58 protein-coding genes and 1 tRNA gene (2 of these 59 only partly in view) are annotated in these 55,843 nt (G+C 73.4%); 22 read left to right on the forward strand and 37 right to left on the reverse strand.

Annotation, left to right across the window (positions count from 1 at the left end):
• On the forward strand, positions 1–176 hold the 3' end of the coding sequence (locus AB0873_RS13930) for a phosphatidylinositol-specific phospholipase C domain-containing protein (RefSeq protein ID WP_366600065.1). Its footprint begins 853 nt before the window's first position; the window shows 176 of its 1,029 coding nt (coding positions 854–1,029); its start codon lies beyond the left edge, outside the window; its stop codon occupies positions 174–176.
• Between the two features lie 81 nt (positions 177–257).
• Here the strand turns inward: AB0873_RS13930 and AB0873_RS13935 are convergent, their stop codons facing one another.
• The 3 genes from AB0873_RS13935 to mca all read right to left on the reverse strand — a co-directional run bounded on the left by AB0873_RS13935 (position 258) and on the right by mca (position 4,216).
• Positions 258–2,780, reverse strand: coding sequence for a GGDEF domain-containing phosphodiesterase (locus AB0873_RS13935; protein WP_366600066.1), 2,523 nt, complete (start codon positions 2,778–2,780; stop codon positions 258–260).
• A 178-nt stretch (positions 2,781–2,958) separates the two neighbouring features.
• Complete coding sequence (locus tag AB0873_RS13940) at positions 2,959–3,252, reverse strand: hypothetical protein (RefSeq protein ID WP_366600067.1); 294 nt, start codon at positions 3,250–3,252, stop codon at positions 2,959–2,961.
• A gap of 82 nt (positions 3,253–3,334) precedes the next feature.
• Entirely contained in the window at positions 3,335–4,216 is an 882-nt protein-coding gene (gene mca / locus AB0873_RS13945) for a mycothiol conjugate amidase Mca (RefSeq protein ID WP_366600068.1), read from the reverse strand.
• Between the two features lie 190 nt (positions 4,217–4,406).
• Here mca and AB0873_RS13950 point away from each other — a divergent pair, with 190 nt between their 5' ends.
• Together AB0873_RS13950 and greA are read left to right on the forward strand one after the other, a co-directional pair.
• Positions 4,407–4,841, forward strand: a complete 435-nt coding sequence (locus tag AB0873_RS13950; protein ID WP_366600069.1) for a DUF4307 domain-containing protein — start codon at positions 4,407–4,409, stop codon at positions 4,839–4,841.
• A 161-nt stretch (positions 4,842–5,002) separates the two neighbouring features.
• Complete coding sequence (greA, locus tag AB0873_RS13955; protein ID WP_366600070.1) at positions 5,003–5,500, forward strand: transcription elongation factor GreA; 498 nt, start codon at positions 5,003–5,005, stop codon at positions 5,498–5,500.
• A 148-nt stretch (positions 5,501–5,648) separates the two neighbouring features.
• Here greA and ilvA read toward each other — a convergent pair whose 3' ends face one another.
• From ilvA to AB0873_RS13970, 3 genes are all read right to left on the reverse strand, one after another.
• Entirely contained in the window at positions 5,649–6,869 is a 1,221-nt protein-coding gene (gene ilvA / locus AB0873_RS13960) for a threonine ammonia-lyase (protein ID WP_366600071.1), read from the reverse strand.
• Between the two features lie 160 nt (positions 6,870–7,029).
• Entirely contained in the window at positions 7,030–8,439 is a 1,410-nt protein-coding gene (locus AB0873_RS13965; protein WP_366600072.1) for an amidase, read from the reverse strand.
• A gap of 16 nt (positions 8,440–8,455) precedes the next feature.
• Positions 8,456–9,598 carry a cystathionine gamma-synthase gene (locus tag AB0873_RS13970; protein WP_366600073.1) on the reverse strand — a complete coding sequence of 381 codons (1,143 nt, stop codon included), beginning with the start codon at positions 9,596–9,598 and terminating at the stop codon, positions 8,456–8,458.
• A 98-nt stretch (positions 9,599–9,696) separates the two neighbouring features.
• On the opposite strand from AB0873_RS13970, the gene AB0873_RS13975 reads away from it, so the two are divergent.
• Genes AB0873_RS13975 through AB0873_RS13985 form a run of 3 tightly spaced genes read left to right on the forward strand, consistent with a single transcriptional unit; the run spans position 9,697 to position 11,180 of the window.
• Complete coding sequence (locus AB0873_RS13975) at positions 9,697–10,020, forward strand: hypothetical protein (protein ID WP_366600075.1); 324 nt, start codon at positions 9,697–9,699, stop codon at positions 10,018–10,020.
• A gap of 1 nt (position 10,021) precedes the next feature.
• The gene (locus AB0873_RS13980) at positions 10,022–10,714 is read left to right on the forward strand and encodes a nucleotidyl transferase AbiEii/AbiGii toxin family protein (protein WP_366600076.1); all 693 of its coding nucleotides are present in this window, start codon (positions 10,022–10,024) and stop codon (positions 10,712–10,714) included.
• A gap of 55 nt (positions 10,715–10,769) precedes the next feature.
• Positions 10,770–11,180, forward strand: a complete 411-nt coding sequence (locus tag AB0873_RS13985; protein ID WP_366600077.1) for an HIT family protein — start codon at positions 10,770–10,772, stop codon at positions 11,178–11,180.
• A gap of 67 nt (positions 11,181–11,247) precedes the next feature.
• Here the strand turns inward: AB0873_RS13985 and AB0873_RS13990 are convergent, their stop codons facing one another.
• From AB0873_RS13990 to AB0873_RS14000, 3 genes are read right to left on the reverse strand one after another with little or no spacing between them, the layout of a single operon-like run.
• Positions 11,248–11,838, reverse strand: coding sequence for a GNAT family N-acetyltransferase (locus AB0873_RS13990; RefSeq protein ID WP_366600078.1), 591 nt, complete (start codon positions 11,836–11,838; stop codon positions 11,248–11,250).
• Positions 11,835–12,023: a DUF397 domain-containing protein gene (locus tag AB0873_RS13995; protein WP_366600079.1), complete on the reverse strand. Its 189-nt coding sequence runs from the start codon at positions 12,021–12,023 to the stop codon at positions 11,835–11,837. Before AB0873_RS13995 ends, AB0873_RS13990 begins: the two co-directional genes overlap by 4 nt.
• Positions 12,014–12,202, reverse strand: a complete 189-nt coding sequence (locus AB0873_RS14000) for a Scr1 family TA system antitoxin-like transcriptional regulator (protein ID WP_366600080.1) — start codon at positions 12,200–12,202, stop codon at positions 12,014–12,016. The genes AB0873_RS13995 and AB0873_RS14000 overlap by 10 nt, the downstream gene beginning before the upstream one ends.
• 22 nt (positions 12,203–12,224) lie before the next feature.
• Here AB0873_RS14000 and AB0873_RS14005 point away from each other — a divergent pair, with 22 nt between their 5' ends.
• The 3 genes from AB0873_RS14005 to msrA all read left to right on the forward strand — a co-directional run bounded on the left by AB0873_RS14005 (position 12,225) and on the right by msrA (position 13,411).
• Entirely contained in the window at positions 12,225–12,437 is a 213-nt protein-coding gene (locus AB0873_RS14005; protein WP_366600173.1) for a Fic family protein, read from the forward strand.
• A gap of 38 nt (positions 12,438–12,475) precedes the next feature.
• On the forward strand, positions 12,476–12,673 hold the full coding sequence (locus tag AB0873_RS14010) for a hypothetical protein (protein ID WP_366600081.1): 198 nt from the start codon (positions 12,476–12,478) through the stop codon (positions 12,671–12,673).
• A gap of 75 nt (positions 12,674–12,748) precedes the next feature.
• Positions 12,749–13,411: a peptide-methionine (S)-S-oxide reductase MsrA gene (msrA, locus tag AB0873_RS14015; protein WP_366600083.1), complete on the forward strand. Its 663-nt coding sequence runs from the start codon at positions 12,749–12,751 to the stop codon at positions 13,409–13,411.
• 131 nt (positions 13,412–13,542) lie between these two features.
• On the opposite strand, the gene AB0873_RS14020 is transcribed toward msrA, so the two are convergent.
• On the reverse strand, positions 13,543–13,869 hold the full coding sequence (locus AB0873_RS14020) for a hypothetical protein (RefSeq protein WP_366600084.1): 327 nt from the start codon (positions 13,867–13,869) through the stop codon (positions 13,543–13,545).
• A gap of 439 nt (positions 13,870–14,308) precedes the next feature.
• Here AB0873_RS14020 and AB0873_RS14025 point away from each other — a divergent pair, with 439 nt between their 5' ends.
• From AB0873_RS14025 to AB0873_RS14035, 3 genes are read left to right on the forward strand one after another with little or no spacing between them, the layout of a single operon-like run.
• A complete protein-coding gene (locus tag AB0873_RS14025; RefSeq protein ID WP_366600085.1) occupies positions 14,309–16,093 on the forward strand; it encodes an N-acetylglutaminylglutamine amidotransferase in 1,785 nt (594 codons plus the stop codon).
• Between the two features lie 2 nt (positions 16,094–16,095).
• The gene (ngg, locus tag AB0873_RS14030; protein ID WP_366600086.1) at positions 16,096–17,922 is read left to right on the forward strand and encodes an N-acetylglutaminylglutamine synthetase; all 1,827 of its coding nucleotides are present in this window, start codon (positions 16,096–16,098) and stop codon (positions 17,920–17,922) included.
• Positions 17,919–19,112, forward strand: a complete 1,194-nt coding sequence (locus tag AB0873_RS14035) for an osmoprotectant NAGGN system M42 family peptidase (RefSeq protein WP_366600087.1) — start codon at positions 17,919–17,921, stop codon at positions 19,110–19,112. Before ngg ends, AB0873_RS14035 begins: the two co-directional genes overlap by 4 nt.
• Here the strand turns inward: AB0873_RS14035 and AB0873_RS14040 are convergent.
• Together AB0873_RS14040 and AB0873_RS14045 are read right to left on the reverse strand one after the other, a co-directional pair.
• Positions 19,052–19,756, reverse strand: a complete 705-nt coding sequence (locus tag AB0873_RS14040) for a hypothetical protein (protein WP_366600088.1) — start codon at positions 19,754–19,756, stop codon at positions 19,052–19,054. The two genes, AB0873_RS14035 and AB0873_RS14040, sit on opposite strands and share 61 nt — an antisense overlap.
• Positions 19,757–19,857: 101 nt before the next feature.
• Positions 19,858–20,163 carry a hypothetical protein gene (locus tag AB0873_RS14045; RefSeq protein ID WP_366600089.1) on the reverse strand — a complete coding sequence of 102 codons (306 nt, stop codon included), beginning with the start codon at positions 20,161–20,163 and terminating at the stop codon, positions 19,858–19,860.
• Between the two features lie 401 nt (positions 20,164–20,564).
• On the opposite strand from AB0873_RS14045, the gene AB0873_RS14050 reads away from it, so the two are divergent.
• The 3 genes from AB0873_RS14050 (at position 20,565) to AB0873_RS14060 (ending at position 23,077) form a co-directional block, all read left to right on the forward strand.
• Entirely contained in the window at positions 20,565–21,494 is a 930-nt protein-coding gene (locus AB0873_RS14050) for a ribonuclease Z (RefSeq protein WP_366600174.1), read from the forward strand.
• Positions 21,491–22,000: a GNAT family N-acetyltransferase gene (locus AB0873_RS14055; RefSeq protein ID WP_366600090.1), complete on the forward strand. Its 510-nt coding sequence runs from the start codon at positions 21,491–21,493 to the stop codon at positions 21,998–22,000. Before AB0873_RS14050 ends, AB0873_RS14055 begins: the two co-directional genes overlap by 4 nt.
• Before the next feature lie 120 nt (positions 22,001–22,120).
• Positions 22,121–23,077, forward strand: coding sequence for a trypsin-like peptidase domain-containing protein (locus AB0873_RS14060; RefSeq protein WP_366600091.1), 957 nt, complete (start codon positions 22,121–22,123; stop codon positions 23,075–23,077).
• 65 nt (positions 23,078–23,142) lie between these two features.
• Here AB0873_RS14060 and AB0873_RS14065 read toward each other — a convergent pair whose 3' ends face one another.
• Complete coding sequence (locus tag AB0873_RS14065) at positions 23,143–24,513, reverse strand: cystathionine beta-synthase (protein ID WP_366600092.1); 1,371 nt, start codon at positions 24,511–24,513, stop codon at positions 23,143–23,145.
• Positions 24,514–24,590: 77 nt separating this feature from the next.
• Positions 24,591–24,947, reverse strand: a complete 357-nt coding sequence (locus AB0873_RS14070) for a YkvA family protein (RefSeq protein ID WP_366600093.1) — start codon at positions 24,945–24,947, stop codon at positions 24,591–24,593.
• 151 nt (positions 24,948–25,098) lie between these two features.
• Between AB0873_RS14070 and AB0873_RS14075 the strand changes: the two genes are divergently transcribed.
• The 3 genes from AB0873_RS14075 to AB0873_RS14085 all read left to right on the forward strand — a co-directional run bounded on the left by AB0873_RS14075 (position 25,099) and on the right by AB0873_RS14085 (position 28,363).
• A complete protein-coding gene (locus AB0873_RS14075; RefSeq protein WP_366600094.1) occupies positions 25,099–26,151 on the forward strand; it encodes an SGNH/GDSL hydrolase family protein in 1,053 nt (350 codons plus the stop codon).
• 34 nt (positions 26,152–26,185) lie between these two features.
• Positions 26,186–26,989, forward strand: a complete 804-nt coding sequence (locus AB0873_RS14080; RefSeq protein ID WP_366600096.1) for an SGNH/GDSL hydrolase family protein — start codon at positions 26,186–26,188, stop codon at positions 26,987–26,989.
• A gap of 111 nt (positions 26,990–27,100) precedes the next feature.
• Positions 27,101–28,363, forward strand: a complete 1,263-nt coding sequence (locus tag AB0873_RS14085; RefSeq protein ID WP_366600097.1) for an acetyl-CoA C-acetyltransferase — start codon at positions 27,101–27,103, stop codon at positions 28,361–28,363.
• Between the two features lie 188 nt (positions 28,364–28,551).
• On the opposite strand, the gene AB0873_RS14090 is transcribed toward AB0873_RS14085, so the two are convergent.
• The 3 genes from AB0873_RS14090 to AB0873_RS14100 form a co-directional block, all read right to left on the reverse strand.
• On the reverse strand, positions 28,552–28,878 hold the full coding sequence (locus AB0873_RS14090) for a hypothetical protein (RefSeq protein WP_366600098.1): 327 nt from the start codon (positions 28,876–28,878) through the stop codon (positions 28,552–28,554).
• Positions 28,879–29,084: 206 nt separating this feature from the next.
• Positions 29,085–29,900 carry a Bax inhibitor-1/YccA family protein gene (locus AB0873_RS14095; RefSeq protein WP_366600100.1) on the reverse strand — a complete coding sequence of 272 codons (816 nt, stop codon included), beginning with the start codon at positions 29,898–29,900 and terminating at the stop codon, positions 29,085–29,087.
• A gap of 103 nt (positions 29,901–30,003) precedes the next feature.
• Positions 30,004–30,084: transfer RNA gene (locus AB0873_RS14100), tRNA-Leu, on the reverse strand.
• 150 nt (positions 30,085–30,234) lie between these two features.
• On the opposite strand from AB0873_RS14100, the gene AB0873_RS14105 reads away from it, so the two are divergent.
• On the forward strand, positions 30,235–32,166 hold the full coding sequence (locus AB0873_RS14105; RefSeq protein WP_366600101.1) for a hypothetical protein: 1,932 nt from the start codon (positions 30,235–30,237) through the stop codon (positions 32,164–32,166).
• Between the two features lie 71 nt (positions 32,167–32,237).
• On the opposite strand, the gene AB0873_RS14110 is transcribed toward AB0873_RS14105, so the two are convergent.
• From AB0873_RS14110 to eno, 16 genes are all read right to left on the reverse strand, one after another.
• Entirely contained in the window at positions 32,238–33,569 is a 1,332-nt protein-coding gene (locus AB0873_RS14110; protein ID WP_366600102.1) for an NAD(P)/FAD-dependent oxidoreductase, read from the reverse strand.
• Positions 33,570–33,670: 101 nt separating this feature from the next.
• A complete protein-coding gene (locus AB0873_RS14115) occupies positions 33,671–34,231 on the reverse strand; it encodes a hypothetical protein (protein WP_366600103.1) in 561 nt (186 codons plus the stop codon).
• Entirely contained in the window at positions 34,228–35,649 is a 1,422-nt protein-coding gene (locus tag AB0873_RS14120) for a DUF58 domain-containing protein (protein WP_366600104.1), read from the reverse strand. The genes AB0873_RS14115 and AB0873_RS14120 overlap by 4 nt, the downstream gene beginning before the upstream one ends.
• Positions 35,649–36,656, reverse strand: coding sequence for a MoxR family ATPase (locus tag AB0873_RS14125; RefSeq protein ID WP_366600106.1), 1,008 nt, complete (start codon positions 36,654–36,656; stop codon positions 35,649–35,651). The genes AB0873_RS14120 and AB0873_RS14125 overlap by 1 nt, the downstream gene beginning before the upstream one ends.
• Positions 36,653–37,225 carry a hypothetical protein gene (locus AB0873_RS14130; RefSeq protein WP_366600107.1) on the reverse strand — a complete coding sequence of 191 codons (573 nt, stop codon included), beginning with the start codon at positions 37,223–37,225 and terminating at the stop codon, positions 36,653–36,655. Before AB0873_RS14130 ends, AB0873_RS14125 begins: the two co-directional genes overlap by 4 nt.
• Complete coding sequence (locus tag AB0873_RS14135; RefSeq protein WP_366600108.1) at positions 37,222–37,992, reverse strand: DUF4129 domain-containing protein; 771 nt, start codon at positions 37,990–37,992, stop codon at positions 37,222–37,224. The genes AB0873_RS14130 and AB0873_RS14135 overlap by 4 nt, the downstream gene beginning before the upstream one ends.
• Before the next feature lie 19 nt (positions 37,993–38,011).
• Positions 38,012–38,752, reverse strand: coding sequence for a uracil-DNA glycosylase (locus tag AB0873_RS14140; protein WP_366600109.1), 741 nt, complete (start codon positions 38,750–38,752; stop codon positions 38,012–38,014).
• Positions 38,745–39,431 (reverse strand): dienelactone hydrolase family protein, encoded by a 687-nt coding sequence (locus AB0873_RS14145; protein WP_366600110.1) that lies wholly within the window; start codon positions 39,429–39,431, stop codon positions 38,745–38,747. The genes AB0873_RS14140 and AB0873_RS14145 overlap by 8 nt, the downstream gene beginning before the upstream one ends.
• A gap of 199 nt (positions 39,432–39,630) precedes the next feature.
• Complete coding sequence (locus AB0873_RS14150) at positions 39,631–40,143, reverse strand: hypothetical protein (protein WP_366600175.1); 513 nt, start codon at positions 40,141–40,143, stop codon at positions 39,631–39,633.
• Between the two features lie 132 nt (positions 40,144–40,275).
• Entirely contained in the window at positions 40,276–41,286 is a 1,011-nt protein-coding gene (locus AB0873_RS14155) for a hypothetical protein (protein WP_366600111.1), read from the reverse strand.
• The gene (locus AB0873_RS14160; RefSeq protein WP_366600112.1) at positions 41,283–41,615 is read right to left on the reverse strand and encodes a PadR family transcriptional regulator; all 333 of its coding nucleotides are present in this window, start codon (positions 41,613–41,615) and stop codon (positions 41,283–41,285) included. Before AB0873_RS14160 ends, AB0873_RS14155 begins: the two co-directional genes overlap by 4 nt.
• A gap of 66 nt (positions 41,616–41,681) precedes the next feature.
• The gene (locus AB0873_RS14165; RefSeq protein WP_366600176.1) at positions 41,682–42,614 is read right to left on the reverse strand and encodes a Ppx/GppA phosphatase family protein; all 933 of its coding nucleotides are present in this window, start codon (positions 42,612–42,614) and stop codon (positions 41,682–41,684) included.
• 150 nt (positions 42,615–42,764) lie between these two features.
• Positions 42,765–43,277, reverse strand: a complete 513-nt coding sequence (locus AB0873_RS14170) for an amino-acid N-acetyltransferase (protein ID WP_366600113.1) — start codon at positions 43,275–43,277, stop codon at positions 42,765–42,767.
• Position 43,278: 1 nt separating this feature from the next.
• On the reverse strand, positions 43,279–43,836 hold the full coding sequence (locus AB0873_RS14175) for a DUF501 domain-containing protein (RefSeq protein ID WP_366600177.1): 558 nt from the start codon (positions 43,834–43,836) through the stop codon (positions 43,279–43,281).
• A 40-nt stretch (positions 43,837–43,876) separates the two neighbouring features.
• Positions 43,877–44,506, reverse strand: coding sequence for a septum formation initiator family protein (locus tag AB0873_RS14180; protein WP_366600114.1), 630 nt, complete (start codon positions 44,504–44,506; stop codon positions 43,877–43,879).
• 32 nt (positions 44,507–44,538) lie between these two features.
• Positions 44,539–45,822, reverse strand: coding sequence for a phosphopyruvate hydratase (gene eno, locus AB0873_RS14185; protein WP_366600115.1), 1,284 nt, complete (start codon positions 45,820–45,822; stop codon positions 44,539–44,541).
• 245 nt (positions 45,823–46,067) lie between these two features.
• Here eno and AB0873_RS14190 point away from each other — a divergent pair, with 245 nt between their 5' ends.
• Positions 46,068–46,760 carry a hypothetical protein gene (locus AB0873_RS14190; RefSeq protein WP_366600116.1) on the forward strand — a complete coding sequence of 231 codons (693 nt, stop codon included), beginning with the start codon at positions 46,068–46,070 and terminating at the stop codon, positions 46,758–46,760.
• 203 nt (positions 46,761–46,963) lie between these two features.
• Positions 46,964–47,776, forward strand: coding sequence for an NAD(+) diphosphatase (nudC, locus tag AB0873_RS14195; RefSeq protein WP_366600117.1), 813 nt, complete (start codon positions 46,964–46,966; stop codon positions 47,774–47,776).
• A gap of 14 nt (positions 47,777–47,790) precedes the next feature.
• On the opposite strand, the gene AB0873_RS14200 is transcribed toward nudC, so the two are convergent.
• From AB0873_RS14200 to mfd, 4 genes are all read right to left on the reverse strand, one after another.
• A complete protein-coding gene (locus AB0873_RS14200; RefSeq protein ID WP_366600119.1) occupies positions 47,791–49,410 on the reverse strand; it encodes a DUF885 domain-containing protein in 1,620 nt (539 codons plus the stop codon).
• Between the two features lie 109 nt (positions 49,411–49,519).
• Positions 49,520–50,503, reverse strand: a complete 984-nt coding sequence (locus AB0873_RS14205) for a nucleoside triphosphate pyrophosphohydrolase (protein WP_366600120.1) — start codon at positions 50,501–50,503, stop codon at positions 49,520–49,522.
• Positions 50,504–50,505: 2 nt separating this feature from the next.
• Positions 50,506–51,279, reverse strand: coding sequence for a hypothetical protein (locus tag AB0873_RS14210; RefSeq protein WP_366600121.1), 774 nt, complete (start codon positions 51,277–51,279; stop codon positions 50,506–50,508).
• A gap of 50 nt (positions 51,280–51,329) precedes the next feature.
• Positions 51,330–54,965, reverse strand: coding sequence for a transcription-repair coupling factor (mfd, locus tag AB0873_RS14215; RefSeq protein ID WP_155328847.1), 3,636 nt, complete (start codon positions 54,963–54,965; stop codon positions 51,330–51,332).
• 321 nt (positions 54,966–55,286) lie between these two features.
• Here mfd and AB0873_RS14220 point away from each other — a divergent pair, with 321 nt between their 5' ends.
• Positions 55,287–55,843, forward strand: partial view of a cyclase family protein gene (locus AB0873_RS14220; protein WP_366600122.1) — the 5' portion only. The gene runs 358 nt beyond the window's last position; only the first 557 of its 915 coding nucleotides appear in the window; its start codon is at positions 55,287–55,289; the stop codon falls past the right edge of the window.

Consider the following 55,843-nt stretch of genomic DNA (forward strand, 5'->3'; position numbering starts at 1 on the left):
CCAACAACTACCTGCTGATCATGACCGACGCCCAGCACGTGCCCCCCGCGGTCGGCACGGACCCGGACGCCGCCCGCGCAAGAGTGGCGGAACTGGCCGCCCACCACGCCAGCATCGCCAGCGCCGACTGGGCAGGGTTCCCCACCGCGCTCCCCCTGGTCCTTCCCCGCGCCTGACCCGCCACCACACCCGTTGATCATGGACTTGGCGGGCGGTTTGATCTCCTTGCAGCCCGCCAACTCCATGATCGATCCGGGTTAGGAGGCGTCGTCGGCGGCGCGGAGGGGGAACACGTTGGGGCGGGCGTCGTCCAGCAGGGTGCCGAGGACGGCGCCGATCTTGTCGGCGGGCATCGGCTTGAAGAAGTGGTAGCCCTGCGCGGCGGTGCAGCCCAGCGCGGCGAGCGCGCTGCGCTGCTCGGCGGTCTCCACGCCCTCGGCGACCACCCGCAGCCCCAACTCCTGGGCCAGCCCGACGGTGGTCCGCACGATCGCCGCCGCCTCCGGCGAATCCGCCATCCGGATCACGAACGACCGGTCCACCTTCAACTCGTCGACCGCGATCCGGGTGAGGAAGGTCAGCGACGAGAAGCCGGTGCCGAAGTCGTCGACCGCGAGCTGCACGCCCATCGTGCGCAGCGTGGCGAGCACCTCGTCGATGACCTCCAGCTCGCTCATCACCACCGTCTCGGTGATCTCCAGGACCAGGCGGTGCGCCGGCACCTGGTGGCGGCGCAGGGCGTCCGCGATCTCCGCCGGTAGCCGGGGGTCGAGCAGGCTGCGAGCCGACAGGTTCACCGAGATCGGCACGTCGAGGCCCTCCCGGGCCCACTGCGCCGCCACGGCGAGCGCCTTGTCCAGCACGTACCGGGTGAACGTGCCCAGCTGCTCGCTGTTCTCCACCGGGCGGATGAAGTCGTGCGGGCTCAGCCAGCCGCGGCGCGGGTGCCGCCAGCGGATGAGCGCCTCCACGCCGGTCGGCGCCCCGGTGGCCAGGTCGACCGCCGGTTGCAGGGCCAGCACCAGCTGGTCGTCGGTCGCCAGCGCCTCCCGCAGCTCGGCCAGCAGGGCGAGCTGGTCGGTGCTGGCGGCGTCCCGGGTCGAGTCGTACGCGGCGACGCTGCCACCGCCCTCCTTGGCCTGGTACATGGCGATGTCGGCGCGGCGCAGCAGCTCCGTCATGTCGGCGGTGCCCGCGTCGGCCACCACCACCCCGACCGCGACCTCCACCGACATCCGTACGCCGGCCACCTCGGTGGGCGCGGCGAGCCGCTCGGCGATCTCCCGGGCCTGGCGCAGCGCGTACGCCATCGGGGCCGCGCGGTCCCCGATGACCGGGACCGACGTCAGCAGGACGGCGAACTCGTCGCCGCCGAGGCGGCCGAGCAGGTCCCCGCCGCGGGCCAGCGCACCCAGCCGGTTGGCGGTCAGCCGCAGCAACTGGTCGCCGGCGGCGTGCCCGAGGGTGTCGTTGACCTCCTTGAACTGGTTGACGTCCAGCAGGAGCAGTGCCACCGGGTGGTCGTGTGCGAGCTGCCGGAGCGCCTGGTCGCCCCTGCTCAGCATCGCCGCCCGGTTGACCAGGCCGGTCAGCGCGTCGTGCACCGCCTCGTACGACGACCGCGCAGTGACCAGGCGCAGCTCGCGGTGGGTCGCCGCGTCGTGCAGCGCCGCCGCGAGAGCGTCCCCGTACGCGGCGACCGCGTCCCGCTCGCGGTCGCCGGGCGGCGCGGAGGGCGGGAACCGGACCCGAAGGTGGCCCACCTGCGTGTCCCCGACCGTGAGCGCCCGGACCAGGCGGTGGTCGTCCGCCTCGTCGGGGACACCGACCTCCCGCTCCACGATCTGCCCGCCCGCGTCACCCCGGTAGCGCCGCCAGCGCCCGTCGCCCCGGGCGACGTCCACGTCGACCAGTTCGGCCTGGAAGAGCGTCAACGCGCCGGACACCGCCGCGCTCGCCACGCCCCGCTCGTCGAGCTGGTTGAGCGCAGCCGTCGCCTCCGCGAAGGCTCGCCAGGAACGCCGCTCCTGGTCGGCGCGCAGCCGGTGCCGGTAGGTCTGCTGGAGCAGCCAGAGCGGCGGAGGCAACAGCAGCAACCAGCGCGGATCCAGGTCCACGAGAGCCACCACGACCAGACCCACCACGACGTTGCCGACGAACATCAGCAGCTTGCCGCGCAGCGCCGCGAGCAGCACCGCGCCGAGCGACGTGCCGTTCCGCAACGTGAGGCTGACGCCGCCCAGCCAGGCGCTGGCGAGAAGGTAGACGACCGCGCCGGCACCCACCGCGAGCGCGAGGGCCGGCGTCGGTGTGGCCAGCAGTGGCCGGCCCAGGGCCGTGGTGACCGCCACGGCCAGTGCGGTCGCCGCGGCCAGGGACGACGCGATCCGGACGATCTCCAGCACCGGCCGGCGGTCCCCGAGCAGCGACATGCCGGTCCAGGCGAGCCCGACACCGAGAAGGGTGGCCGCCGGGAGCCACCCGGACGGCACCTGGTGCAGGCAGACGATGAGCGCAGCCTCACCCCAGGTGATGCTGACCGCGCCGGCGGCGGCCCGGAACCGGAGCCGGGCCAGTTGGGCGATCGCGAAGAGGGCGACGGCGAACCCGAAGCGGGCGGGCCCGCCGAAGGGATCGTCGGCCGGCAGGCCGACCGGCAGGGTGAGGCCCACCGCCGCCGCGACCAGGGCGGTCACCGCCACCGCAACCGTGAGCACGAGCAGCCGCGGAGACGAGTCGCGGGTCTCGACCCGCGACTCCCCCGCCGGGGCGGAGGTCACCGACCCCGTCCGGCGACGGGCCGGGCGGAGGTGCGACGGGCAGCCGCTGCTGTGCTGGTCATCGGCGCCCCCTCCCGCACGGCCGAAGAGACTGACGGTCCCCCCGGCGGAAGGCTAAGCCAATACCGGTGACCGCAACAGGGGGTGACGACCTGCTCGGACGTGAATCATGCGGGGACTAGCCGTTTTGGCGCTGCTGGTGCCCGTTGGGCGGGTTCGCCGATGAATCCTGCGCTCCCGTGCCGTCTGTCGGATCAACGACTGCGGCGTCCGCCCGGGCCGCGTCGGCCGGCCCGGCCTGCTGCGGGAACCGGTCGGGCAGCCGGCGCAGCCGCGCGTTCATGTTGCGGATCAGCAGGACGGTGGCGGTGGCCAGCACCAGGATCAGCAGGAGACCCATCGGGCCCGCCAGGCCACCCGTGCGGGTGTCCCCGAAGTTGTTCTGGGCGAGCACCTGGGCAGCGGTCAGCATGGCGTTCCTCCGATGAGCGGTTGGTACCCAGGGTAGCCCGGTGTCGGATCAGGGCGTCCGTCGAGTAGCGGCGGGACCTCGGCTAGCCGGCGTGCGCCGTCTCGCGCACCCCGGCGAACAGGTCCGACTCGGGCAGCGGGCTGTCGACCAGCGACCGGACCAACTGGAAGTCCTCGGTGGGCCAGGCCTGCCGCTGGAGCTCCATCGGCACGTGGAACCAGAAGCCGTCCGGGTCGATCTGGGTCGCGTGGGCCCGCAGCGCGTCGTCCCGAACCGGGAAGTAGTCAGCGCACTCGACCCGGGTGGTGATGCGGGGGCCCTTGTCCTCCCGGTCCTCCCAGCGCTTGATCCACTCCTCGTACGGCGACTCGAGGCCGGCGGCGAGCATGGCCTCGTGCAGGGCGAGGATCTTGCCCTTGGAGAAGCCGATGTCGTAGTAGAGCTTGAGCGGCTGCCACGGTGCGCCCAGTTCCGGGTGGCGCTCCGGGTCACCGGCGGCCTCGAACGCGGCCATGCTGATCTTGTGGGTCATGATGTGGTCCGGGTGCGGGTAGCCACCCTCCTCGTCATACGTCGTGACGACGTGCGGACGGAACTCCCGCATCAGGCGCACCAGCGGCCCCGCCGCCTCGGCCACGTCCTGCAGGGCGAAGCAACCCTCGGGGAGCGGCGGCAGCGGGTCACCCTCGGGCAGGCCCGAATCCACGAAGCCCAACCAGGCCTGCTCGACCCCGAGGATCGCGCGGGCGGCGTCCATCTCGGCCCGGCGGATCTCGGCGATGTTGGCCCAGACGTCCGGCCGGTCCATCTTCGGGTTGAGCACGCTGCCGCGCTCGCCGCCGGTGCACGTCACGACCAGGACGTCCACGCCCTCGGCCACGTACTTCGCGGTGGTCGCCGCGCCCTTGCTCGACTCGTCGTCCGGGTGTGCGTGGACGGCCATGAGCCGCAGTCGCTCTGCCAACGTCGGCGCTCCTCGTCTCTGCCCCGGCGGTCCGCCCCTCGGGCCGCCCGGCTGACCTGCCGGAATGCTCCCCCCGTGCCGGAACCCGCCGGCGCCGACCTGTCATGCTGGACGACAGGACCGGGCTGGGAGAATGAACTCTGCCATTCTTGCCGATGCCCCCGACAACGACGCCAGGAGTTACCCGCCGGTGAGCGAGACGCACGCCACAATTCCGTCCGGCGCGCCGGTCTTCCCGCCCGGCCGGTACGGGCGCCGCCGCGAGCCCGGCCGCCGCCGGCCGTTGCTGGCCGGGCTGCTGGCGCTCGGCCTCGCCGCCGTCCTCGGCCTGGTCACGGTCCGCCTCTACCAGCAGTACGGCGACCCCGAGTACGACGCCACGGTGATCACCTACACCGGGATCACGGACACCCAGGTACTGGTCGACTTCCGGGTCACCGTGCCGCCGGGCGGGTCCGCGGTCTGCGTGCTGCGCGCCCGCGACCGGGCCGGCGCGGAGGTCGCCCGGGAGCAGGTCACCGTGACCGCGCAGCCCGGGAAACGGCACGTGACGCAGCAGCACCGGCTGGTGACCAGCGGGCGCGCCTTCATCGGCGAGGTGCTGCGCTGCCGACCGCCGGCCTGACCGGCGCCGATCCCGATCCCACCGGCGCCGGAAGGCGGTCGCCGGTGCTGGCGTGACCGCCCGCCGAGCGGCCGTGAGTGATCGTCGACACCCCTTGTCGGTGGTCACTGGTAACTTGGAAGTTCACTGTCAGCCAGCACGCACGACTGAGGAGATCGCCTGTGTCCAACGGCAACGAGGCGCCCGCCACCTGGCTGTCTCAGGAGGCGCACGACCGCCTCCAGGCCGAGCTCGATGAGCTCATCGCCAACCGACCGGTCATCGCCGCCGAGATCAACGCCCGGCGCGAGGAAGGCGACCTGCGGGAGAACGGCGGCTACCACGCTGCCCGCGAGGAGCAGAGCAAGGCCGAGGGGCGCATTCTCTACCTGAAGGAGCTGCTGCGCACCGCGCAGGTGGGCGAGGCGCCCACCGCCGACACGGTCGCGCCCGGCATGGTCGTCACGATCTACTTCGACGACGACAAGGACGACACCGAGCGCTTCCTTCTCGGCTCCCGCGAGATCGCGTCGACCACGGACCTGACGGTCTACAGTCCCGAGTCCGCCATCGGCAAGGCGATCCTGGGTTGCCGCCCCGGCCAGACGTGCACCTACACGGCCCCGAGCGGCGCCGACATCAAGGTGACCGTGGTCGCCTTCGAGCCGTTCTCCGGCTGAGCGAAACCGTCCCGACGCGCCGGCGCCCGGCTGGGCACCGGCGCGTCGCGTTTTCCGAAGGCCGACCCGGCGTGAGCCGCGCGCGTCACGCAGGCCGGCCCGGCCTGAGCCGCGCGCGTCACGCACGCCGGCACACCCCGAGCCGGCGTCACCCCTCGCCCGCGAAGACCACCTGGTAGCCGCTGGCCCGCAGCGCGCTGATCAGCGTGTCCGAGTGCTCCACGCCCCGGGTCTCCACCGACAGCGCGACCTCCACCTCGCCGAGGCGCAGGTGCGGGTTGGCCCGCTGGTGCTCGACGTCGACGACGTTCGCCCGGTGCTCGGCGATCTCGCTGAGCAGCGACGCGAGCTGGCCGGGCCGGTCGGTGCACCGGACGGTGACCCGCAGGTAGCGGCCGGCCGCCGCCAGGCCGTGCTCGATCACCCTCAGCATCAGCAACGGGTCGATGTTTCCGCCGGACAGCACCGCCACCACCGGGGCCTCCACCTCGACCGCCCCGGTCAGCAGCGCCGCCACCCCCACCGCGCCGGCCGGCTCGACCACCTGCTTGCCCCGTTCGAGCAGCATGAGCAGCGCGCGGGAGATGTCCTCCTCGGAGACCGTCACCACCTCGTCGACCAGCTTGCGAACGTGCAGGAAGGTCAACTCGCCCGGGCGCCCCACGGCGATGCCGTCGGCGATGGTGCTGAACGACGGGAGGCGTACCGGCTCGCCGGCCAGCAGCGAGGGCGGGAACGCGGCGGCGCTGGCCGCCTGCACTCCGATCACCCGGACGTCCGGCCGCAGCGCCTTCGCCGCGACCGCCATCCCGGAGACCAGACCGCCGCCGCCCACCCCGGTGACGATCGTCTTCACGTCCGGGCACTGTTCGAGGATCTCCAGCGCCACCGTGCCCTGCCCGGCGATCACGTCCTTGTGGTCGAAGGGGTGGATCAGCGTCGCCCCGGTGCGCTCGGCGTACGTCTGCGCGGCCACCAACGACTCGTCGACGGTGTTGCCGACGAGTTCGACCTGGGCCCCGTACCCCTTGGTGGCGGCCACCTTCGGCAGCGGCGCGTTCACCGGCATGAAGACGGTGGCGTGCGTGCCGACCAGCCCGGCGGCGAGCGCGACACCCTGCGCGTGGTTGCCGGCGCTCGCCGCGACCACGCCGTTGGCCCGCTCCGCCTCGGACAGCCGGGAAATCCGCACGTACGCCCCGCGCACCTTGTACGAGCCGGCGCGCTGCAGGTTCTCGCACTTGAGCCAGGCTGGCCCGCCGAGCGCCGCGCTGAGCGGCCGGGAGGGCTCCAAAGGGGTGGTGCGGACGACACCGGCGAGCAGTTCCCGCGCGGCCCGTACGTCGTCCAGGCTGACCAGTTCCGTCATACGCCGATCGTCGCACCCTCGCCCCGCCCCCGACCCGCGCCCCGCCCCCGACCCGCGATCATGCGCTTTCGTCGCCGGTACGCGGCTTCCGACCCACTTCGCCAGGGCTGAAAAATGCAAGATCGCGTCTGTCGGTGCCCGGCCCGACCGCGGGGCTGGATCAGGCGGGGGCCGGCGACCCCGTTCCGACGCGGGGGTAGCCGGGGGCGTGGCGGGTCCAGGGCGCCTGCATCTCGAACTGGCCGGCCACGCCGAGCAGCAGGAGTTCCGAGCCGGGCGGGCCGACGAGCTGGACCGCGACCGGCAGGCCGTCCGGGCGGCGGCCGACCGGCACCACCAGCGCGGGCAGGCCGGCGATGTTCCACGGGGCGGCGTACGGGGCGTACCGGATGCTGGCCACCATGTTCGCCCGCCAGGAACGGGCCGACCAGCTCGCCGCCTCCGGCGGCACGGTGGCCAGCGCCGGGGTGAGCAGCAGGTCGACCGAGTGGTCCGCGAAGAACCCGATCGAGCGCTCGCGCCAGGCGGCCCGGTCGGCCTCCCGCACGTACCCCCGGCGCTCCGCCCACTCCCCGAAGGCGACGTGCCGGCGGCTGCGCCGCTGCAGGATCCGCCGGTCCAGGCCGGCGGCCCGCACGTCGGCGGCGGCCGCGGCGAACCAGGTCGCGATGCCCTGCAGGCCCAGCGCGGTCGGATAGACCGGGTCCGCCGGCACCGTGTCGTGCCCGGCGGCGGCGAGGAGCCGGCCGGCGGCGGCGACCGCGTCCCGGTTCGGGGCGTCCGGCGAGACCCCGCGCACCGGGGAACGCAGCGACACCCCGACCCGCAGCCGCTGCGGCGGCACCAGCTTCTCCTGCCGACGGCCGGCGAGCACCTGGAAGCCGACCGCGGCGTCGGCCACCGTGGTGGTCAGCACGCCGTGCTCGGTGAGGCCGAACCAGTCGTCCGCGCCGAGCTGGCACGGCACCACCCCGCGCCCGGGCTTGAGGCCGATCAGGCCGCAACAGGCCGCCGGGATCCGGATCGACCCGAGGCCGTCGTTGGCGTGGGCGATCGGCACCAGGCCGGCGGCCACCGCGGCGGCCGAGCCACCGGAGGAGCCGCCGGGGGTACGCCCGAGGTCCCACGGGTTGCGGGTCACCCCGGTCTCGTCGTCGGTGACGCCCCACAGGCCCAGCTCCGGCATCCGGGTCACCCCGAGGATCACCGCGCCGGCGCCGCGCAGCCGCCGGACCACCTCGTGGTCGGCCTCCGCCACCGGGGTACGCACGGCGGCCGACCCGTTCCAGGTGGGCAGCCCGGCGACGGCGGTGTTCTCCTTGACCGCCACCGGCACGCCGGCCAGGGGGAGGTTGGCCAGGTCCTCCTGCTCGTCGACCTTCTCCGCCTCGGTGACCGCCTCACCGCCGCGGACCGCACGGAACGCGGCCAGCTCGGCGTCGGCGCGGGCGATGTGGTCGAGGTGGTCGGCCACCACCTGGGTGGCGGAGACGTCACCCCGGCGTACGCCCCGGGCGATCTGCTTGGCGGTCGCCCCCACCCAGGTCGGCATGATGTCCTGCACGGCCACCCTCCCCAGCCCGCGGTCAGCCCAGCGCCTGCTCCAGATCGGCGAGCAGGTCGTCGACCGTCTCGATGCCGACAGACAGTCGCACGAGATCGCCGGGAACTTCAAGCGGCGAGCCGGCGGCACTTGCGTGTGTCATCCGGCCCGGGTGCTCGATGAGCGACTCCACCCCGCCGAGCGACTCGGCGAGCACGAAGAGCTTCGCCCGGTTGCAGATCTCGACGGCGTGCTCCTCGCCGCCGGCCGCCCGGAAGGAGATCATCCCGCCGAAGCGGCGCATCTGCTTCGCGGCCACCTCGTGACCCGGGTGCGACGGCAGGCCCGGGTAGATCACCTGACCCACCTTGGCGTGCCCGTCGAGGTACGCGGCGATCCGCTCGGCGTTGTCGCAGTGCCGGTCCATGCGTACGCCGAGGGTCTTGATGCCGCGCAGGGTGAGCCACGCGTCGAACGGCCCGTTGATCGCGCCCATCGCGTTCTGGTGGTAACGCAGGTCCTCGCCGAGCCCGGCGTCGCCGGCGATCAGCGCGCCACCGACCACGTCGGAGTGCCCGCCGATGTACTTCGTCGTGGAGTGGACGACGACGTCCGCGCCGAGCGCGAGCGGCTGCTGGAGGTACGGCGAGGCGAACGTGTTGTCCACGACCAGGAGCGCGTCCGCGTCGTGCGCCACGGCCGCGAGGGCCGCGATGTCGGCGATGCCGAGCAGCGGGTTGGTGGGCGTCTCCACCCAGACGATCTTCGTCCGGCCGGGCTCGATCGCGGCCCGGATCGCGGCCGGGTCGGACACCTTGGCGGGGGTGTAGCGCAGCCCCCACCGCTCGACCACCTTCGCGAAGAGCCGGTAGGTGCCGCCGTACGCGTCGTCGGGGATGACCACGTGGTCGCCCGGCTTGCAGACGGTACGCAGCAGGGTGTCCTCGGCGGCGAGGCCGCTGGCGAAGGCGAGCCCGACGGTGCCGCCCTCCAGCGCGGCGAGGCACTCCTGGAGCGCGTCGCGGGTCGGGTTGCCGGAGCGGCTGTACTCGTAGCCCAGCCGGGGCGCGCCGACAGCGTCCTGCGCGTAGGTGCTGGTCTGGTAGATCGGTGGGATCACCGCGCCGGTGCGGGCCTCGGGGTCCTGGCCGGCGTGGATGGCGAGCGTCTCGAAGCCGTGACTCATTCCCGAAACGTTAGTCGTCCAGTCCTTCCCAGCCCATGGAACCCACCCCCGCGGGTCGGTGGAAGCGCAGTGTCAGGGCGGTGGGCGATACTGGCCGGGTGAGTTCGACCGCCCTGCCGTCCCGCCTGATCGGCGCGGCCGACCGCATTCCCGCCTCGCTGGACATGCTGGCCGGCCCCGATCACGGCCGCGTCGCCCTGCCGGTGCGGCTGGCCTGGTCCGGCCTGACCGAGTTCGACGTCACCGACCCGCGGCAACGGCTCACGCTCTACCGGACACTATTGGACTGCGGTCAACGGGACGACGTCATCCGCTACGTCAACCCGACGCTGTTGCGTGCCGACTGGCCCCGAATCAGACGGCTGACGTCTCGACGCCTGATCGCCCTTTGGGAGCGGCAGATTCCCGAACTGCAGGCTTGACGTGGACGAGCTACATCGTCATCTGTTGCAGATTGGTTTCACCGCTGGCAACGATCTGGGTCTCGTCCTGGCCGGTGGTTACGCACTATCGGCGCACGAGCTGACAGCCCGGCCGTCGCGGGACATCGACTTCGCGACCGCCACCGTTCTTCCGCTGCCGGTGGTGGCAGACCGACTCGTCGATGCGTACGCCAACGCTGGTTTCGCCGCTCGCATCATCGAGGCCACTCCGCGCATGGCTCGGCTGCTGGTGACCGGCCAGACGGTGGCGTGCGAGGTGGATCTTCTGAAGGAGGCGATCGGACCTCCCGCTCATCTCAGCATCGGGCCCGTTCTCGCCCTTGAGGACGCGATCGGCCTCAAGGTGCGGGCTCTGCATGAGCGCGCAGCACATCGCGACTACATCGACATCCGAGCCGCGAACAGCCGGATGAGTCTGCACGAGCTGGAGTCCGTGGGTGCACGGCACACGGCCGGCTTCTCGCTGGAGGAGTTGGCAGACCGACTCGGCGGCGTGCGCGAACTGGACGACGAGACCTTCCTCGCCTACGGCCTCGATGAAGCGGAGATCGATGGGCTGCGTCGGTGGGCGCTCGCCTGGGAGGCGGACATCAGATGTCGTCTCGCCAGCGGGGAGACCGGCCCCACGGGTGTGCCCGACGGCGAGTGGGACGCCTACCTGGATCCGGCCTGAGCCCTGCGGCCCGCGGTGCTGGGCGGGGCGGGGCTCGCGGCCATAGCCTGTGGCGATGGCGGGGTGCGTGTTCTGCGGGATCGTGGCGGGCGAAGTGCCGGCGTTCCGGGTCGTCGACGAGGCGGACGGCGTGGCGTTCCTGGACACCCGGCCGGTGTTCAAGGGGCACGTGCTCGTGGTGCCGCGTACCCACCTCGTCACGCTGGCCGACCTGCCGCCCGGGGCTCTGGCCGGCTACTTCGGGCTGGTGCGGCGGCTCGCGATCGCGGTCGAGGCCGGCCTGGGTGCCGGTGGCACGTTCGTGGCGATGAACAACAAGGTTTCCCAGTCCGTGCCGCACCTGCACACCCACGTGGTGCCCAGGACGAAGGGCGACGGCCTGCGCGGCTTCTTCTGGCCCCGCACGCGCTACGCGAACGACGACGACGCGACCGCCTACGCCGACCGCATCCGCGCGGCGCTCTGAGCGGACTGGACCGGGCGAGTTCTTGGAAGATTTCGGCCCCTCCAGGGGCCGTTTCCTTCCGGGATTTTCAGATGGGGCGCTCGTATCGCGAGATCCAGAGGTTCGGGATGACCTCTTCGTCCCCGATCACGGTGAACCCGAGCGACTCGTAGAGGCGGCGGGCCGGCTGGTTGGCCCGGCCGGTGGCGACGAGGACGCGACGGGCACCGGCTCGGGCCAGCACGGCGCCGACCAGAGCGCGCCCGACGCCGCGCCGGTGCGCGGCCGGGTCGACCACCAGGCGGTCGATGTCCACGGTCGCGTCGTCCTCGGTCCAGGCGATCGCGCCAGCCAGTCGAGGCGCACCGGTATTCACGCTGGCACCGTCGCCCGGCAGGTCGGCGGCCGAGGCGGGAGGCTCGGCACCGGGTTGCACGCCGGGGGCGTCGTCGGGCAGGTCGGCGGCGAACGCGGCGAGCCAGCGCAGGGGCGCCGCGCGCAGGTCGGTCACCGTCTCGTGCAGCGGCGGGATGCGGTCGTCGCCGATCAGGGCGGCCTCGACGGCGTACGCGGCGTGCTGCACCGCGAGCACCGACCGGGCCAACGCCTCGTCGGCGTCGGGCCGAATCTCGATGATCGTCGGCTGGCCCGGGGCGGTGGAGAGGGGCGGAACGGTCACCGGGTGGGCGGAGTGGCGACGAAGGCGCGCCAGGCGGCGGGCGGGAAGGTCAGCACGGGACCCTGCCGGTCCTTGCTGTCCCGCACGGCGACGACCCCGGGCAGGTTGCCGGCGACCTCGACGCAGTTGCCGGAGTTGCCGCTGCTGCGCGTGCTCTTCACCCGGACCGCCCCGGTCAGGTCCATGCCTGTGCCGCCTCCTCGATCAGCTCGGTGCTCTGCCGGGCGGACAGCGCCTCGGCGCGCACCGACTCCCAGGTCCGCAGCAGCGATAGTACGTCCGGGCCGCGCGAGACCACGTGCCCCTGGAGCTGGTTGTCCAGATAGGCCACATCACCCGCTGTCCGGGCGGCATCGCCGCCCACCAGTGCAGAAAGTAGTGACTCGATCACCCGCACGGGAACGGTCGCGACCCGCACAACCAGCGATGCGGGGCAGACACCGAGCCCCGCCCGCGGAGATGCACAGCCGGAGCCAGATTTGTTCGTTCTGGCCGTCGTTCATCACCGCTTCGAGGTCGTTCATCCCTTTCTGGACGGCGACGGACGCGCAGGCCGGCTTGTCCGGACCGTGGCGACCCGGGCCCTCTTGGCGAGTTGATTGCCCGTGGCGTCACGACGAACATCTACCGCTTCCTGATGCCGGCCGTGGCCGAGCCGGCACAACTCGTCCCGTTGCCGGCTCTCACGTCGCCGGACCTGTCGGAGGCCGCGCTGCGTGTCGCTGCCAACCGGGGGCGCTTGCGGGCGGTGAAGGGAGACGACGGCGCCTGGCGGAGCAGCAGGAGCTGGGTGGACGAGTACGCACAGACGCGATGGCGGCGCAACCGCGCCTGACAGTGGGTGGGACGGGTAAGGAATACGGGTCTGCCGGCGTTGCAGGCTGCGAAGGGTACGAGAGGAGTCCCCACCGTGTTCCTGCGCCGCATGAAGGCCGAGATGATCACCCCGGAGCAGGCCCTGCCCGGCCGCCTGATCGCGATGCCCGTCGCCGACCGCCACGAGGTGCTCGGCACCCCGTTGAAGCCCCCGTTCCCCGAGGGGTCGCGGGTCGCCGTGTTCGGGATGGGCTGTTTCTGGGGCGCCGAGCGCCTGTTCTGGACGCTGCCCGGCGTGTTCACCACCTCCGCCGGTTACGCGGGCGGCTACACGCCGAACCCGACGTACGAGGAGGTCTGCTCGGGCCGTACCGGCCACGCCGAGGTCGTCCAGGTCGTGTACGACCCGGAGCTGATCACGAACGAGGACCTGCTCAAGGTCTTCTGGGAGAACCACGACCCGACCCAGGGCATGCGCCAGGGCAACGACGTGGGCACCCAGTACCGGTCGGCGATCTACGCGACCACCGACGAGCAGCTCGCCACCGCCCAGGCGTCCCGGGACGCGTTCGCGCCGATCGTGGCCCGCGCGGGCAAGGGCGAGATCACCACGGAGATCCGCCGGCTCGGTGACTACTACCTGGCCGAGGACTACCACCAGCAGTACCTCGCCCCGACCAAGAACCCGAACGGCTACTGCAACCATGGCCCCAACGGGCTGAGCTGCCCGGTCGGCATCGCCCGCACCGCCGGCTGACGCGGAGGAGGCCCCGGCTCAGCCGGGGCCTCCTGACCTTGATCGTGACGACCGCACCTCCGGCCACGGTGGGCACCGCGAGGTGTCCGGGACGCTGGCGCACGGGCTGGTTGATGCCCGACACTCGCGCCCTAGCGCGGGACGGGCAGCGACCGTCCCAGCTCCAGGTCCACCTTGACGTCGTTGATGCAGACAGAGATCGGGATGGACTCTTCCACCTCGTTCTCCTGTTCGATGGTCTGGTCAACGTCGACCGCGACCTCGCTGTCCTCGATGAAGTTCTTCTCGAAGACGCTGGCGGCGAGCGCTTCGTTGGACTGCACGATGTTGCCGCAGACGTTGCTGTCCGACGAGTCCTCGCCGTCGTAGGCCATTGCGGCCGTGGGCGTACCGAGCAGCAGGGCGGCACCGCCCAGTGCGGCCGCGCCGGCGAGCTTGATCACGAACCTCTTCGACATGTTTCCTCTCCCTTCCGGACGGCTCGGGAAGATGAGCCACGCCAAACGTAAGGAGGATTCATGTTCTCTCGCGCCAGTTTCCGGGTTTCTGCGGCAAACCGGCTTGCAGATGATAAGTGTAGTTTTTTCGGCTTTGGGCCGACCGGCCCTTAGGCGACCCATCTGGGCAACTCGCGCCGCCGGGTGGGAGGCATCCCGAATCGGGCGACGCCGTGGCCGACGCCGAAACAATCGACCAGCCGCACCGGAGGTGCGGTGATTATCACAGCCAGCGGGCGCTCGAGATCCGCCCAGGGTGACGGCCCCCGACACGAACCGCCACGGTCCCCCGCCCACCGTCACGCTCTGCGACCGAGGGGCGCGAATCCTAGCAACCCTTTACACGACCGTCATCATCTCAACAGGCGAATCGCAACATCCTCTGGCAGCATGGGCCGGCATGTGCGGACTTGCGGGAGAGTTCCGTCGTGACGGTTCGCGTGCCGATGTCGGCGCGGTGGAGCGCATGGCGGCCACGATGAGTGACCGAGGGCCGGACGACAGTGGCGTGTGGGCGCAGGGGCCGACCGCCCTGGGGCACCGCCGCCTGAAGATCATCGACCTGTCCGCCGCGAGCGGGCAGCCTCTCGTCGACGCCGCCGCCGGGCTCACCGGCGTCTTCAACGGCTGCATCTACAACTACCGGGAGCTGCGCGCCGAGCTCCAGGCCAAGGGGCACCGGTTCTTCTCCTCAGGCGACAGCGAGGTCGTGCTCAAGGCGTACGCCGAGTGGGGCCTGGACTTCGTCGACCACCTGATCGGCATGTTCGCCGTCGCGATCAGCGAGCGGGACACCGGCCGGCTGGTGCTGGCCCGGGACCGGCTCGGCATCAAGCCGCTGTACGTGGCCGAGTCGCCGGGCGTCGTACGCTTCGCCAGCACCCTGCCCGCGCTGCTGGCCGGCGGCGGGGTCGACACCTCCATCGACCCGGTCGCGCTCGCGCACTACCTGAGCTTCCACAGCATCGTGCCGCCGCCGCGGACCATCCTGCGCGGGGTGGCCAAGCTGCCCCCGGCCACCATCCGGGTCTACCAGCCGGACGGCCGTACGCACGAGCGGATCTACTGGAACCCGTCGTTCACCCGGAACGCCGACCACGCCGGCTGGTCCGAAAAGGACTGGCAGGACGCCCTGCTGGAGTCGCTGACCACCGCCGTACGCCGGCGGATGGTCGCCGACGTGCCGGTCGGCGTGCTGCTCTCCGGCGGCCTGGACTCCAGCCTGGTGGTGGCCCTGCTCGCCGGCGAGGGCCAGCGGGGGCTGTCCACGTTCTCCATCGGCTTCGACGCCGTGGGCGGCCGGGAGGGCGACGAGTTCCGCTACTCCGACCTGGTGGCGAAGACGTTCGACACCGACCACCACCAGATCAAGGTGCCGACCGGCGACCTGGTGCCGCCGCTGGAGGCGGCCGTCGCCGCGATGAGCGAGCCGATGGTCAGCCACGACTGCGTGGCGTTCTACCTGCTCAGCCAGGAGGTCGCCCGGCACGTCAAGGTCGTGCAGTCCGGCCAGGGCGCGGACGAGATCCTGGGCGGCTACCACTGGTACCCGCCGCTGGCCCGGGTGGCCCGGGAGGACGCGCTCGACACGTACGCGAGGGCGTTCTTCGACCGGGACGCGGCCGGGCTGGCCCGCGTACTCAACCCCGGGTGGCTGGCCGACGGCGACCCGGCGCGGGAGTTCGTGGCCGCACACCTGGCGCGGGCGGGCGCGGAGACCGCGGTCGACGCCGGCCTGCGCATCGACACCCAGGTGATGCTGACCGACGACCCGGTGAAGCGGGTCGACAACATGACCATGGCGCACGGGCTGGAGGCCCGGGTGCCGTTTCTGGACCACGAGTTCGTGGAGCTCGCCGCGAGCTGCCCGCCGGAGCTCAAGCTGGCGCAGGGCGGCAAGGGCGTACTCAAGGAGATCGGCCGCCGGGTCCTCCCGCACGAGGTCATCGACCGGCCGAAGGGCTACTTCCCCGTCCCCGGCCTCACCCACCTGGAGGGCAAGCTCCTCGACCGGGTACGCGACGCCCTCACCGCACCGGCGGCCCGCCGCCGCGACCTGTACCGCGCCGACTACGTCGACGCGCTGCTCGCCGACCCGAACGCCGAACTGACCCCGTTGAACGGAAACAAGCTGTGGCAACTCGGACTCCTGGAAATGTGGCTCCAGAGCCACGGAATCGACTGACCGTGTCGGACACCCTCGCCACCGGGGTGGCCCTCGCGGACCAGGTGCGCGGCCGGAGCCGGCGGTACGAGCGGGTCGGGCCGGGCGGCGACCCGGTGGCGGCGAACGCCGGTCCGGCCGAGGACGGCACCGACGGCGGGCGCGCCGACGGCGTGGTGCTGGACTGCGGCTGGGGCCGGCTGGTCTTCGGCCAGACGTTCACCGACCAGGCCGCCGTCGCCGACGTGCTGCGCTCGGAGGCGGCCGGCGCCCGGGACATCTGCATCTACCTGCGCGACCCGCACGTGCTGGTCTCCCGACTGCCGGACGAGCTGTTCATCGACCCGTCGCTGACCTACCGGCTGCCGCTGGACGGCGGGCCGCCCGACGCCCCCGAGATCCCCGGGCTGCGGATCCGGCCGCTGCGCGACGCGGACGACGCCGACGACGTCAACCGGATCTACGCGGCCAACAGCATGGTCACCGCCCCGGTGAAGGTGCTGGTCGCCAACGCGGACGACGACCGCTTCCTGCACCTCGTCGCCGAGGACGCGGCCGGCGAGATCGTCGGCACCATCACCGGCGTCGACCACGTGGCGGTCTTCGACGACCCGGACGACGGCGCCAGCCTGTGGTGCCTGACCGTGGACTTCAACGCCGCGCCGCCGGGCACCGGCCAGGCGCTGATCACCGAGCTGGCGGCCCGGCTGGTCGAGCGGGGCCGGGCGTACGTCGACCTGTCCGTGCTCGCCGAGAACGCCGGGGCGATCCGGCTCTACGAGCGGATCGGCTTCTACCGGACCACCACGCTCTGCGTGAAGCGGAAGAACCCGATCAACGAGCGCCTCTTCCTGCCCGCCATGCCCGAGGGGTACGACCGGCTCAACCCGTACGCGAAGATCGTCGCAGACGAGGCGATGCGCCGCGGCATCCGGGTCGAGGTGACCGACCCGGCCTGGGGCGAGCTGCGGCTGAGCAGCGGCGGCCGGACCATCCTCACCCGCGAGTCGCTGTCCGAGCTGACCTCGGCCGTGGCGATGAGCCGCTGCGACGACAAGCGCGTCACCCGGCGGATCCTCGCCCGGTCCGGGCTCTCGGTGCCGCGCGGCCGGACCGCCGTCGGTGGCCAGGCCGACGCGGCGTTCCTCGCCGAGGTGGGCCAGGTGGTCGTCAAGCCGGCCCGAGGCGAGCAGGGCAACGGCATCACGGTCGGGGTGACGACGCCCGAGGCGCTGCGGACCGCCGTCGAGCTGGCCACCCGGTTCTGCCCCGAGGTGCTGCTGGAAGAGCTGTGCACGGGCGAGGACCTGCGGGTCGTGGTGATCGACCACGAGGTGGTGGCCGCGGCGGTACGCCGGCCGGCGTCGATCACCGGCGACGGGGTGCACGACATCGCCGAGCTGATCGAGCGGCAGAGCCGCCGCCGGGCGGCCGCGACCGGCGGCGAGTCCCGCATCCCGCTGGACGACATGACCCGCGAGGTGGTGGCCGAGGCCGGGTACGGCCTCGACGACGTGCTGCCGGAGGGGCAGGTGCTCGCCGTCCGGCGCACCGCCAACCTGCACACCGGCGGCACGATCCACGACGTCACCGCCGAACTGCACCCGGCGATCGCCGAGGCGTGCGTGACCGCGAGCCGGGCACTGGACATCCCGGTGACCGGGCTGGACCTGCTGGTGCCCGCTCCGGACCGACCCGAGCACGTCTTCATCGAAGCCAACGAGCGCCCGGGCCTGGCCAACCACGAACCGCAGCCGACCGCCGAGCGCTTCGTCGACCTGCTCTTCCCCGGCACCCGGGCCCCTCAACGACTGTGGTCCCCGGCAGGTGCGGCAAGCTCAGGGGCATGACCGCGAACAAGCCCGCTCCGCTCCCCCTCGACCTCGACTACCTGCGCCAGGTGCTGCTGGAGCTGCTGGAGATCCCCAGCCCGTCGGGGCGTACCGACCACGTGCAGCAGTACGTGGGCGAACGGCTGGCGGCGCTCGGGATCCCGTCGACGCTGACCCGGCGCGGCGCGCTCAGCGCCTGCCTGCCCGGTCCCCGTACCACGGGGGCGGACCGGGCGGTCGTGGTGCACACGGACACCATCGGCGGCATGGTGAAGCGGCTCAAGGAGAACGGCCGGCTGGAGCTGAAGCCGATCGGTACGCACAGCGCCCGGTTCGCCGAGGGTGCCCACGTCCGGATCTTCACCGACGACCTGGACCGGGTGATCACCGGGCAGGTGCTCCCGCTGAAGGCGAGCGGCCACCGCTACAACGAGGCCGTCGACTCCCAGGGCATCGGCTGGGAACTGGTCGAGGTGCGGGTCGACGAGCCGGTCGACGACATCGCCGGCCTGCGCGCGCTGGGCATCGACGCGGGCGACTTCGTGGCGCTGCTGCCCAACCCGCAGATCACCCCGTCCGGGTACGTGAAGTCCCGGCACCTCGACGACAAGGCCGGGGTCGCGGCCGTGCTGACCGCGTGCAAGGCGATGGTCGACGCGGGCGTCACCCCGGCGGTCACCGCCCACCTGCTGATCACGGTGACCGAGGAGATCGGCCACGGCGCCTCGCACGGCCTGGACCCCGACGTGGCGGAGATCGTCTCGGTGGACGCCGCCGTGGTGGCCCCCGGTCAGCAGTCCCGGGAGGACGCGGCGACGCTGGCCATGGGCGACGGGGTGGGCCCGTTCGACTACCACCTCACCCGCAACCTGGCGTCGATCGCCCGCGAGCACGGCGTCGACCTGGTCCGTGACGTGTTCGACTACTACCGCTCGGACGTGGCGGCGGCCGTCGAGGCGGGCGCCCACGCTCGGGTGGCGCTGCTCGGCTTCGGGGTGGACGCCACCCACGGCCACGAACGCACCCACCTGGACGGGCTGCGTCACCTGACCCAGTTGCTCTGCCTCTACCTCCAGAGCGACCTGGTCTTCCCGGAGTGGGACGCGGAACCGGCCGGCGACCTCGCGGACTTCCCGTCGCTGGCCGTTCAGCCCGCCAACGAGGAGGGCCCGCGTGAGGGTCCCATCGGGATCACCGCCGCCTCCTGATCGGGGCCGGCCGGCGCACCGAACACCCGCAGGGCGACGTCCCCCGCAGCCGTCGCGGCGAGCAACGCGAGTACGGTCTCGCCCAGCGTGCCGTACCACCGGTCCGGCAGCAGGTCGCCGCTGACCAGGCCCACCCAGAGGAACGCGGCCACAACGTTCTCCGCCAGGCGCCACACCGGCCACCGGCGCTGCTTGGCCGGCTCGGTACGGCCCGGGGCGAGCGCATGACCCAGGTAGACCACCACGATGATCCACGAGTACGGCGAGGTGACGGTCCGCTCCACGGCGGGCGCCCAGCCGGCACTCCACAGCCGGGCACCGAGAATCAGCAGGCCGACCAGCACCGGCAGCCCCACCAGCACGACGAGCAGCGGGAACCGGGGTGAGCCGGGTGGCCGGGGCGGCACCGGTGCGCCGCCCCGGCCGGCCCGCCGCGCCAGCACGGCCTGGCGGAGCCAGCGGGAGGTCCGAACGATCAGGCTGACGAGGAGGGCGGCCGCCAGGATCTCGGCCAGCAGCGTCGGGAAGTCGTCGTCCATGCCGTTCCCACCCCGCCACTCGTCGATGGCGACGAACAGCGCGAAGGTGGCGGCGAACCTCGCGACCTCGCGCAGCCAATCCCGCCGGCCATCGTCGTCGCTCATCCCCCGGATCCTGCCCTACCGGAGCAAGTAGGGGCAGCCTGCGATTCGGTGCCGCGCTGGGGCGGGGCGGCCGGTGCCGGCTCGGCCCGGCACCCGCCGGCTCACGGTCGAGGAGGGCCGGCTGACGCTGCGGCTGGCCGCGCCGCATCCCGAGCGCGTTCGCCCGGTTCCGGCGACCCGGCGGACAGCCGGTCGAGCACCGGTGGCGCGGCCACACTGGCCAGGCCGATCACGAGGACCAGCGCGACCTCCTCGGCCCACTCCGGCTCGGCGGCCCCGCCGATCCAGCGCGCGAGCATCGACAGCACGGCCACCGCGGCGGCCCAGCCGCCCCAGCCGAGGACCGCCCTGCGGCGCCCACCCGGCGTCCGTCGCCGCGGTCCGGCTCCCGCCTCGCTCGTCGCCATGAGCCGATGATGACCCGCGACCAGCCGATACACAGGCGTTTCCGGATGACGGGCAGCTGGCCGGGCGGTGAACACCGGGCCGGCATTCCCGGTGGTGCCTGTGATCGAAATCCGTTGCCCGGCCGCCGGGCTCTGGATAGCGTGGCGGTACACGGGAAAGGAGGTGGTCCAGACTTGTATAGCAATCGGACTCGTGAGGTGGCTGTCCGCTAGCCGCTGTCCTCGACAGTGATCCCGTCCGCCCCGCGAGGGGTGGGCACAGGCAAAATCGTCGAGACCGTGTGGCAGCGGTGCGGCGAATCCACGACAGCCACCCGACCCCCGGGGTGCCGGCCCAGTCCAGCCGGCCCGCGCGCGAGCGCGGAAGCCCCGGGGGTCGTTTCATCTCCGGGGAGATCACCGTGTCGATGCGCGAGCTGGTGGTGCTCGGGACGGCCAGCCAGGCGCCGACCCGGACGCGCAACCACAACGGGTACGTGCTGCGCTGGGACGACGAGGTGATCCTGTTCGACCCCGGCGAGGGCAGCCAGCGGCAACTGGTGCAGAGCACGGTCACCGCCACCGACCTGACCCGGATCTGCGTCACCCACTTCCACGGCGACCACTGCCTGGGGCTGCCCGGCATGATCCAGCGCCTCTCCCTCGACCGGGTGCCGCACCGGGTGGCCGTGCACTTCCCGGCCGGCGGCGCCGAGTACTTCAACCGGCTGCGACACGCGTCGAGCTTCTACGAGACCGCGGAGCTGGCCGTCGAACCGATCGACGCCGACGGTCAGCGGATCGCCCTGCACGGCGGCACGCTGGAGGCGCGCCGGCTGCGGCACCCCATCGAGACGTACGGCTACCGGCTGGTCGAGCCGGACGGGTGCCGGATGATGCCCGAGAAGCTGTCCGCGTACGGCATCGCCGGCCCGGCCGTCGGTGAGCTGCTCCGCGTCGGTCACCAGGACGTCGACGGGCGTCGCGTCACCCGGGACGAGGTGAGCGTCCCCCGGCCGGGGCAGCGGTTCGCCTTCGTGATGGACACCGGCCTCTGCGACGGGGTGTACGCCCTGGCAGAGCACGCCGACCTGCTGGTCATCGAGTCGACGTTCCTGGAGTCGGAGTCCGCGCTCGCCGCCGAGGTCGGCCACCTCACGGCGGCGCAGGCCGCGCGGGTGGCCAGCGAGTGCGGGGTACGCCGGCTCGTGCTCACCCACTTCTCCCAGCGGTACGCGGACGCGAACCGCTTCGCCGACGAGGCCCGCAAGCACTTCGACGGCGACCTGGTGATCGCCGAGGACCTGACGACCGTGCCGGTCCCGCCCCGGCGGGTAGCCTCGGCCGGGTGACGATCACGCTCCGTCCGGCGACCGCCGGTGACCTGATGGCGGTGGGTGCGCTGCACCAGCGGTCCCGGGTCGCCGCGTACTCGTCGTTCCTGCCGCCCGAGTCCCTGGCCGCGCCCACCGGCGAGGAGATGGGGCGGTACTGGGCCGAGCGGTGGGGCTGGGAGCGGGACAGCCACCGGATGACGCTCGCCGAGCGGGACGGCGAGCTGGCCGGCTTCAGCTACGTCGGCCCCGACGACGAGGGCGACCCCGCCACCGGCCTGTTGTACGCACTCCATTTGGAGCCGGCGGAGCAGGGACGCGGCGTGGGACGCGAGCTGATGGTCGACGCGTTGGCCGCGATGCGGGCGCGCGGCTGGGTGCACGCCGCGCTCTGGGTGCTGCGCGAGAACGCGCACGCACGGCGCTTCTACGAGCGGGGCGGCTGGGTGGAGACCGGCACGGAACGCGAGGACCTGATCGGGTCCGCTCGGACGCCGCAACTCCGCTACACGCGCGAGGTGTAAGGAAGGGCCCCTTCGTAACGTCTGCGGTAGAGGAGGGGTCCCTTATTAACACCTGAGGGCGCGGCGTTCGCTCTGAGCGGATCGGGGCATGGGCGTCGATCCGGCGGCGTTGGCAGCGGTATGGACACCGATCGCACCGCCTCCGGCTCGGCCGAGGAGGCCGCGCTGGACGCGTACTCCCAGGTCGTCACGACCGTCGCGGCGCGCGTGCTGCCCAGCGTGGCCGCCCTGTCGGTGCGGACCGCCCGCGGCGGCGGCGCCGGCTCCGCCGTCACCGTCGGCACGGACGGACTGCTGCTGACCAGCGCCCACGTGGTGCAGGGCACGCTGGACGGCTCGGCGACGTTCGGCGACGGCACCGAGAAGCGGTTCCGCGTCGTGGGTGCCGACCCGCTCTCCGACCTCGCGGTGCTGCGCGTCGAGGAGGCCACCGTGCCGCCGGTCGAGCTGGGCGACGCCGACGGGCTGCGCATCGGCCAGCTCGTCGTGGCCGTCGGCAACCCGATGGGGCTGGCCGGCTCGGTCACCGCCGGGGTCGTCTCCGGGCTCGGCCGGTCGCTGCCGGCGCGGGACGGCCGGGTCACCCGCCTCATCGAGGACGTCATCCAGACCGACGCGGCGCTCAACCCGGGCAACTCCGGCGGCGCGCTCGCCGACTCCGCCGGCCGGGTGGTCGGGGTGAACACCGCGGTCGCCGGGTACGGGCTGGGCCTGGCCGTGCCCATCAACGCCACCACCCGGCAGATCATCGGCGACCTCACGGCCCACGGGCGGGTACGCCGGGCCTGGCTGGGCGTGGCGAGCGTGCCGGTGCCGCTGCCACCGGAGATCGCCGTACGCACCGGCCAGCGGCGCGGCCTGCGGGTGGTGGAGGTGGTGCCGGGCAGCCCCGCCGGGGTGGCCGGCATCTACCTGGGCGACGTGATCCTCTCGGCCGGCGGCCGGCCGGTCAGCGACGGCCAGGGGCTGCAACGGCTGATGCTGGGCGACGCGATCGGCAGCCGACTGCCGGTGACCGTGCTCCGCAAGGGCGCCCTGGTGGACGTGGTGGCGGTGCCCACCGAGCTGAATCGCTGACCGCCGGCGTTGAGAAGGGCCCCTTGTTCTACGCCAGGCGTTAACAAGGGGCCCTTCCTTACAGCTCAGCGGGCGCCGAGGTGGGCGAGCAGGTCCTGGCGGGTGAGGACACCCCTGGGCTTGCCGTCGACCAGCACCAGGGCCGCGTCGGACTTCTCCAGCAGCGCCACCGCCTCGCTGACCGGCTGACCGCCGCCGATCATCGGCAGCGGGTCGGCCATGTGCCGCTCGATGGTGTCGTGCAGGTGGGCCTGCCCGGTGAAGAGCGCGTCGAGCAGGTCCTTCTCCGCGATCGAGCCGGCCACCTCGCCGGTCACCACCGGCGGCTCCGCCTTCAGCACCGGCAGCTGGGAGACGCCGTACTCGCGCATGTAGTCGATCGCGTCCCGGACCGTCTCGGTCGGGTGCACGTGCACCAGCTCGGGCAGAGCCCCCGGCTTGGCGGCGAGCGCGTCGGCCACCGTCGGCTCCGAGCCCGAGTTGTCCAGGAAGCCGTACCGGGCCATCCAGGCGTCATTGAAGATCTTGGACAGGTAGCCCCGGCCGCCGTCCGGCAGCAGCACCACGACCACGTCGTCCGGGCCGGCCTTGCGGGCCACCTCCAGCGCGGCGACGACCGCCATGCCGCACGAGCCGCCGACCAGCAGCCCCTCCTCGCGGGCCAGGCGGCGGGTCAGCTCGAACGACGCCTTGTCGGAGACCTCGATGATCTCGTCGGCGACACCCCGGTCGTACGTCTCCGGCCAGAAGTCCTCGCCGACGCCCTCGACCAGGTACGGGCGGCCGGTGCCACCGGAGTAGACCGAGCCCTCCGGGTCCGCGCCGACGATCCGGACCCGCCCCTCGGACGCCTCCTTCAGGTAGCGGCCGATGCCGGAGATCGTGCCGCCGGTGCCGACGCCCGCGACGAAGTGGGTGATCCGGCCCTCGGTCTGCTTCCACAGCTCCGGCCCGGTGGTCTCGTAGTGCGAGCGGGGGTTCGCCGGGTTCGCGTACTGGTTGGGCTTCCAGGCGCCGGGGATCTCCCGGGCCAGCCGGTCGGACACGTTGTAGTAGGAACGCGGGTCCTCCGGAGCGACGGCGGTCGGGCAGACCACGACCTCGGCCCCGTACGCGCGCAGCACGTCCTGCTTGTCCTGGCTGACCTTGTCCGGGCAGACGAACACGCACCGGTAGCCCTTGAGCTGGGCCACCAGCGCCAGCCCGACGCCGGTGTTGCCGCTGGTCGGCTCGACGATCGTGCCGCCCGGCTTGAGGATGCCCGCCTTCTCGGCGTCCTCCACCATGCGGAGGGCGATCCGGTCCTTGACCGACCCGCCGGGGTTCAGGTACTCCACCTTCGCCAGGACGGTCGCCTGGATGCCCTCGGTGACGTTGCGCAGCCGTACCAGCGGGGTGTTGCCGATCAACTCGACGACGTTGTCGTAGTACTGCACCTGGTTGTGCCCTTCTCCTCCGGCGCCGCCGGGTGGGCGGCCGGGCAGACGAATACTCGCGCCCAGCCTACGTGCCGTCAGCCGACCACCTCGCCCGGGACGACGGACGAGCGGCGCTTCTCCCACTCCAGGAACCGCTCGGTCTCCGCGAGCACGCTGCCGGCCAGCCAGGTGACCATGACCGCGTCGTCGGCCAGCCCGAAGATCGCCAACGGGATCTCCGGCAGCAGGTCGACCGGCGAGACGATGTACGCCGTAGCCGCCGTCATCAGGGCCAGCCGCAGGCCGCCGTCGTACTCCCCGCGGGCCGTCGCCCGGATCATCCGGGGCAGCGCGGCCAGCCGGGCCCCGAGTGACGGCCCACCCCGGGCCCCGACCATCAGCGCACGGGCCAGCGCGGTGAACGCCGCCCGCCGTTGCAGTGTCTTCCCCATCTCGTCGCTCCCTCCCGCACGCCAGCGTGCCGCCCCGGCGCAACCCGGGCGGCGGTCGTGGGAACAGGTACCCGGACACGTCGATTTCCAGGCACCCGGCGTGCCGTGACGGCGACAGCGGCGTGTCGCAAGGTCGCGATAATGTCGGTGCATGGGGGTCGCTGGTTCCGTCGTTCCGGCCGGTCCGCGCTGGCGCAACGTCCAGCGCGTCGCCCGGCTGGTCGCGCTCGGCACGGGCGCGACCGCGGCGGCCGCCGTCGCCACCGGCGGGGTGCTCATCGGCCAGGCCCGGCAGGCCCGCCGCACCATTCCGATGGCCGAGGCCCCGCCGCCGCGCTGCGACGGGATGTACGGCGCCAAGCTGCCCGGCCCGGCGATCACCATGGTCGTCCTCGGCGACTCCTCCGCCGCCGGGTACGGCGTGCACCGCCGCCGCGAGACGCCGGGCTCGCTGCTCGCCACCGGCCTGTCCCGGCGGCTGCAACGGCCGGTCCGGTTGCACCGGTTCGCCGTGGTCGGCGCTCTCTCCGCCGGGCTGCGGCACCAGGTCGAGGCCGCACTGGACTGCCACCCCGACATCGCCGTGATCCTGGTCGGCGGCAACGACGTCACCAACCGCACCCCGCCCGCGCTCGCCGTGCGCTACCTGGTCGAGGCGGTCACCGCGCTGCGCGCCGCCGGCTGCGAGGTGGTCGTCGGCACCTGCCCGGACCTCGGCGCGATCCGGCCCATCCAGCCGCCGCTGCGCTGGCTGGCCCGCCGGTGGAGCCGGCAGCTCGCCGCCGCCCAGACGGTGGCCGTGGTCGAGGCCGGCGGCTGGACGGTCTCCCTCGGTGACCTGCTCGGTCCCCGGTTCGTCGCCGAGCCGGGCCGGATGTTCGCCTGGGACCGGTTCCACCCGTCCGCCGAGGGGTACGCCGTGGCCGCCGCCGCGCTGCTGCCGACGCTTCTCTCCGCCCTGGGCGCCGGTCAGGAACGCAGGGCTGCGCCGACCCGGGGTGAGGGCGTACGGTCGCTGCCGGAGGCCGCCCAGGAGGCGGCGCGGCACGCGGGGACCGAGGTCAGCGGCGCCCAGGTCCGGGGGCGCGACCGCGGCCCGGCCGGCCGGTGGGCGCAGCTTCGCCGACGGGCCTTGTTCGGTGTCGGCGCCGTGCCACAACCCGGCCCGGCCGCGGACTCACCCACAGTGGAGGGACTGGCATGACCGAGCGAATCGTCGCCCCCCGGCCGGTGTCGTCGTGACCGGCCACCTCCTCCCGTCGCGCCTCGCCGGCCGGTTGGGCCGCGCGGCGGCGTTCTCGCTGGCGGCGGGGGCGGTGGGCGGCGCAGCCGTCCTGGCCGGTCAGGCCTTCGCCGCGCGGCACCGCCCGTACGCTGAGCCGGAGCTCGGCCTGGCCCTGCGGGCCACGATCGGGCGGGTCGGCGCGCCGCCGTTGCGGCTCGTGCTGCTCGGTGACTCGTCGGCGCTCGGCGTCGGCGTCGACCGGCTCGAGGACACCATCGGCGGCCAGCTGGCCAACCTGCTCGCCGAGGGCCCGACCGGGCGGCTCGTGCACCTGTCCAGCGTGGGTGTCTCCGGTTCCCGCTCGACGGACCTGGCCACGCAGGTCGCCCGGGCGCTGCTCGGCGAACGTCCCGACGTGGCGGTGATCCTCATCGGTGCCAACGACGCGACCACGATGCGCCGGCCGACCGACGCCGCCGCGTACCTCGGGGCGGCCGTGCACCGGCTCCGCGAGGCCCGCGTGGAGGTCGTCGTGGGCACCTGCCCCGACCTCGGCGCGGTCCGCGCGATCGCGCCGCCGCTGCGGCACCTGGTCGGCTGGTCGGGGCGGCGGGTCGCCCGGGCGCAGATCGTCGCGGTGCTGGACGCTGGCGGTACGGTGGTCGACCTGGCGACCGAGACCGGGCCGGTCTTCCGGGCCGACGCCGGCACCCTCTGTCACGACGGGTTCCACCCGTCCGCCGACGGCTACCGGGTGTGGGCCCACGCCCTGCTCCCGGCGGTCGCGGCCGCCGCCGCGGTCGCCACCCGTCACTGACCCGGAGCGGCCCGCGCCGCGCGCCGGAACGACGTCGGCCGCGCGCGGGGTGACATTTCCCGCCGCCCGCGCGGCTTCCGCCCGATGTTACTGGCGGGTTAACGTGGGTTCATGCCGACTGAGTCGTCTCGCGACGCCGTCATCGTCGCCACCGCCCGCTCCCCCATCGGCCGGGCGCACAAGGGGTCCCTGCGCGACGTCCGCCCGGACGACCTCGCCGCGACCATCGTGCAGGCCGCCCTCGACAAGATCCCCCAGCTCGACCCGACCGAGATCGACGACCTCTACCTGGGGTGCGGTCTGCCCGGCGGTGAGCAGGGCTTCAACATGGCCCGCGTGGTCGCCACCCTGATGGGGCTGGACGGCCTGCCCGGCGCCACCCTGACCCGCTACTGCGCGTCCTCGCTCCAGACCACCCGGATGGCGATGCACGCGATCCGGGCGGGCGAGGGGGACGTCTTCATCTCCGCCGGCGTCGAGACCGTCTCCCGGTACGCCCGGGGAAGCTCCGACGGCCTGCCCCCGGAGGCGCAGGCGCTGGTCGGCGGCGGCTGGGAGAACCCGCGCTTCGCCGCCGCGCAGCAGCGCTCGAAGGCCCGCGCGCAGGGCGGCGCCGAGGTGTGGACCGACCCGCGCGAGTCCGGCGAGCTGCCGGACATCTACCTGACCATGGGGCAGACCGCGGAGAACCTGGCCCAGGTGTACGACGTGACCCGCGCCGACATGGACGAGTTCGGCGTACGCAGCCAGAACCTCGCCGAGAAGGCGATCGCCGACGGCTTCTGGGCCCGCGAGATCACCCCCGTCACCACGCCGGACGGCACCGTGGTCAGCATCGACGACGGCCCCCGCCCGGGTGTCACCCTGGAAGCCGTCTCCGGCCTGAAGCCGGTCTTCCGTCCCGACGGCCGGATCACCGCCGGCAACTGCTGCCCGCTCAACGACGGCGCCGCCGCCGTGGTCGTCATGAGCGCCCAGCGGGCGAGGGACCTCGGGATCACCCCGCTGGCCCGGATCGTCTCCACCGGCGTCACCGCGCTCTCCCCCGAGATCATGGGCCTGGGCCCGGTCGAGGCGTCGAAGCAGGCCCTCAAGCGGGCCGGCATGACCATCGACGACGTCGACCTGGTCGAGATCAACGAGGCGTTCGCCGCGCAGGTGATCCCCTCGTACCGGCAGCTGGGCATCCCGGTCGAGAAGCTGAACGTGATGGGCGGCGCGATCGCCGTCGGCCACCCGTTCGGCATGACCGGCGCCCGGATCACCGGCACGCTGCTCAACGCGCTGGAGTGGCACGACAAGAGCATCGGCCTGGAGACCATGTGCGTCGGGGGCGGCCAGGGGATGGCCATGGTCCTCGAGCGCCTGAGCTGACCGACCCGCGTCCGGCCCGCCGACCCGCCCGGGTCGGCGGGCCGTCGCGTCGAAAGGCGCGGCGCACCGGGCCGGCCGGACGGCACGGCGAGCAGCAAGTCGTCGACGAGTAGCCGCGCTCCCCGGCTGCCGGCTCGACGGGCATCCACTCCGCGTGGGGCGGGTAGCGGCGGCGCGGCCGGCTCGGGTCAGAGCGCGGTACGGGTCGCGGCCACCTCGTCGACGGCCCGGGCCAGTGTCTCGGCGGAGGGGCGGGCGGCGACGAGATCCGCGGCGACCACCCGGAGCTGGTCCGGCAGGACCAGGTCGTTGGCGAGGCGGGGCACCGTGCGGCGGGAGCCGCCCTCGGCGTCCGCGGCGAGGTTCGCGATCTCCTGCACCAGCCGGTGCACCAGATCAGCCCGGGAGACATTCCCGCCGGCGGCCACGGCAGCCCACCGCGGCTGCTGCCAGTGCCCCACCTGCCGTACGAGCAGCTCGACGGCCCGCGTCAGCCGCTCCTCCGGATCACCCACCCGGCGGAGTCTACGCCCCCACTCCTACCGCGATCTTGCACCTTCCAGGCCCCAATTCGTCCGGTCCGGGCGCCGCTGCCCCGGCGGAAAGCGCGAGATCGCGAAGAGCGGCAGGGACGGCGGCGAGGCGAGACCCGGCGGGAACGGCGACGCCCGGCCCCGCTCCGCGGAGCGGGGCCGGGCGTCGCCGTCAGCGCGGCGGGCGGTCAGTCGTCGCCCTGGAAGTAGCTGAGCAGGCGCAGGATCTCGATGTAGAGCCAGACGAGGCTCACCAGGATGCCGAACGCGGCGACCCAGGAGTAGCGCTGCGGCAGGCCCATCCGGACACCGTCCTCGACCTCCTTGAAGCTCAGCACGAAACTGAGCGCGGCGACGACGATGACGACCAGGCTGAAGCCGATCGCCAGCGGGCTGCCGTCCCGCAGGCCGGTGTTGATGCCGAAGAGCGACAGCACGAGGTTGATCATGATGACCGCGAACAGGCCGGCCATCACCGCGATCATGCCCTTGACGAACTTCGGCGTAGCGCGGATGACCTTGGCCTTGTAGAGCATGGCCATCAGGAAGAAGACGCCGAACGTGGCGACGACCGCCTGGAGGACGATGCCGTCGTACAGGGACTCGAAGAACTTGCTGACCGCACCGACGAGGACGCCCTCCACGACGGCGTACGCGACGACCAGCGCCGGGTTCGCCATCCGGGAGAACGAGATGATCAGGCCGAGCACCAGGCCGACCATCGCGGCGCCGATCCACGCAGCACCGAGCAGCTGGTTCGGAATCAGCGCCCACGCGGCCGCGGCGGAGACGCCGAGGATGCCGAGCAGGGTGACGGTCTTCACGACCACGTCGTCGACCGACATGGTGTTGGCGGTGGGCGGCGCGGCCGGGTAACCGGCCTCCGTCGGGTACTGCTGGGGATAGCCGGGCTGCCCGTAGGGCCCGGTCGGGGCGTACCCGGCGGCGCGCTCACGCTCGGCCGCCTGGCCGAGCCGGGCGAGCACCGGGTTCGAGGTCTTCACTGTCTGGCCTCCCTCAGGGGGTCGTTGCACGTCAACGTGCAGACTCAAGGATAGACGGCCCCGCCATCCCGTGGAGATCGCAAAGCTGAGCGATGACTGAAAGTGCCCGGGGCGGGGGTCGAACCCGCACGCCTTGCGGCAGCCGCTTTTAAGGCGGCCGTGTCTGCCGTTCCACCACCCGGGCCGGTGCCACCGGCGCGTCGACGGACGGACCCGGACGCTGCGGCGCGGCGTGCGCCACCAGCCCGTCCGACACGCCTGGTGCAGTGTCACCGTAGCGGTTCCTTGGCGACCCGGCGTACCCCGACGCCCGGCCGGCACTAGGGTCGAGGCCGTGAGCAGCGCAGCCCCTCCGGCCCCCGACGCCGCCGCCGACCAGGCTGTCCGCCCCGCAAACAGGCTCTCGCTCCGGCACTGGCCGGCCCGGCTGCCGGCCGCGCTCGCCCGGCGCCGCGTCGACCTCGCCGTCACGCTGTCGTTCGTGGCGCTGGCCGGATGGCTCACCCACGGTCTCTGGCCCGATCCGGGGGCGCGCGTCCTGTTGCTCAACCCCGCGGACCAGGCCCTCTACGAGTGGTTCCTCGCCGTCGACGCGCGGGCGCTGCTCGGCGACTTCGGCCTGCTCACCGATCGGCTGAACGCCCCCGACGGCGTGAACATGATGGCCAACACGACGGTGATCGCCCTGGGGGTGCTGCTGGCCCCGGTCACCCTCCTGCTCGGAGCGCCGGTCACGTTCGCCCTGCTGGCGGCGGCGAACCTGGCGGGCACGGCGACCGCCTGGTACCTGCTCTACACGCGTACGCTGCGGGTCCGGCCGGCCGCCGCCGCGGTGGGCGCCGCCCTCTGCGGGTTCGGCCCGGGCATCGTGTCCCAGGCCAACAGCCACCTGCACATGACGGCGCAGTGGCTGGTCCCGGTGATCGTCTGGTTGGTGGTCCGCCTGCTCCGCGCCGCCGACCCGGGGCCCGCCGTGGCGTCGGCCACCGCCGACCCGGGGGCCGCCGTGACGTCGGCCACCGCCGCCCCGGCCGCCCCGAACCCGGCCGCCAGGAACGGCGTACGCCCGGCAGTCGCCGGGCCGGACCGGCGGCGCGTGGTCGGGCCCGCGCTGGGTCTGGCGGCGGCGGTCAGCGTCCAGGTGTTCATCGGCGAGGAGGTGCTCTTCCTCACCGCGCTCACACTGCTGGTGATGGCCGTCACGTACGCGGTGACGGACCGGGACCTCGCCCGCCGCGCGCTGTCCGGCTTCGCCGGCGGGCTGCTGCTCGCCACCGGGACCGCCCTGCTCGTGCTGGTGTGGCCGCTGTGGTTCCAGTTCGCCGGGCCGCAGGGCGTCGCCGACGGGATGTTCAGCCCGCACTACTTCTCGGCCGACCTGCGCAGCTGGTGGGCGGTGTCGCCGCTGTCGCTCCTCGGCACCGACTCCTCGGCCCGGCTGACCACCGGCCCGGCGGAGTACAACACCTTCCTCGGCTGGCCGCTGCTGCTGGTCGCCGCCGCCTGCGCGCTCTGGCTCGGTCGCCGCCCGCTCGTGGTGGCGTGTGTGGTCGCGACACTCGTGATGGGTGCGCTGTCGCTCGGCCCGCGGGTGGTGCTCGACGGAAGCCGCACCGCCCTTCCCGGCCCGTACGCTCTCATCTCCGGCCTGCCGGTGGTGGACGGCGCGCTGCCGATGCGGTTCGCGCTCCCGGTGCTTCCGCTGATCGGCACGGTGCTGGTGCTGGCGCTCGACCGCGCGCTGCGCCGTGGCGGCCGGGCCCGGGCGTGGGTGCCGGCGGCGGTCGGCGCGGCGCTACTGCCGCTGTTCCCGCTTCCGCTGCCCACCGCCGCCCGACCGGCCGTGCCCGAGTTCATCACGGCCGGTCACTGGCGGCAGTGTGTGCCGCCCGGCGGCGTACTGGTCCCGGTGCCGCTCGCCACGCCCCGCGAACCGTGGCCGATGCGCTGGGCGACCAGCGCCGACGCCGGGTTCGGCATGCCCGAGGGGTTCTTCATCGGGCCGTACGGCCGGGACGGAACGGCGGCGATGGGTACCGCCCGCCGCCCCACCTCGGTCCTTCTCGACCAGGTGTGGAAGCGGGGGGTCCAGCCGATCGTCGGCGAGGAGCAGCGGCGGCAGGCCGCCCAGGATGTCGACTTCTGGGGCGCCTCGTGCATGGCCCTGGCCGTCGACACCCGGCACGCGGACAGCCTGCGCGGAACGTTGGAGCAGCTCTACGGACCCTCGACGCGGATCGCCGACGCCTGGATCTGGCGGGTCTGACCCCGCCCGGAACGTTAAGGAGGGCCCCTTCCTCTACCGCAGGCGGTAAGAAGGGGCCCTTCCTTACGTTGTCAGCGGGCGCCGGCACCGACCGGCTGGGAGGCCTCCGCGAACTCCTCGCGCGGGTCGTGCAGCTGGCCGAGGGCGACCACCTCACGCTTGAGGAAGAACGCCAGCGACCAGTCGACCACGACCCGGACCTTGCGGTTGAACGACGGGATCCGGCTCATGTGGTACGTCCGGTGCATGAACCAGGCGGGCCAGCCCTTCATCTTCACGCCGTACACCTGGGCGACGCCCTTGTGCAGGCCGAGGCTCGCCACGCTGCCGGCGTGCTTGTGCTTGTAGTCCACCGGCTCCCGGCCGCGAACGACGTTGACGATGTTGTCGGCCATCCGGGCCGCCTGGCGCACCGCGTGCTGGGCGCTCGGCGAGCAGTAGTTGCCCGGCTCCTTCGTCAGGTCCGGCACCGCCGCGCAGTCACCGGCGCTCCACGCACCCTCCACGACCCGGTCGCCGTCGACGACCTGGAGCGTGGGCAGGCAGGTGATGCGGCGCCGCTCGTCGCGCGGGAAGTCGGTGCGGTCCAGCATCGGCGAGGGCTTCACGCCGGCCGTCCAGACGATCGTGTCGGAACGGAACGTGTCGCCGTCGGAGAGCTTCACCACCCCGTCGACGCAGGACTCCAGGCGGGTGTCCAGCCGGATGTCCATGTTCCGCTTGAGCAGCTGCTGCACCGTGTAGGCGCCCATGTCCCGGTCGACCTCGGGCAGCACCCGCTGGGTCGCCTCGACCAGCACCCAGCGCATGTCCTCCGGCTTCAGCTCCGGGTAGTAGCGCAGGGCGTCCCGAGCCATGTCCTCCATCTCGGCGAGCGCCTCGATGCCGGCGTACCCGCCGCCGACGAAGGTGAACGTGAGGGCGCTCCGGCGGACCTCCGGGTCCGGGGTGGCGGCGGCGACGTCCAGCCGGTCCAGCACGTGGTTGCGCAGGTAGATGGCCTCACCGATGGTCTTGAAGCCGATGCCGTGCTCGTGCAGGCCGGGGATCGGCAGCGTCCGGGAGACCGAGCCCGGAGCGACCACGACGTGGTCGTACCGGATCTCGCGGGTCGGGCCGACGATCGGCTGCACCACCGCGGTCCTGGTGGCGTGGTCGATCCGGGTCACCGCGCCGGCGAGGACCTGGCACTTGCGCAACTCGCGTCGCAGCGGCACCACGGAGTGCCGGGGCGAGATGTTGCCGGCCGCCGCCTCCGGCAGGAACGGCTGGTAGGTCATGTGGGGCTGGGGGTCCACCACGATGACCTCAGCCTCACGCGGGCTGAGCTTCTTCGACAGGCGCAGCGCCGCGTACAGGCCGACGTGTCCGGCCCCCACTACAAGGATCCGCTTCGGATTCACGTCATCTATCTTTCCCCGGGCGGCTCCGCTAATCCCGCGCGCGGCCCTTCGTTGTGACGGAGCACAACCCCTGTGACCTGCGTAACCCTGTTTCCCGCGAGTCAGGGGCGGCGCAGCAGCCACCCCAGCAACGCCGTCACCGCCGCCGCCACGGCCAGGCCGGCCACCGTCGCGGCCTGGAGACCGCTCTCCCCGCCGGCCCCCGCCAGCTCCACCAGGAGCACGCCCAGCACCGCGGCGCCGAGCAGCACCGCGCCGGCCCGCAGCAGCCAGCGCAGGACCAGGTCCGGGTCCACCACCGCGTCGTACGGCAGCACGGCGGCCAGCGCGCACATGGTGTGCGTGAGGTAGAGCAGCGCCGCCACGGCGAGCAGCCGCCAGAGGGCGATCGGGCGGCCGTACCCGTCGGTGGCGACCAGCCAGCCCGCCACCGTGACCAGCGCCGCGAGCGTCGGCCAGACGCGGCGCGGCGAGAGCGCCGGCAGCAGCGCCACCAGCAGCAGCGCCACCAGCGGGCGACCGAGCAGCACCTCCGCCGGGTACGCGAGCACCAGCCCGAGCAGGGCGCTGAGGAAGATCCCGGCCCGCACCAGCAGCGGCACCGGGCCGATCCGGGCGGCGGCGGCCCGGGTGGCGCGAACCCGCGCAACCACGTTGATCATCTGGTCCCCGCCCTCGGGGCGGTGGCCAGCCGGGCCACGTCCCGCAGCACCTGGTCGAGGCTGCCCGCGCCGGCCCAGCGCACCACCGGCACGCCGTGCTCGCGCAACTGCTCGATCATCGTGTCCCGGTCCAGCCGCCACAGCCGGTACGCCACCTCGGCCCAGCCCCGCTCCTTCGGCGGCGGCAGGTCGGCGGGCAGGGTGTCCACCGCCACCACGAACCGGCCGGAGCGGGCGAGCCGCGCGAGCATCTGCGCGGCCCGCTCGTCGAGCAGCGGCGTGAGGACGACCACCAGCGCGTCCGGGGAGATCATCTGCGTGCCGAACGCGAACTCGGACGGCTCGTGCGGGGAGCTGCCGGCCTGCACGTCCAGCAGCCACTCCAGCACGGTCAGGTAGTGGCGCCGGCCGGTGCCGGGCCGCAGCCGCCGCGCCGCCGGGCCGTACTCCTGCAGGGCGACCCGGTCCCCGCGGTGCAGGTAGTGCTCGGCGATCGCCGCGGCGGCCCGGACGGTGGTGTCCAGGACCGACGCCGTTCCGTTGACCCCGCCCGACGCGCCCGCCTCGGCCAGCACGTCCAGCAGCACCACCACCTCGGCGTCCCGGTCGGAGAGGGTCGCCGCCACGTGCAGTTGCCGGGTGCGCAGGGAGACCCGCCAGTCGATCCGGCGCAGCCGGTCACCGGGGGCGAAGACCCGGACACCGGCCAGTTCGCCGCCCTCGCCGGGCCGGCGGGAGTGGTGGGCGCCGACCAGCCCGGCGGCCCGGGGCATCGCCTCGACCGCGTCGAAGGGTTCGGTGACCGGGTAGACCCGCACCCGGGCCGGTTCGACGATCACCGCCCGGGAGACGAGCAGACCCTGCGCGGCGGCCACCCGGGCACCGGCCGGGCCGAGCGGGTGCCGGCCCCACCGCCGGGCCGCGCCGGTCAGCTCCAGGTCGACCGCCGCGTCCGGCGGCACCGACGTCGCGAACGGGCGGTCCACCACCGAGGGGACCCGCTCGGAGGCGGTCGCGGTGGTGGCGCCGGCGAGCGTGGCCCGCTCGACCCGCAGCCAGGGCGACATCCGGGTACGCAGGACCGCCACGTCATACCCCACCGGGTCCGGGTTGCCCACGCTGACCGTGCCGCTCAACTCCCCACCCTCGACGAGGTGACCGTCGGCGGCGGTGATCCACACCTGCGGCGCCGTGGCGGGCCGGCGGCGCAGGGCGTACGCGGTGCCCAGCGCGATCGGCGCGGCCAGCACGATGAGGTCGACCCGGCCCAGCAGGACGGCGGCGATCAGCAGCAGCCCGGTGAGCAGCACGGCCCGGCCCAGCGCCGGGGTCGGCACCCAGCCGGTCTCCGGCTCGGCCGGCGGCGGGACAGGTTCCGGCTCGGCCGTCGCGTACGGGGGCGGGGCGGGCAGTGCCATCAGAGCCCGGGCCGGCCGGTGGCGTAGCTGGGCAGGGCGCCGCTGGCGGGGGCCGGCGTGCCGGCGAGCACCTCGCCGACCACGAAGGACGGGTCGACCCGGCGCAGCCACATCTCCGGGCGCAGGGTGATGCGGTGCGCGAGCGCCGGCACCGCCACGTCCTTGACGTCCTCGGGCACGACGTAGTCGCGGCCGGCCATCACCGCGCGGACACGGGCCAGCAGGAGCAGCGCCAGCGAGCCCCGCGGCGAGGCGCCGACCAGCACCGACGGGTGCTCCCGGGTGGCCGCGGTCAGGGCGACGATGTACCGGCCGACCGAGTCCTCCACGACCACGTCCTCCAGCGCGGCCTGCATGGCGCGCAGCGTCGCCGAGTCGACGACCGGCTTGATCTCGGCCTCTTCGCGGCGGCGGGCCATCCGGCGACGCAGCACCTCCCACTCCTCCTCGTGGTCCGGGTACCCGAAGGAGACCCGGAGCAGGAAGCGGTCCAGCTGCGCCTCCGGCAGCGGGTACGTGCCCTCGTACTCCACCGGGTTCGCCGTGGCGAGCACGTGGAACGGCTCGTCCAGCCGGTACGTGACGCCCTCCACCGAGACCTGCTTCTCCTGCATGGCCTCCAGCAGCGCCGACTGCGTCTTCGGCGGGGTGCGGTTGATCTCATCGGCGAGGAGCAGGTTGGTGAAGACCGGGCCGGCGCGGAAGGCGAAGTCGCCGCTGCGCTGGTCGTAGAGGAAAGAGCCGGTCACGTCCGCCGGCAGCAGGTCGGGGGTGAACTGGAGGCGGCGGAAGTCCAGCCCGAGTGCCTGCGCGAAGGTGCGGGCGGTAAGCGTCTTGCCCAGGCCGGGCAGGTCCTCCAGGAGCACGTGGCCGCCGGCGAGGATGCCGGCGAGCACCAGTTCCAGCGACTCCCGCTTGCCGACCACGACCTCGCCGACCGCGTCCAGCACCGCCCGGGCGAGGTGACCGACCTCGGTGGGGGGCATGGTCCGGGCCACGTCGTTCATATCTTCTCCAGTTCGGCGACGACCGCCGCGAGGTCACGCGGCGACGGGGGGCGGCGGGAGGGCGCGGCGAGGAACGTCCACAGCGGGTCACCCAGCAGGGCGCGGGCCCGGGCGGGATCGGACTCCCGGGTCAGGCCGTGGCGCTGGCGCAGGCGCTCGTCGGCGAGCTCACCGAGGCGGGGCAGGATCCGTTCGGCGAACCGGTCACGGTTGCCCGACGCCCAGTCCAGCGGCCGTTCCCACCCGTTGATCGCGGTGCGCAGCGCGTCTCCGCCGGGGGTCGCCCCCTCGTCCGGTGCGACCCGGCGAGCGGCGGGACGCGCTTGTGACGGCGGCGCCAGGGAGGAGACGATCCGGCGTACCGCGAACAGGGCGACCACCCCGGCCACCAGGACCAGCAGCGACACCCGCAGGCCCACGGCCCGGAGAGCGGCGACCAGGACGACCACGACGGCGGCCACCGCGACGAGGGTCCGCAGCACCTGCCCGGCCCGACCCCCGGAGCGCGGCCGGCGGGGCGGCCGGTCCTCCTCGGCGCTGAGCAGGTCGTCGATGCTGGTGCTGCTCATGCCGTCGTCCCCGCCACGGCGGTCAGTTCGCCGCGCAGCCGGCGCAGGGCGGCCCGGGCCTGGTCGCGGGTGCTCTCGTCCACCGGCCGCGTGGCGTACCGGGCCGCACGGAAGACGTGCGCGAACTCCGCCAGCACGTCCGTGCTGGCGATGGCCGGGACACCCGCCGCGGGATCGCCGCGCAGCAGTCGGGTGACCAGGTCGGTGGGGGTGTCCCCGGCGAGCCGGGGCACGCCGGCTCCGGCGGCGGCCTCCTCGAGGCGTACCCAGCAGGCGATGACCGCCGTGCGCGGGTCGGTGTCGGCGTCGTCCAGGTCCACCAGGCCGGCGTCGAGGGCCGCCACGACCTCCTGCGCGGTGCCCTGCGACGTGCGCCGGGGGCGGTGTGCGGGGAGCCGCCGGGTGGCCCGGCGCACCGCGCCGCGGACCAGTGTCACGGCGAGGTAGCCGAACGCCCCGAGCAGCGCCAGGCCGAGGAGCACCAACGCCGTCGTGGCGATCCACGGCGGGATGCGGGTGCGGGTCTCGTCAGCCGACTCGCGAGGCTCGACGGGGATCGAGGGCACCGGCTCGGCGGTCGGGTACTCCGGAACCAGGGGCAGGTCCTCCGCGACCGGCGGGATGCGGCTCGCGCCGAGCGACGAGTGCGCGGCCGTGACCGTGGCGACGGCGAGCAGGGCGGCGACCAGGGCGACCGGCCACCACCTGCGCAGCACGCTGAGGTCCATCACCGCCGCCGTCGGGGGCCGGCGCGTACCGTCCGTCATCGCCACCGCCCCGCAGCCTCTACTCCACCCCGGCCAGCCGCTTCGCCCGGGTGAACACGTCGTCCAGCATCCCTGGTGTCAGCCGCCCCGTGAAGGTGTTCTGCTGGCTGACGTGGTAGCAGCCGAGAACTTCCGGTACGGCCGTTCCGGACCAGTGTGCCCCATGCGTGAACGCCGGTCGCGGGCTGGGCGGGCGCACGCCGTACACCTGACGCAGCGTCGGCCACCATGCGGCCCAGGCGAACGCACCGAGCGTGACCACGACGCGCAGCGTCGGCCGGATCAGCGCGACCTCCCGGTGCAGCCACGGCGCGCACGTGTCCCGCTCGACCGGGGTGGGCTTGTTGTCCGGCGGCGCGCAGCGCACCGCCGCGAAGATCCGGGTGTCCCGGAGCGCCAGCCCGTCGTCGGCGGCGACGCTGGTCGGCTGGTTCGCGAGCCCCGCCCGGTGCAGGGCGGCGAAGAGGACGTCGCCCGAGCGGTCACCGGTGAAGATGCGGCCGGTGCGGTTGCCGCCGTGAGCGGCGGGAGCGAGGCCGAGGATCGCGATGCGGGCGGTCGGGTCGCCGAAGCCGGGCACCGGGCGGCCCCAGTACTCCTGGTCGCGGAACGCCGCCCGGCGGGTGCGGGCGACCTCCTCACGCCAGTCGACCAACCGAGGGCAGGCGAAGCAGTCGCTCACCGCGCCGTCGAGGTCGGCCAGGTCGGTCGCCCGCGCGGCGCGGGCGACGACCTCCTCGGCCGTACGTGCCTCAGCCAAGCTTCGCCCGGAAGAGTTCGAGGGTGCGGGCCCAGGCGGTGGCGGCGGCCCGCTGGTCGAAGTTCTCCGGCCGGTCCTCGTTGAAGAACGCGTGCGCGGTGCCCGGGTAGTCGTACGTCTGGCAGGTGCCGCCGGCGTTCTCGATGGCCCGGCGGACCGTCTGGACGCCGTCGGCCGCCGAGGTGCCGTCGGCCTCGGAGCAGTGGATGACGGCGGCCTTGCCCGCGTAGTCGCTCCACTCCGGACGCATCCCCTCCCACGGCAGGCGGGGGTAGAACGCGGCGGTCGCCACGATGCGCTCGGTACGGGTGGCGGCCCACAGGGCCAGGCTCGCCCCGGCGCAGAACCCCGCACAGCCGATCTTGCCGGCGACCTCGAGGCGGCCGGCGAGGTAGTCGGCCGCGACCGCGATGTCGGCGGCGGCCTCGTCCATCTGCGTGCTGTTCAGGATCAGGCGGGGCTCGTCCGGCTTGCTGGCCGGCCCGCCGTGCCGGAAGTCCGGGGCGAGGGCCACGAAACCGGCCTCGGCGAACCGGTCGACGACCGCCCGGACGTGGGGTACGAGGCCCCACCAGTCCTGGATCACGATGACCGCCGGGCTGGCCGCACCGCCGGACGGTATCGCGAGATACCCCTCGCCCGTACCCCCGTTGCTCCGGTACGTCACCATCTCGCCCATCGGCCGTCCTCCTAGCGGTCAGTCATCGTTGGCTGGTCGCCCAGTGGTCCTACGTGCCGGTAGCCTGCCACGCCGCGACCGTGCCGGGAAGACGCCGGAGAAGTGGCATTCACCTCCCGTTCGCTCGTCGGTGGCCCGGGCACGGTGACGGCGGCGCGGTGGTGATTCGCGCCGCCGTCGGTTCCTCCGGTCGGGCCGGTCAGGCCTTCTTGGTCAGGCAGAGCAGGTAGCCCGTCTTGCCCGGCTCGATGGCGGAGAAGACGTAGCCCTCCTGGCCCTCCTTGAAGAACTGGTCGCACGCCGCACCGGTGCGGGCCTGCGCCTCGGTCTGGCCGTCGACCCGACCGACCACGGTGTACGCGGCGTCGGTGGAGGTGCACTCGACCACCTTGGCGCCGTCGACCTCCTCCTGCTCCGAGCCGGTCACCTCGGGCAGCTCGGCGATGCAGTCACCGGCCTTCGCGTCGGCGGTCTCGTCCTTGTTGAAGAAGCCTCCGATCGCCGAACCGACGCCGAACTTGAGACCGGCGATCACCAGGACGGCGACGATCGCGCCGACGATGCCGAGCACCTTCTTGCCACCGGACTTCTTGGCCGGCTCCTCCTCCTCCACCGGCGGCGGCGCCTGAACGCCGGGCTGGGGCTGGGCGGCGTCCGGTGCGGGGGGCGGTGCGACCTGCTCTGACCCGGGGATTCCTTCCGAGGGGTGAATGTGCGGACGAAACCGTAGCGATCATCAGCGCCGCCCGCCGCCCCGTGAGCCTCATCCTTTCAGCCATTTCCCAGGAACAAGGAAGGGCCCCCTTCTTAACGCCTGGCGAGGTGAAGGGCCCCTTCTCAACACTCAGCCGGTGGGCTCCGTGCTCGGCGACAGCGCAGTCGGCGACGCGGACCCCGTCGGGGCGGGACTCGCCGTGGGCGCGGCTGTGGCGGTCGGCCCGGGCGTGGCCGTGGGCAGCGGCGGGAGCACCGGCTGGGGCGGCGTCGGGTTCAAGCGCGGCGCGAACGGCGCCGCCTCCGGGCAGTACGGGTACGGGCGCAGCAGCGGGTTGCCCCGGCCGGTCGGGTCACCGAGGTCGGGACAGTCCGGATAGCCCAGCCGGATCGGGTCGCCGTTCTGGTCGAAGAGCCGGGCGTTCTGCACCAACCGCCCCTCGCTGTCGTACACGAAGACGTCCCGGATGTGGTCGTACCGGCCGTCGATGGAGATCTGCTCGTAGCCGCCGTAGTCGTTCCAGCGGGCGCGGTCGTCCACGCTGGCCAGGCCGACCAGGGCGAAGACCACCAGCACGGCGTGCCCGGCGAACAGCAGCCGGCGCTTCGGCCGGCTCAGCCCGGCCGTGTGGTGACCCAGCCAGATCGAGGCGAGCACGCTACCGCCCAGCAGGACCAGCCCGGCGAGCTCACTGCCGTTGAGGCTCGGCACCAGGCCGAACGAACCACCGGTGGTGATCACCGTGACCAGCATGGCCGCGAGGTAGCCGCGCAGCACCCACCAGGCCGGGTTGAGCAGCCGGAGGAACTCGCTCGCCGTGGCGTACCCCAGGGGTGGTCCGAGCTGGACGTCCCACCGCCGTACCCGGGCGCGGAGCCGGTCCCCGGCGGCGCCGAACCGGCGGCCGAAGCGGCGCCCGCCGCCCGCGACGCCGACGCCGGCCGCCCCGCGCAGCTCGGCGGCGTACGCCTCGGGCTCGCCCAGCCGCTCGACCAGCGACCCGCCGGCCTCGGCGGCGACCTCGGCCAGGTGCTCCGCGAGGTCCTCGGTCAGCTCGTCGCGGACCGGCGGTGGCAGGTCGGCCAGCGCGGCCCGGACCCGGGCGACGTAGTCGGTGATCTCCTGCTCCGAGACGGTCATGCCGCCCTCCCCCGATCGTCGAGCAGTGTGTCCATGGTGGTGGCGAAGGAACGCCAGAGCTTGCCGGACCGGGTCAGCTGGTCGCGGCCGGCGGCGTTGAGTGCGTAGTACTTGCGGTGCGGTCCGGCTTCGCTGGGCACGACGTACGTGGTGAGCAGGCCGGCGGCGAAGAGGCGGCGCAGCGTGCCGTACACGGAGGCGTCACCGACCTCGTCCAGGCCGGCCTCGCGCAGGCGGCGCAGGATGTCGTAGCCGTAGCCGTCCTCGTCGCGGAGCACGGCGAGGACGGCGAGATCCAGCACACCCTTCAAGAGTTGTGTGGTGTCCACGCATTGCACACTAGTGCGCATTGCGAAGTAGCGTCAACGAAACGCGCCGAGGCGCGGTTCCGTCGGCTACCGCCGGAGGGACCAGGCGATGCCATCGAGGATGTCGTGCTCGGAGGCGACGACGGAGTCCATTCCGGCACGTTCCATGATCACGCGGAGCACCAGGGCGCCGGCCCCGATCACGTCGGCCCGGCCCGGGTGCATCACCGGGATCGCCAGCCGCTCGCCCCGGCTCTTCGCCAGCAGGTCGGCGGTCACGTCGGCCACCGCGTCGTACGACACCCGGGCGTGGTGGATGCGCTCCGGGTCGTACTCGGTGAGGCCCTGGGCGATCGCGACGACGGTCGTCACCGACCCGGCGAGCCCGACCAGCGTGGCGGCCTCCCGGCCCGGCACCACGTCGAGCGCGCGGTCCACCGCGACCGCGATGTCGGCCTGCGCGGCGGCGATCTCGTCCAGGCCCGGCGGGTCGCCGTGCAGGTGCCGCTCGGTCATCCGGACGCACCCGATGTCCATGGAGATCGCGGCGTCGACGCCGCCGGCGCGGGTGCCGACGACGAACTCGGTCGAGCCGCCACCGATGTCGACCACCAGGTACGGCTCCCGCGCGTCGGCGGGCAGCCCGCGCACCGCCCCGGTGAACGACAGCCGCGCCTCCTCGTCCCCGGTCACCACCTCCGGAGGCACGCCGAGGGTCTCCTGCACCATGGCCCGGAAGTCGGCGGCGTTCTCCGCGTCCCGGCTCGCCGAGGTGGCGCACATCCGGACCCGCTCGGCGCCCAGCTTCTCGATCTCGGCGGCGTAGTCGGCGAGCGCCACCCGGGTCCGCTCGATCGCCTCCGGGGCCAGCCGGCCGGTCCTGTCGACGCCCTGGCCCAGCCGGACGATCTCCATCCGGCGGCTCACGTCGGCCAGCGGCGCGGCGGGGCCCGCCGCCGGGTCGGGCAGGTCGGCGACCAGCAGGCGGATCGAGTTGGTCCCGCAGTCGATGGCGGCCACGCGCGTCGTCACGCCCGCAACCCTACGGCAGGTCGGCTGCCCGGGCCGCGACACCGCAGCCCGTCGCGTGATCGACTCCGTGCCACCGGCATCGCGGTGTCCGGACGTCCCCAACCCCACGATGCCGGCGACAAGGAGTGGATCAAGGGGTCAGAGCCGGAGCAGCATCCGGGTGTTGCCGAGGGTGTTCGGCTTGACCCGCTCCAGGTCGAGGAACTCGGCGACACCCTCGTCGTACGAACGCAGCAACTGCTCGTACACGGGGTGCGGCACCGGCGCGCCATCGATCTCGGTGAAGCCGAACGAGCCGAAGAACCGGGTCTCGAAGGTCAGCACGAAGATCCGCGCCACGCCCAGCTCCCGGGCCGCGTCGATCAGCTCGCCGACGATCCGGTGGCCGATCTTGCGGCCGCGGCACGCCGGGTCGACCGCCACCGTACGGATCTCGGCCAGGTCCTCCCACATGACGTGCAGCGCCCCACACCCGACCACGGTGCCGTCCGGCGTGACCGCGACCCGGAACTCCTGCACGTCCTCGTAGAGCGTGACCGTCGCCTTGCTGAGCAGCCGCCGGTCGTCCGTGTACGTGTCGACCAGGCGGCGGATGCCCCGGACGTCGGCCGTCCGGGCACGCCGCACAAGAATCTCGTCGACGGCGGTCATCTCACTCGTCCGCCGGCACGTCCACGCACGGCCCGGCGGCCCACCACTGCTCGACCAGGCCGAGCGTCTCGTCACCGAACGGGTTCACCCCCGGGCCGGCGCCGAGCGCGTGCCCGAGGTGCACGTGCAGGCACTTCACCCGGCCCGGCATCCCGCCGGCCGAGATGCCGGCGATCTCCGGCACGTGACCGATCGCCTCCCGCCGGGCCAGGTAGTCCTCGTGCGCCGCCCGGTAGTGCGCGGCCAGCTCCGGATCCTCCGCGAGCCGGTCGGCCATCTCCTTCATCAGCCCGGCCGACTCCAGCCGGCTGCACGCGGCGGTCGCGCGGGGGCAGGTCAGGTAGAACAGCGTCGGGAAGGGGGTGCCGTCGGCCAGGCGCGGCGTCGTCTCCACCACGTCGGGTAGGCCGCACGGGCACCGGTGGGCCACCGCCCGCGTGCCGCGCGGCGCGCGGCCGAGCTGCGCGGCCACCGCGGCCAGGTCGGCCTCGGTGGCCGGCTCGCGCTGCGGCAGGGGTACGGAGGCCGCCGCCGGCTCCTGCGGTGGTACGACTGTCACGCTGCTCATTCCTCGTTCGTGCGGGGTGCTGATCCGGTCCTCAGGCGGCGGGCCGTTCGCCGTTGGCCGCCTCCACGCTCGACCAGAGCGTGTCGTACCAGGCGTCGGGGACTGCCGGCCCGGCCGGAGCCGACGGCCGGCCCGCGTCCCGGGCGGCGCCCTCGGGGTCGCGCAGCACCACCATGATGTTCTCGTCCGGGCGGACCATGAAGAACCGTTCCCGCGCCTTGGCCTCGATGTACTTCGGGTCCTGCCACTTGGCGGCCCGCTCGGAGAGCTCCTTGATCGTCTCCCGCTGCTCCGCCTGGGCGGCCTCCATGCGGGCGATGTCGGCCTGCTGGTCCAGGTAGACCCGGACCGGGTAGGTGTAGCCGAGGGCGAGCGCGATCAGCACCGCGAACAGCACGGTGGCCCGCCCGGTGAACCGTCGGGGGTGGGGTGCGACGAGCCGCTTGACGCTGCCGCCGGCAGCCGCCCGCCGGGCGGCCGGGCGGTTCGCGGAGCGTACTCCGTCGGTGGCGCGGGCCGACGCGCGACCGTCGGTCGACCGCGGCTCCGCGCGGACGCCGCCGTCCCGGACCGGCCGGGCACCGCGAGCCCCGCCCGGCCGGCCGGTCTGACCCGGCCGGCGGGCCGGACGCTGACCACCCGGCGTGCGGCGCTGCTGCATCGTCACACCCCTCCCCCGAGGCTTCGCGACCCTCAGGCCGAACGGTAACGCGGGAAGGCGCCCGCCCCGGCGTACCGCGCCGCGTCGGCCAGCTCCTCCTCGATCCGCAGCAGCTGGTTGTACTTGGCGACGCGGTCGGACCGGGCCGGGGCGCCGGTCTTGATCTGGCCGCAGCCGGTGGCCACCGCCAGGTCGGCGATGGTGGTGTCCTCGGTCTCGCCGGAGCGGTGGCTCATCATGCACTTGAAACCGGCCCGGTGGGCCAGGTCCACCGCGTCCAGGGTCTCGGTGAGCGACCCGATCTGGTTGACCTTCACGAGGACGGCGTTGGCGGCGTTCTCGGCGATGCCGCGGGCGATGCGCTGCGGGTTGGTGACGAACAGGTCGTCGCCGACGATCTGGATACGGTCGCCGATGGACGCGGTCAGCGTCTGCCAGCCGGACCAGTCGTCCTCCGCCAGCGGGTCCTCGATGGACACGATCGGGTACTGGTCGGCGAGTTTGGTGTAGTAGGTGCTCATCTCCTCGGCGGTCTTCGTGGCGCCCTCGAAGGTGTAGGTGCCGTTCTCGAAGAACTCCGTGGCCGCCACGTCCAGCGCGAAGACGATGTCGGTGCCGAGCCGGTAACCGGCCTTCTCGACGGCCTCCGCGATGAGGTCCAGGGCGGCGGCGTTGGTGGGCAGGTTCGGCGCGAAGCCGCCCTCGTCACCGAGGCCGGTGGACAGGTTCTGCTTCTTCAGCACCGACTTGAGCGCATGGTAGACCTCCGCGCCGGAGCGCAGCGCCTCGCGGAAGCTGGGCGCGCCGATCGGCGCGATCATGAACTCCTGGATGTCGACGTTGGAGTCCGCGTGGGCGCCACCGTTGAGGATGTTCATCATCGGGACCGGCAGCAGGTGCGCGTTCGGCCCGCCGAGGTAGCGGAACAGGCTCAGCTCGGCGCTGCCGGCGGCCGCCTTCGCCACCGCCAGGGAGACGCCCAGGATCGCGTTCGCGCCCAGCTCGCTCTTGTTGTCGGTGCCGTCGATGTCGAGCATCTTCTGGTCGATCAGGCGCTGCTCGCTGGCCTCGTACCCGATCAGCTCGTCGACGATCTTGTCCTCGATGTTCGAGACGGCGTCCTCCACGCCCTTGCCCAGGTAGCGGTCCTTGTCACCGTCGCGCAGCTCGATCGCCTCGAAGGCGCCGGTCGAGGCGCCGGACGGGACCGCGGCGCGGGCGATCGTGCCGTCGTCGAGCCCGACCTCGACCTCGACCGTCGGGTTGCCCCGCGAGTCGAGGATCTCCCGGGCGACGATTCCCTCGATGGTTGCCACTGAGTCGCTCCTCGTTTGTGTGTGCCGGTCCGGTATGGGCCGCGACGGTGCGGCTGAGGCAGGTGTTGCCACGCAGCGTATCGGGCGTCCCGGTGCCGCACCGCGTCGCCCGGCGTACCGGCGGACGGCCCGCCGGTCACGCTGTGTGTCCGGCTGTCGCCCGCGCTACGGACATTCCCGGATTCTCGTACGTCAACCGACAACGGGTTTGCGCGCGCTTGACCCGATCGGCAAGGCTGGTCGCCATGGCCGCCCCCTCGACCCCGCTCCGCCTGCTCGCCGTCTCGGTCGTCGCGTCGCTCACGGTCACCGGCTGTCAGACCCTCGACGACGCCGGCCGGGCCATCGGCCGCTCCGACCTGGTCAACGATCTCGCGACCCGGCTGGACCGGGCTCTGACGCTGACCTACTCGGCCGACTACCAGCTCCCCGCCGGCAAGACCGCGACGATCGCCCAGGACCAGGAGCCGGCGCGGTCGGCGTACACGTGGCCCGGGGGCAAGCTGACGGTCACCGAGGAGGCGACCACGAGGTGCGAGACGTCCGGCGGTCAGACGGTCTGCACGCTGGAGCCGCCGCCGGTCGCCACCGCCAAGCCGTCGGTCACCGTGTTCGCCGAGGCCAAGCGGCAGGGCCTGGTCACCCCGCCGATGGTGGTGGGCCTGTTGACCGCCGCCGCCCTCGACCCGGACGCGGTCATCACGAACAGTGACACCACCCTCGCCGGGCGGCACGCCACCTGCGTCGAGGTCCGGGATACGGCCGACGACTTCAGCGCCTGCGTCACCACGGAAGGGGCGCTGGCCAGCTTCACCGGCCAGGTGGACGGTAAGCCGGTCGAGCTGGCCCTCACCCGCTACCGGGAGGCCGTCGACAGCATGGCGTTCGAGCTGCCGCCCGGCGCGGGCGTGGTCGACCGCCGGCCGGCCGACTCGTGACCGACCGGACGACCGGGAACGACCGGACGGCCGGAAACGACACGGCGGACGGGAACCGCAGGGTCGGCCCGCCCCCGGCGGAGGGCCCGGGCGCGGCTCGTCCCTCCGCGTCCGGCGGCGGGACCGGTCCCGTCGCTGCCCCCGGTTTCGTCCCCGGAGCCGGCGCCGCCGGCACACCCGACGCCGGGGACCTGGCGCTGCCGGTGGCCGGACGGAAGCTGCTCACCGGCGCGGACGGCAGCTTCCTCCGGGTCGCCGACCTGCCCGCCGACAGCCCGTGGGTGCCGCTCGGCACGCTCGACGGCCGCCCGGTGTGGGCCGTCGACGCGCCGGTGACGGAGAGCCTGCCCGGCCGATGGCACAGCTGGCCGTCCCTCGCCGCCCTGGTCCCCGAGCCGTACGCGACGCTCGCCGGGCGGGCACTGGCCGTCGTCACCTGGCGGCGGACGCACCGCTGGTGCGGAGCCTGCCGGGCGGAGCTCGCCGACGTGCCCGGCGAGATGGCGCGGCGCTGCCCCGGCTGCGAGCTGTACGTGCCGATGCAGCTCTCCGCCGCCGTCCTGGTGGCGATCACCCGACCCGGCCCCGACGGTGGCCCCGACGAGCTACTGCTCGTGCGGCACGCGTACGGGCCGACCGGGCTGTGGGCGCTGGTCGCGGGCTTCGTGGAGGCCGGCGAGACGCTGGAGGCGGCCGTCCACCGGGAGGTGCGCGAGGAGGTCGGGTTGACCGTCGCCCAGGTGGCGTACTTCGGCAGCCAGCCGTGGGCGATGTCCGGGCCGGGGACGCTGCTGACCGGTTTCACCGCCCGAGCCGCCGGCCCGCCGGCCGAGCCGGTGGTCGACGGGACGGAGCTGACCGAGGCGCGCTGGTTCCCGCTCGACCGGCTGCCGGCGGAGTTGCCGCCCGCGTACTCGATCTCCCGCTGGCTGATCGACGCCGCGCGACCGGCGGGCGGCGCTGACGCGCCGGGCATCAGCGTTGAGAAGGGGCCCTTCCTCCACCGCAGGCGTTAACAGGGGGCCCTTCCTTACACCCCGAGCAGGGTGCGCAGGTGGCGTGGGGGCGGGCAGTCGTGGGCGAGCATCGCGTCGTGCCAGTCCCGGACGGACACCCCGTCGGGGCGAGCGGCGGCGATCTCGGCGACCTCGGTGTACCCGACGAAGTACGTGGACAGCTGCGTCGACGTGAGCAGCGCCCGCCGCCACTTGCCGGCGGCCTCGCCCTCCTCCTGGAAGCCACGCTCGGTCATCAGCGCCATCGCGTCCGCCTCGGTCATCCCCTCGCAGTGCACCAACTGGTCGAGCAGGGCGTTGATCGTCATCCGCAGCTGCATCTTGAGCTGCTGCAACCGCACCGGCACACCCCCGAAACCGCGCCCGGACATCACCTCCTCGGCGTGCACCGCCCAGCCCTCGATGAACGGCCCGGACCGGGCGAGGGCCCGCACCCGGGTGCCACCGACGTGCCGGCGGGCGTGCGCGAGCTGGAGGAAGTGCCCGGGCATCGCCTCGTGCACCGTGAGGTTGCGGATCATGTGGTCGTTGTACTCCCGGTAGAACGACTCGACCCGGTGCGCCGGCCAGTCGGACGGGGTGGGCGCGATGCAGTAGAACGTCGGCACGTCGGCCGTCTCCAGCGGCCCCGGCGAGTCGCAGTACGCGACCGCCACGCCGCGCGCGAACTCCGGCATCACCTGGATCACGCACGGGTCGTCGACCAGGGTCACCAGGTCGTGGGCGCGGACGAAGTCGCTCGCCTCGTCGAGCGCCGTCGAGGCGAGGTCGACGATGGTGTGGTCGTCCGGGTGCTCGGCGGCGAGCAGGTCCAGCGCCCGGCGTACCGTCTCGTCGTCGGCCGGCCCACCGACCAGCTCGACGGCCGCCGCACGGATCTCCTCGGTGACCCGGTCCAGGTTGACCCAGGCCCGCCGCTGGATCTCGGCGGCGCCCAGCTCCGTGTCGAGCGTGTGCCACAGCCGCGCCTCCCACCGGCGGCGCCCCAGGCGCGGGTCGCGGCCCGGCCCGGCGTCGGCGGCGAGGCCGGTGCGCAGCCACGCCACGAACTCCTCGATCGCCGCGATGGCCGTGGCCGCGGCGGGCGCGACGCGGTCGTGCCGCGCGGGTGCCGCGTCGAGCAGCGCCGGCACCTCGTCGCGGATCAGCGCCGCGGTGCCGGTGAACTGCCCGACCGCCGTCTCGGCGTGGATCCGCGGCATGTCGCGCAGCGTCGCGCGCGCGGTGGCGAGGGCGTCGGGCAGGGCCTCCAGCCGGCCGGCGAGGCTGTCCAGCCGGACCTCGACCGGGGCGTACGGGCGGGCGACCAGCGCGTGCAGCAGCCCGCCGGGGTTGTGCCGGAGCGGGTCCCACTCGTGTGCGCGGATCTCGTCCCGCTCGAACAGCTCCCGGTCGACGAGAGCGGTCAGCAGGGCGTGGTCCACCTGGTCGTCCACGTCGAGCGCGTCGCCGTCCACCTCGGACAGCGCGTCGGCCGCGTCCCGCAGCATCGCCCGATCGGCGGCCAGCGCGTCGGCGGACCAGTCCGGCAACCGGTCGTCGTGCCGGTGATCCCCCGCCGTGGCGGCCAGTCCGGGCCGGCTCTCCAGCAACGCGTCGACGATCCGCTCAGCCAGCGGCCCGAACTCCTGCATGGGAAGCACCCTACCGATCACCCAGCACCCGCACCCGCCTGGCGCCGATCGGCGTCGATCATGACGTTAGCGGGTGATTCGATCTCGTACGCACCCGCCAACTCCATGATCAACTTTGCGGGGCGGCGCCTTCGGCGGCGCGGACCGCTTCCGCGTAGGCCAGGGTGGCGCGGCGGAGGGCCGCTTCCGGGTCCAGGTCGGCTTCCCGCGCGGCGGCGACGGTGGTCAGGAGACCTGCGCCGAGTCTTGCCTCCGGGTCCACCTGGGTGTCCGCCAGCGGGGGTGGGACGGCCAGGCCGATGCGGGCGGCGCGCTCGAGGATCTTCGCCGCCAGAGCGAGAGCGGGCTGGCTCATGGCGATGCCGTCGAGCACCGAGTCGCGCGCCTTCTCGGCCCGCTTGATCCGCTCCCAGCTCGCCTCGATCTCCTCGATCGACGCCGCCCGGCCGTCGGCGAAGACGTGCGGGTTACGCCGGACCATCTTGTCGACCAGGCCACCGGCCACGTCGTCGACGGTCCACCGCTCGTCCTCGGGCAGCTCCTCGGCGAGCCGGGCGTGCAGCACCACCTGGAGCAGCACGTCCCCCAACTCCTCGCGCAGCGCGTCGGTGTCCCCGTCGCTGATCGCGTCGTACGCCTCGTAGCACTCCTCCAGCAGGAAACGGGCGAGGCTCCGATGGGTCTGCGCCCGCTTCCACGGGTCGCCGCCGGGCGAGACGAGGCGGTCCATCACCGCCACCGCGTCGAGCAGCCGGGCACCCGGCGGGTCCCACGAGCCGTACATCAGCTCCAGCTCGGCGAGGCCCGGCTCCCGGGCCAGGCGCAGACCCAGCTCACGGGCGAGGGACTCGTCGCCGGCCGGGCCGGCGAGCCACACCGCCGTGCCGTGAGCGGCGACCGTGTCCAGCAGCGCCTGGGTGGCCGGACCGTCGACCACGGTCACCTCGGCGCCCGCCGCGCGGACCGCCGCCGCCGTCGCGCTCTCCGCCCCAGCGAGCACCGGGTGCCGGCGTACGACGTCCCAGGCGGCCGCCGTGAGCAGCCCGGCCGGCAGCCGGGGCGAGGTGACCAGCAGGACGATCCGCGCCGACATGCTCAGCTGGCGACCGGCTCGGTCGCCTCGGCGCCGGTCGGCTCGACCGTCGGCAGCGGCTCCGGGGTGGAGATGTCGGTGACCGCGTCGGAGCCCGGCTCACCCAGCGGCACGCTCACCGCGGGCGCGTCGCCGGCGAAGCTGAGCACCGGGAACTCCAGCGGCCGGTAGCGGGGGTTGACCGTCACGTCGTACCCCTCGACGGCCTCGGCCAGCGACCGGCGGGTGGCGAGGGCCAGCCGCAGCTGGTCGCCGTCGAGCTGCCCGGCGGCGGCGTCGTCGGGAACGTCCGCCGGGATCACGCCCGCCTTGCGGCCGGCGGCGATGAGGTCGGCCAGCTCCTGCTCGGTCGGCGCGGCCGGCGTGCCGGTGGGGATGCCGGAGAGGCAGGTGTAGAGGGTGGCGACCTCGCGCACGTACTCCGTCTCCGGGGCGAGGCCGAGCTGGCGGGCGACCTGGGCCGGCTCCGCCCGGCCCTGCGGGCGGTAGCCCTTGTCGGCGGACACCCGCTCGCACACCTCGCCCAGCACGAGCGTGCCGACGATCTGGGCCCGGCCGGGCAGCGGCGGCGTCGGCTGGGCCGCCTCCGGCGCGTCCGGCGCGGCCGTCGGGGCGGCGGTCTGTGCCCGCAGCTCGTCGAGGATTCCGTTCACGGCCTCCTCGGTGATCCGCTGGTCACCGACGTACGCGGCGACACCCGGCTCGGTACGGCATCCGGCGAGGGCGACGAGGCCGACCGCCACGCTGGCGACGGCGACAAGACGGCGAGCACGCATGCCGGTCACTCTCTCACGCCGTCCCGGCGCGGTGTGACGGCCCCCACGCCTCACCGGGCCGCCCCCGCGAGGGCCGCCGGCTCGCCGAGCACGTCGGAGAGGAGCTGGGCGCACCACTCCAGCAGCGCCTGGTCGCGCAGCGGCTCGCCGCCGACCCGGCGGGTGCTCGGCCGCGGCACGCTGACCTGGTCGAGCGCCGCCTTGTAGACGGCGTCCGGGTGGTACCGCTTGAGCCGCAGCTGCTTCGAGTCCGGCAGCGGCAGCGGACCGAACCGGATGTGCTTGCCCTGCATGCTGACGTCGGTGAGGCCGTAGCGGCGGGCGAGCAGCCGGAACCGCGCCACCGCCACCAGGTTCTGCACCGGCGCGGGCGGCTCGCCGTACCGGTCGGTCATCTCGGCGACCACCTCGCGCAGCCGCTCCTCGTCGCGGGCCTCGGCCAGCTTGCGGTACATCTCCAGGCGCAGCCGCTCCACGCCGACGTAGTCGTGCGGCAGGTGCGCGTCCACCGGAAGGTCGACCTTGACCTCGACCTCCTCCTCCGGACGTTCCCCCTTGAACGCCTGCACCGCCTCGCCGACCATGCGCACGTACAGGTCGAAGCCGACGCCCTCGATGTGGCCGGACTGCTCGCCGCCGAGCAGGTTGCCGGCGCCCCGGATCTCCAGGTCCTTCATCGCCACGTACATGCCGGCGCCCAGCTCGGTGTGCTGCGCGATCGTGGCCAGCCGCTCGTGGGCGTGCTCGGTAAGCGGCTTGTCCGGCGGGTAGAGGAAGTACGCGTACGCCCGCTCCCGGCCCCGGCCGACCCGGCCGCGGATCTGGTGCAGCTGGGCCAGGCCGAGCAGGTCGGCGCGTTCCACGATCAGGGTGTTGGCGTTCGGGATGTCGATGCCGGACTCCACGATCGTGGTGCAGACCAGGACGTCGAACTCCTTCTCCCAGAAGCCGACCATGACCTTCTCCAGGGCCTCCTCGCCCAACTGGCCGTGCGCCACCGCGACCCGCGCCTCGGGCACCAGCTCGCGCAGTTTCCGCGCCGCCCGCTCGATCGACTCGACCCGGTTGTGCAGGTAGAAGACCTGACCGTCGCGGAGCAGCTCACGGTGGATGGCGGCGGCCACCTGCCGCTCGTCGTACGCCCCGACGGCGGTGAGCACGGGGTGCCGCTCCTCCGGCGGGGTGGCGATGGTGGACATCTCCCGGATGCCGGTGATCGCCATCTCCAGCGTCCGCGGGATCGGGGTGGCCGACATGCTGAGCACGTCGACCGCGGCCCGCATGGCCTTCAGGTGCTCCTTGTGCTCGACGCCGAAGCGCTGCTCCTCGTCGACGATGACCAGGCCGAGGGACTTGAACCGGGTGGACGCCTGGAGCAGCCGGTGGGTGCCGATGACGATGTCGGCGGTGCCGTCGGCGACCATGGCCAGGGTCTGCTCGGCCTCCTTCGGCGTCTGGAAGCGGGACAGCTGCCGGATCGTCACCGGGAACTGGCTCATCCGCTCGGCGAACGTGTTGTAGTGCTGCTGCACGAGCAGCGTCGTCGGCACGAGCACCGCCACCTGCTTGCCGTCCTGCACCGCCTTGAACGCGGCTCGGACGGCGATCTCGGTCTTGCCGTACCCGACGTCCCCGCAGATCAGCCGGTCCATCGGGACCGTCTGCTCCATGTCCCGCTTGACCTCCTCGATGGCGGCGAGCTGGTCCGGCGTCTCCTGCCAGGGGAAGGCGTCCTCCAGCTCCCGCTGCCACGGGGTGTCCGGCCCGAAGTTGTGCCCCTTGGACGCCTTCCGAGCGGCGTAGAGCTGGATCAGCTGGGCGGCGATCTCCCGGACCGCCTTGCGGGCGCGGGCCTTCGACTTCTGCCAGTCCGAGCCGCCCATCTTGTGCAGGGTGGGCTGCTCACCGCCGACGTAGCGGGAGAGCTGGTCGAGTTGGTCGGTGGGGACGAACAGCCGGTCGCCGGGCTGGCCGCGCTTGCTCGGGGCGTACTCGATGACCAGGTACTCCCGGCTGGCGCCGTTGACCGTCCGCTGCACCAGCTCGACGTACCGGCCGATGCCGTGCTGCTCGTGCACGACGAAGTCGCCGGCCTTGAGCTCCAGCGGGTCGATGGTGTTGCGCCGCCGGCTCGGCATCTTGCGCATGTCCCGGGTCGAGGTGCCCCGGCCGCCGGTCAGGTCGTCCCCGGTGAGCAGCACGAACCGGGACGCCTCGTCGACGAAACCGCCGATCAGCGACCCGCAGGTGACCAGCAGTTCCCCGGGGGCGGGCGCGGTCGGCACCTCCTCGGTCATCCGCGCGCCCAGGCCGGCGTCGCGCAGCACCTCGACGGCCCGCTGGGCGGGACCGTGCCCCGCGAAGACCAGCGCGATCGACCATCCCTCGCCCGCCCAGCGCTTGAGGTCGTCGACCACGCGGGCGGTCTCGCCGTGGTAGAGCGGGGCGGGCTGGGCCGCGAGGGTCACCGCGATCGCGTCGTCCGGGGTGACGTCCACCTCGACCGGCTCGTCCTCCCAGGGCTGTCGCGCGGGGGCCGCGGCCGGCTCGGCCAGCCCGAACGGCGAGACCGTCCACCAGGGCTGGCCCTGGACGCGGGCGGCCGCCCGGACGTCCGCGAGGGTCCGGAAGGCGGCGGCACCGAGGTCAATCGGCCTTTGTGCGCCGCTCGAGGCCGCCTCCCAGCTCGCTCGGAGAAACTCGTCTGCGGTACGCACCAGGTCGTGCGCCCGGGTGCGGATGCGCTCCGGGTCACAGAGCAGCACGTGGGTGCCGGCCGGCATGGTGTCGAGCAGCAGCTCCATCGAGTCGGCACCGATCAGCGCCGGGGCGAGCGACTCCATGCCCTCGACCGGGATGCCCTCGGCCAGCTTGTCGAGGATCTCCGCCAGCTCCGGGTGCTCCTCGGCGAGGGCGGCGGCCCGTTTCCGCACCGACGGGGTCAGCAGCAGCTCCCGGCAGGGCGGGGCCCAGAGCTGGGGAACCGCCTCGATCGTGCGCTGGTCGGCCACCGCGAAGGTGCGGATCTCCTCCACCTCGTCGCCCCAGAACTCGACCCGGGACGGGTGCTCGTCGGTGGGCGGGAACACGTCGAGGATGCCGCCGCGTACGGCGAACTCGCCGCGCTTGGTGACCAGGTCGACCCGCGCGTACGCCATGTCGGTGAGCCGGCGCGCGACCTCCTCGAGGTCGGCCTCGTCGCCGGCGGCCAGCCGCACCGGTTCCAGGTCGCCGAGGCCTTTCAGCTGCGGTTGCAGCAGGGACCGGACCGGGGCGACCACCACCCGCAGCGGGCCGGTGCGGCCGTGCGCGTCGGCCGAGTCGGGGTGGGCCAGCCGGCGGAGCACGGCCAGCCGCCGGCCCACCGTGTCCGAACGCGGTGACAGCCGCTCGTGCGGGAGCGTCTCCCAGGAGGGGAAGACCGCCACCTGCTCTGCCGGGAGCAGGCTGCCCAGCGCCGAGGCGAGGTCGTCGGCCTCCCGGCTGGTGGCGGTGACCGCCAGCACCGGCCGGCCCGCGCCTCCCACCGGCTCGTCGGCCGCGACGGCGGCGACGGCGAACGGGCGCAGCGACGGCGGGGCGGTCAGGTCGAGCCCGTCGAGGCGGGCAGCACCGGATCGCGCCAGGTCACGGGCCCGGGCGAGGGCCGGGTCGGCCAGGGCGGCGGCGAAGAGTCCGGTGAGCATGTGTGATCACTTCCAGGGGGCGTCGGCACACGACTAAAGCCCCTCGTCCGGCGGGACGGGGGGTGCACGCCTGCCAGCCTATCTCCGTCCCCCGACGTTCTCCCCGCTTCCCGCCACCGTCGCCCGCCGCCTCACCCCGCCCCGCACCGCCACGCCCCCGCCCCGAGATCCGCGTCGGCATTCGCGCGCTCAAGATCCGGACAACTTCGGGGAAGGTGCTGCCTCCCGAAGCCCGGAGGCAGCACCTTCCCCGAAGTTGCGCCGGTCCCGTCCCATGAGGTGGATCTTGACCCGGCCGCGCCGTCATGGTCGGCTGAACCCATGAGCGGACAGTGGCGCGTGCAGTTCGACGCGGAGGTCACCTTCGCCAACGGTGGTGGGCTGCGCACCGGGGGATTCCGGCTGGACATTCCCGGTCGGGAGATCGACGACGCGGACCTGGCCGCGCTCTTCGTCCGGCACCTCGGGCTGCTGATGGTGGCCGACGTCCGCATCACGAACAAGACGATCATCGAGGAGCCGCACAAGGGCGGGCGCGGCGTTTCCGGGACCGGCGAGAATGCGCCGGGCCGCCGGCTGGTCGAGTTGAGCCACCCGGTCACCGACGGGATGGTCACACTTCCGGGCTGGCCGGCGCCGCGGATCACCGACTGGCTGACCCGGGAGGCGTCCCGCGCGAACTACGCCCCGGGCACCGAGTTCCACGTCGCCCGGATCGACATGATCGCCAACACGGGCACGTACGTGGACACCCCCGCGCACCGCTACGCCGACGGTGCCGATCTCACCGGCACACCGCTCGACCGGCTCGCCGACCTGCCCGGCGTCGTGGTCCGGGTGCCCGCCGACACCCGCACGGTGGACCGGCTGCTGCTGGC

Source organism: Micromonospora sp. NPDC047707, from assembly GCF_040704235.1.
GTDB lineage: Bacteria > Actinomycetota > Actinomycetes > Mycobacteriales > Micromonosporaceae > Micromonospora.

Excerpts from the sequence above, each read along its gene's own strand:
- AB0873_RS13940 (WP_366600067.1), bottom strand. The coding sequence starts at position 3,252 with ATGCTGACCGCTGCCCAGGTGCTCGCCCAGAACAACTTCGGGGACACC.
- ilvA (WP_366600071.1), bottom strand. The coding sequence starts at position 6,869 with ATGACGGAACTGGTCAGCCTGGACGACGTACGGGCCGCGCGGGAACTG.
- AB0873_RS13970 (WP_366600073.1), bottom strand. The coding sequence starts at position 9,598 with ATGAGTCACGGCTTCGAGACGCTCGCCATCCACGCCGGCCAGGACCCC.
- AB0873_RS13985 (WP_366600077.1), top strand. The coding sequence starts at position 10,770 with ATGGCGGGGTGCGTGTTCTGCGGGATCGTGGCGGGCGAAGTGCCGGCG.
- AB0873_RS13995 (WP_366600079.1), bottom strand. The coding sequence starts at position 12,023 with ATGGACCTGACCGGGGCGGTCCGGGTGAAGAGCACGCGCAGCAGCGGC.
- AB0873_RS14010 (WP_366600081.1), top strand. The coding sequence starts at position 12,476 with ATGCCGGCCGTGGCCGAGCCGGCACAACTCGTCCCGTTGCCGGCTCTC.
- AB0873_RS14020 (WP_366600084.1), bottom strand. The coding sequence starts at position 13,869 with ATGTCGAAGAGGTTCGTGATCAAGCTCGCCGGCGCGGCCGCACTGGGC.
- AB0873_RS14025 (WP_366600085.1), top strand. The coding sequence starts at position 14,309 with ATGTGCGGACTTGCGGGAGAGTTCCGTCGTGACGGTTCGCGTGCCGAT.
- AB0873_RS14035 (WP_366600087.1), top strand. The coding sequence starts at position 17,919 with ATGACCGCGAACAAGCCCGCTCCGCTCCCCCTCGACCTCGACTACCTG.
- AB0873_RS14040 (WP_366600088.1), bottom strand. The coding sequence starts at position 19,756 with ATGAGCGACGACGATGGCCGGCGGGATTGGCTGCGCGAGGTCGCGAGG.
- AB0873_RS14045 (WP_366600089.1), bottom strand. The coding sequence starts at position 20,163 with ATGGCGACGAGCGAGGCGGGAGCCGGACCGCGGCGACGGACGCCGGGT.
- AB0873_RS14060 (WP_366600091.1), top strand. The coding sequence starts at position 22,121 with ATGGACACCGATCGCACCGCCTCCGGCTCGGCCGAGGAGGCCGCGCTG.
- AB0873_RS14070 (WP_366600093.1), bottom strand. The coding sequence starts at position 24,947 with ATGGGGAAGACACTGCAACGGCGGGCGGCGTTCACCGCGCTGGCCCGT.
- AB0873_RS14075 (WP_366600094.1), top strand. The coding sequence starts at position 25,099 with ATGGGGGTCGCTGGTTCCGTCGTTCCGGCCGGTCCGCGCTGGCGCAAC.
- AB0873_RS14085 (WP_366600097.1), top strand. The coding sequence starts at position 27,101 with ATGCCGACTGAGTCGTCTCGCGACGCCGTCATCGTCGCCACCGCCCGC.
- AB0873_RS14115 (WP_366600103.1), bottom strand. The coding sequence starts at position 34,231 with ATGATCAACGTGGTTGCGCGGGTTCGCGCCACCCGGGCCGCCGCCGCC.
- AB0873_RS14120 (WP_366600104.1), bottom strand. The coding sequence starts at position 35,649 with ATGGCACTGCCCGCCCCGCCCCCGTACGCGACGGCCGAGCCGGAACCT.
- AB0873_RS14125 (WP_366600106.1), bottom strand. The coding sequence starts at position 36,656 with ATGAACGACGTGGCCCGGACCATGCCCCCCACCGAGGTCGGTCACCTC.
- AB0873_RS14130 (WP_366600107.1), bottom strand. The coding sequence starts at position 37,225 with ATGAGCAGCACCAGCATCGACGACCTGCTCAGCGCCGAGGAGGACCGG.
- AB0873_RS14135 (WP_366600108.1), bottom strand. The coding sequence starts at position 37,992 with ATGACGGACGGTACGCGCCGGCCCCCGACGGCGGCGGTGATGGACCTC.
- AB0873_RS14145 (WP_366600110.1), bottom strand. The coding sequence starts at position 39,431 with ATGGGCGAGATGGTGACGTACCGGAGCAACGGGGGTACGGGCGAGGGG.
- AB0873_RS14155 (WP_366600111.1), bottom strand. The coding sequence starts at position 41,286 with ATGACCGTCTCGGAGCAGGAGATCACCGACTACGTCGCCCGGGTCCGG.
- AB0873_RS14170 (WP_366600113.1), bottom strand. The coding sequence starts at position 43,277 with ATGACCGCCGTCGACGAGATTCTTGTGCGGCGTGCCCGGACGGCCGAC.
- AB0873_RS14180 (WP_366600114.1), bottom strand. The coding sequence starts at position 44,506 with ATGCAGCAGCGCCGCACGCCGGGTGGTCAGCGTCCGGCCCGCCGGCCG.
- AB0873_RS14190 (WP_366600116.1), top strand. The coding sequence starts at position 46,068 with ATGGCCGCCCCCTCGACCCCGCTCCGCCTGCTCGCCGTCTCGGTCGTC.
- AB0873_RS14200 (WP_366600119.1), bottom strand. The coding sequence starts at position 49,410 with ATGCAGGAGTTCGGGCCGCTGGCTGAGCGGATCGTCGACGCGTTGCTG.
- AB0873_RS14205 (WP_366600120.1), bottom strand. The coding sequence starts at position 50,503 with ATGTCGGCGCGGATCGTCCTGCTGGTCACCTCGCCCCGGCTGCCGGCC.
- AB0873_RS14210 (WP_366600121.1), bottom strand. The coding sequence starts at position 51,279 with ATGCGTGCTCGCCGTCTTGTCGCCGTCGCCAGCGTGGCGGTCGGCCTC.
- mfd (WP_155328847.1), bottom strand. The coding sequence starts at position 54,965 with ATGCTCACCGGACTCTTCGCCGCCGCCCTGGCCGACCCGGCCCTCGCC.